General features: G+C 69.7%; 48 protein-coding genes and 1 pseudogene. 36 read left to right on the forward strand and 13 right to left on the reverse strand.

The genetic code is table 11. The features are described 5' to 3' along the window. Positions 1-173 precede the first annotated feature (173 nt). The 4 genes from E3O39_RS11570 to E3O39_RS11585 all read left to right on the forward strand — a co-directional run bounded on the left by E3O39_RS11570 (position 174) and on the right by E3O39_RS11585 (position 3,232). A complete protein-coding gene (locus E3O39_RS11570; RefSeq protein ID WP_134447034.1) occupies positions 174-1,616 on the forward strand; it encodes a hypothetical protein in 1,443 nt (480 codons plus the stop codon). A 204-nt stretch (positions 1,617-1,820) separates the two neighbouring features. Beyond that, positions 1,821-2,081, forward strand: a complete 261-nt coding sequence (locus E3O39_RS11575; protein ID WP_134447036.1) for a hypothetical protein — start codon at positions 1,821-1,823, stop codon at positions 2,079-2,081. A gap of 71 nt (positions 2,082-2,152) precedes the next feature. Further along, positions 2,153-2,374, forward strand: coding sequence for a hypothetical protein (locus tag E3O39_RS11580; protein WP_241975240.1), 222 nt, complete (start codon positions 2,153-2,155; stop codon positions 2,372-2,374). A gap of 69 nt (positions 2,375-2,443) precedes the next feature. Next, positions 2,444-3,232 carry an alpha/beta fold hydrolase gene (locus tag E3O39_RS11585; protein WP_134447040.1) on the forward strand — a complete coding sequence of 263 codons (789 nt, stop codon included), beginning with the start codon at positions 2,444-2,446 and terminating at the stop codon, positions 3,230-3,232. A gap of 127 nt (positions 3,233-3,359) precedes the next feature. On the opposite strand, the gene E3O39_RS11590 is transcribed toward E3O39_RS11585, so the two are convergent. Beyond that, complete coding sequence (locus E3O39_RS11590; RefSeq protein WP_134447042.1) at positions 3,360-3,860, reverse strand: 2'-5' RNA ligase family protein; 501 nt, start codon at positions 3,858-3,860, stop codon at positions 3,360-3,362. 15 nt (positions 3,861-3,875) lie between these two features. Next, positions 3,876-4,781: a LysR family transcriptional regulator gene (locus tag E3O39_RS11595; protein WP_241975239.1), complete on the reverse strand. Its 906-nt coding sequence runs from the start codon at positions 4,779-4,781 to the stop codon at positions 3,876-3,878. Between the two features lie 116 nt (positions 4,782-4,897). Between E3O39_RS11595 and alsS the strand changes: the two genes are divergently transcribed. From alsS to E3O39_RS11625, 6 genes are all read left to right on the forward strand, one after another. After that, positions 4,898-6,688 (forward strand): acetolactate synthase AlsS, encoded by a 1,791-nt coding sequence (gene alsS, locus E3O39_RS11600; protein ID WP_241975238.1) that lies wholly within the window; start codon positions 4,898-4,900, stop codon positions 6,686-6,688. Further along, positions 6,685-7,419 carry an acetolactate decarboxylase gene (budA, locus tag E3O39_RS11605; protein WP_134447044.1) on the forward strand — a complete coding sequence of 245 codons (735 nt, stop codon included), beginning with the start codon at positions 6,685-6,687 and terminating at the stop codon, positions 7,417-7,419. The genes alsS and budA overlap by 4 nt, the downstream gene beginning before the upstream one ends. Positions 7,420-7,571: 152 nt before the next feature. Further along, on the forward strand, positions 7,572-9,116 hold the full coding sequence (gene hemG / locus E3O39_RS11610; protein WP_166788312.1) for a protoporphyrinogen oxidase: 1,545 nt from the start codon (positions 7,572-7,574) through the stop codon (positions 9,114-9,116). Next, positions 9,113-10,315 (forward strand): TIGR04053 family radical SAM/SPASM domain-containing protein, encoded by a 1,203-nt coding sequence (locus E3O39_RS11615; protein ID WP_134447054.1) that lies wholly within the window; start codon positions 9,113-9,115, stop codon positions 10,313-10,315. Before hemG ends, E3O39_RS11615 begins: the two co-directional genes overlap by 4 nt. Further along, on the forward strand, positions 10,312-11,400 hold the full coding sequence (locus E3O39_RS11620; protein WP_134447056.1) for a ferrochelatase: 1,089 nt from the start codon (positions 10,312-10,314) through the stop codon (positions 11,398-11,400). Before E3O39_RS11615 ends, E3O39_RS11620 begins: the two co-directional genes overlap by 4 nt. A 96-nt stretch (positions 11,401-11,496) precedes the next feature. Next, positions 11,497-12,507 carry a nucleoside hydrolase gene (locus E3O39_RS11625; protein ID WP_134447058.1) on the forward strand — a complete coding sequence of 337 codons (1,011 nt, stop codon included), beginning with the start codon at positions 11,497-11,499 and terminating at the stop codon, positions 12,505-12,507. A 63-nt stretch (positions 12,508-12,570) separates the two neighbouring features. Here the strand turns inward: E3O39_RS11625 and E3O39_RS11630 are convergent, their stop codons facing one another. Further along, positions 12,571-13,179, reverse strand: coding sequence for a TetR/AcrR family transcriptional regulator (locus tag E3O39_RS11630; RefSeq protein WP_134447060.1), 609 nt, complete (start codon positions 13,177-13,179; stop codon positions 12,571-12,573). A gap of 354 nt (positions 13,180-13,533) precedes the next feature. On the opposite strand from E3O39_RS11630, the pseudogene E3O39_RS11635 reads away from it, so the two are divergent. From E3O39_RS11635 to E3O39_RS11645, 3 genes and pseudogenes are all read left to right on the forward strand, one after another. Next, positions 13,534-14,121, forward strand: a pseudogene (locus E3O39_RS11635) (ABC transporter substrate-binding protein); the annotation flags it as partial. A gap of 62 nt (positions 14,122-14,183) precedes the next feature. Further along, a complete protein-coding gene (locus E3O39_RS11640) occupies positions 14,184-15,146 on the forward strand; it encodes an IS481 family transposase (RefSeq protein ID WP_134447063.1) in 963 nt (320 codons plus the stop codon). A 75-nt stretch (positions 15,147-15,221) separates the two neighbouring features. Next, entirely contained in the window at positions 15,222-15,341 is a 120-nt protein-coding gene (locus tag E3O39_RS11645) for an ABC transporter substrate-binding protein (RefSeq protein ID WP_134447065.1), read from the forward strand. Here the strand turns inward: E3O39_RS11645 and E3O39_RS11650 are convergent. Then, positions 15,334-16,614, reverse strand: coding sequence for a family 78 glycoside hydrolase catalytic domain (locus tag E3O39_RS11650; RefSeq protein ID WP_134447067.1), 1,281 nt, complete (start codon positions 16,612-16,614; stop codon positions 15,334-15,336). The two genes, E3O39_RS11645 and E3O39_RS11650, sit on opposite strands and share 8 nt — an antisense overlap. A 205-nt stretch (positions 16,615-16,819) precedes the next feature. Here E3O39_RS11650 and E3O39_RS11655 point away from each other — a divergent pair, with 205 nt between their 5' ends. The 19 genes from E3O39_RS11655 to E3O39_RS11745 all read left to right on the forward strand — a co-directional run bounded on the left by E3O39_RS11655 (position 16,820) and on the right by E3O39_RS11745 (position 38,510). Next, the gene (locus E3O39_RS11655; protein ID WP_134447069.1) at positions 16,820-17,254 is read left to right on the forward strand and encodes a GntR family transcriptional regulator; all 435 of its coding nucleotides are present in this window, start codon (positions 16,820-16,822) and stop codon (positions 17,252-17,254) included. Further along, positions 17,251-18,189 carry an ABC transporter ATP-binding protein gene (locus tag E3O39_RS11660; RefSeq protein ID WP_134447070.1) on the forward strand — a complete coding sequence of 313 codons (939 nt, stop codon included), beginning with the start codon at positions 17,251-17,253 and terminating at the stop codon, positions 18,187-18,189. The genes E3O39_RS11655 and E3O39_RS11660 overlap by 4 nt, the downstream gene beginning before the upstream one ends. Continuing rightward, a complete protein-coding gene (locus E3O39_RS11665) occupies positions 18,186-18,896 on the forward strand; it encodes a hypothetical protein (RefSeq protein ID WP_134447072.1) in 711 nt (236 codons plus the stop codon). The genes E3O39_RS11660 and E3O39_RS11665 overlap by 4 nt, the downstream gene beginning before the upstream one ends. Before the next feature lie 132 nt (positions 18,897-19,028). Then, the gene (locus E3O39_RS11670) at positions 19,029-20,243 is read left to right on the forward strand and encodes a MalY/PatB family protein (protein WP_134447074.1); all 1,215 of its coding nucleotides are present in this window, start codon (positions 19,029-19,031) and stop codon (positions 20,241-20,243) included. A gap of 134 nt (positions 20,244-20,377) precedes the next feature. Next, a complete protein-coding gene (locus tag E3O39_RS11675; protein WP_241975374.1) occupies positions 20,378-21,628 on the forward strand; it encodes an O-acetylhomoserine aminocarboxypropyltransferase/cysteine synthase family protein in 1,251 nt (416 codons plus the stop codon). A gap of 23 nt (positions 21,629-21,651) precedes the next feature. Continuing rightward, entirely contained in the window at positions 21,652-22,635 is a 984-nt protein-coding gene (locus tag E3O39_RS11680) for a Gfo/Idh/MocA family protein (RefSeq protein WP_134447076.1), read from the forward strand. Positions 22,636-22,760: 125 nt separating this feature from the next. After that, positions 22,761-25,055 (forward strand): bifunctional diguanylate cyclase/phosphodiesterase, encoded by a 2,295-nt coding sequence (locus E3O39_RS11685; protein WP_166787291.1) that lies wholly within the window; start codon positions 22,761-22,763, stop codon positions 25,053-25,055. After that, positions 25,052-27,385 carry a bifunctional diguanylate cyclase/phosphodiesterase gene (locus E3O39_RS11690; protein WP_134447080.1) on the forward strand — a complete coding sequence of 778 codons (2,334 nt, stop codon included), beginning with the start codon at positions 25,052-25,054 and terminating at the stop codon, positions 27,383-27,385. The genes E3O39_RS11685 and E3O39_RS11690 overlap by 4 nt, the downstream gene beginning before the upstream one ends. Further along, on the forward strand, positions 27,382-28,905 hold the full coding sequence (gene dacB / locus E3O39_RS11695) for a D-alanyl-D-alanine carboxypeptidase/D-alanyl-D-alanine-endopeptidase (RefSeq protein ID WP_241975373.1): 1,524 nt from the start codon (positions 27,382-27,384) through the stop codon (positions 28,903-28,905). Before E3O39_RS11690 ends, dacB begins: the two co-directional genes overlap by 4 nt. 36 nt (positions 28,906-28,941) lie before the next feature. Further along, a complete protein-coding gene (locus E3O39_RS11700) occupies positions 28,942-29,541 on the forward strand; it encodes an isochorismatase family protein (protein WP_134447084.1) in 600 nt (199 codons plus the stop codon). A gap of 188 nt (positions 29,542-29,729) precedes the next feature. After that, positions 29,730-30,443: a DUF4397 domain-containing protein gene (locus tag E3O39_RS11705; protein WP_134447086.1), complete on the forward strand. Its 714-nt coding sequence runs from the start codon at positions 29,730-29,732 to the stop codon at positions 30,441-30,443. A 223-nt stretch (positions 30,444-30,666) separates the two neighbouring features. Further along, complete coding sequence (locus tag E3O39_RS11710) at positions 30,667-31,521, forward strand: DUF4397 domain-containing protein (protein ID WP_134447123.1); 855 nt, start codon at positions 30,667-30,669, stop codon at positions 31,519-31,521. A gap of 28 nt (positions 31,522-31,549) precedes the next feature. Beyond that, positions 31,550-32,302, forward strand: coding sequence for a class F sortase (locus E3O39_RS11715; protein ID WP_134447088.1), 753 nt, complete (start codon positions 31,550-31,552; stop codon positions 32,300-32,302). A gap of 112 nt (positions 32,303-32,414) precedes the next feature. Next, positions 32,415-32,975, forward strand: a complete 561-nt coding sequence (locus E3O39_RS11720; protein ID WP_241975372.1) for an RNA polymerase sigma factor — start codon at positions 32,415-32,417, stop codon at positions 32,973-32,975. Beyond that, positions 32,962-34,035, forward strand: a complete 1,074-nt coding sequence (locus E3O39_RS11725) for an anti-sigma factor domain-containing protein (RefSeq protein WP_134447092.1) — start codon at positions 32,962-32,964, stop codon at positions 34,033-34,035. Before E3O39_RS11720 ends, E3O39_RS11725 begins: the two co-directional genes overlap by 14 nt. Before the next feature lie 64 nt (positions 34,036-34,099). Then, positions 34,100-35,575 (forward strand): NAD-dependent succinate-semialdehyde dehydrogenase, encoded by a 1,476-nt coding sequence (locus tag E3O39_RS11730; protein ID WP_134447094.1) that lies wholly within the window; start codon positions 34,100-34,102, stop codon positions 35,573-35,575. A 26-nt stretch (positions 35,576-35,601) separates the two neighbouring features. Beyond that, a complete protein-coding gene (locus E3O39_RS11735; protein WP_134447095.1) occupies positions 35,602-36,399 on the forward strand; it encodes an RNA methyltransferase in 798 nt (265 codons plus the stop codon). Positions 36,400-36,496: 97 nt separating this feature from the next. Beyond that, entirely contained in the window at positions 36,497-37,684 is a 1,188-nt protein-coding gene (locus E3O39_RS11740) for a thiolase family protein (RefSeq protein WP_134447097.1), read from the forward strand. A gap of 1 nt (position 37,685) precedes the next feature. Next, positions 37,686-38,510: an SDR family NAD(P)-dependent oxidoreductase gene (locus E3O39_RS11745; RefSeq protein ID WP_134447099.1), complete on the forward strand. Its 825-nt coding sequence runs from the start codon at positions 37,686-37,688 to the stop codon at positions 38,508-38,510. A 16-nt stretch (positions 38,511-38,526) separates the two neighbouring features. Here E3O39_RS11745 and E3O39_RS11750 read toward each other — a convergent pair whose 3' ends face one another. The 3 genes from E3O39_RS11750 to E3O39_RS11760 all read right to left on the reverse strand — a co-directional run bounded on the left by E3O39_RS11750 (position 38,527) and on the right by E3O39_RS11760 (position 42,608). After that, positions 38,527-40,149 (reverse strand): hypothetical protein, encoded by a 1,623-nt coding sequence (locus E3O39_RS11750; RefSeq protein WP_134447101.1) that lies wholly within the window; start codon positions 40,147-40,149, stop codon positions 38,527-38,529. Positions 40,150-40,542: 393 nt separating this feature from the next. Continuing rightward, on the reverse strand, positions 40,543-41,595 hold the full coding sequence (locus E3O39_RS11755) for an agmatine/peptidylarginine deiminase (RefSeq protein ID WP_134447103.1): 1,053 nt from the start codon (positions 41,593-41,595) through the stop codon (positions 40,543-40,545). Continuing rightward, positions 41,592-42,608 carry a nitrilase-related carbon-nitrogen hydrolase gene (locus E3O39_RS11760; protein WP_198413429.1) on the reverse strand — a complete coding sequence of 339 codons (1,017 nt, stop codon included), beginning with the start codon at positions 42,606-42,608 and terminating at the stop codon, positions 41,592-41,594. Before E3O39_RS11760 ends, E3O39_RS11755 begins: the two co-directional genes overlap by 4 nt. 103 nt (positions 42,609-42,711) lie before the next feature. Between E3O39_RS11760 and E3O39_RS11765 the strand changes: the two genes are divergently transcribed. Continuing rightward, entirely contained in the window at positions 42,712-43,341 is a 630-nt protein-coding gene (locus E3O39_RS11765; RefSeq protein ID WP_134447105.1) for a TetR/AcrR family transcriptional regulator, read from the forward strand. Positions 43,342-43,454: 113 nt separating this feature from the next. Here the strand turns inward: E3O39_RS11765 and E3O39_RS11770 are convergent, their stop codons facing one another. The 3 genes from E3O39_RS11770 to E3O39_RS11780 all read right to left on the reverse strand — a co-directional run bounded on the left by E3O39_RS11770 (position 43,455) and on the right by E3O39_RS11780 (position 45,738). Continuing rightward, positions 43,455-43,757, reverse strand: coding sequence for a hypothetical protein (locus tag E3O39_RS11770; protein WP_134447107.1), 303 nt, complete (start codon positions 43,755-43,757; stop codon positions 43,455-43,457). Between the two features lie 60 nt (positions 43,758-43,817). Then, the gene (locus tag E3O39_RS11775) at positions 43,818-44,132 is read right to left on the reverse strand and encodes a hypothetical protein (RefSeq protein WP_134447109.1); all 315 of its coding nucleotides are present in this window, start codon (positions 44,130-44,132) and stop codon (positions 43,818-43,820) included. A 163-nt stretch (positions 44,133-44,295) separates the two neighbouring features. Continuing rightward, complete coding sequence (locus E3O39_RS11780; protein WP_134447111.1) at positions 44,296-45,738, reverse strand: helix-turn-helix domain-containing protein; 1,443 nt, start codon at positions 45,736-45,738, stop codon at positions 44,296-44,298. Between the two features lie 180 nt (positions 45,739-45,918). On the opposite strand from E3O39_RS11780, the gene E3O39_RS11785 reads away from it, so the two are divergent. Beyond that, on the forward strand, positions 45,919-47,769 hold the full coding sequence (locus E3O39_RS11785; protein WP_134447113.1) for a phosphoenolpyruvate carboxykinase (GTP): 1,851 nt from the start codon (positions 45,919-45,921) through the stop codon (positions 47,767-47,769). Between the two features lie 52 nt (positions 47,770-47,821). Here E3O39_RS11785 and E3O39_RS11790 read toward each other — a convergent pair whose 3' ends face one another. After that, positions 47,822-48,394, reverse strand: coding sequence for a TetR/AcrR family transcriptional regulator (locus E3O39_RS11790; RefSeq protein ID WP_134447115.1), 573 nt, complete (start codon positions 48,392-48,394; stop codon positions 47,822-47,824). Positions 48,395-48,451: 57 nt separating this feature from the next. Here E3O39_RS11790 and E3O39_RS11795 point away from each other — a divergent pair, with 57 nt between their 5' ends. Together E3O39_RS11795 and E3O39_RS11800 are read left to right on the forward strand one after the other, a co-directional pair. After that, on the forward strand, positions 48,452-49,942 hold the full coding sequence (locus E3O39_RS11795; protein WP_134447117.1) for an MFS transporter: 1,491 nt from the start codon (positions 48,452-48,454) through the stop codon (positions 49,940-49,942). 166 nt (positions 49,943-50,108) lie between these two features. Continuing rightward, the gene (locus tag E3O39_RS11800; RefSeq protein ID WP_134447119.1) at positions 50,109-53,222 is read left to right on the forward strand and encodes a glycoside hydrolase family 38 C-terminal domain-containing protein; all 3,114 of its coding nucleotides are present in this window, start codon (positions 50,109-50,111) and stop codon (positions 53,220-53,222) included. 101 nt (positions 53,223-53,323) lie between these two features. Here the strand turns inward: E3O39_RS11800 and E3O39_RS19510 are convergent, their stop codons facing one another. Both E3O39_RS19510 and E3O39_RS11815 read right to left on the reverse strand, forming a co-directional pair. Beyond that, entirely contained in the window at positions 53,324-55,996 is a 2,673-nt protein-coding gene (locus tag E3O39_RS19510) for an ABC transporter transmembrane domain-containing protein (RefSeq protein ID WP_370294857.1), read from the reverse strand. A gap of 104 nt (positions 55,997-56,100) precedes the next feature. After that, the gene (locus E3O39_RS11815; RefSeq protein ID WP_134450148.1) at positions 56,101-57,468 is read right to left on the reverse strand and encodes an MFS transporter; all 1,368 of its coding nucleotides are present in this window, start codon (positions 57,466-57,468) and stop codon (positions 56,101-56,103) included. Positions 57,469-57,671 lie beyond the last annotated feature (203 nt).

Raw genomic sequence — 57,671 nt, forward strand, 5'->3', positions numbered from 1 at the left:
GAGGGACTGGACATGGTGGGACTTCCTGATTCTCGCCCTACGTCAAACGGCGAACTTGCTCTGAGCTACCCGCCTCAACTCACCCTGACACGTAGGGCATCCGCGTCGACTCGAACCTATCGACCCGCCGCCGATTCCCTCAGCTCGTCCTCAGTGCGACACTCCACCTCCCCATGCTCGAGACAGCTAACACTGCGGTCACGCTCATGCGTGGAGCCCTCAACACTGGCATTCGTCCGGAAATCGTTGACGCCGACCTCGGATACTTCGGTAGCCGTCGTTTCGACAAGCTTTATCGGCCGACCTTCGAGCTCGGCTTCACCCCCTCCACCGATTACAGGCAGGAGCAGCTTGGGGCAAGCATGCTCGACGAGGGCGTCATGTGGGTCGAGGGGAGCGCATATTGCCCGCTGATGCCGCGTGCATTCATCACCGCGACGGCAGATATCGACGAAGGCACGGTTGACATGGAAACGTATCGCGCACGAATCGAGGCGCGCACCGAATTCAAGTTGCGGACAATCGGCAAACCTCGCAAGGACGGAGGGGTTCGTATGATCTGCGATTCAAACTGGAGGCACGAGGCTGCGGGGACGGATCGGTTGATACCATCTTCGTCTGTCGGCGGCCAGCAGCGTGACATCGACCGGTGCCCATGCACAAGGAAGTCTGTTTCCGTGCGCGCTGACGACGTGATGCGTCGCCAGGCGTTCACGTACGGAGGTTCAAAGTGGCTCGAATTCCACCTGAGGTCGCGTGCGGCGGCGGAATCGGTCACCGCGCGTGCAGCCCGTAAGAGCCACCAGCACCGATATCAACCCGCATGTTGCCGCGATTCCGCGCATCCCATACCCCCGTGTGCAGATCATAAGGGATGGAACACCTTCACCCCGGCCCTCGGAGGAGCCGGCACCGAGCCCGAGTCTTCATGTCTGGGACGCCGGTGGTTCATTGGCCAGCCATCGGGCCTTCCTAGATTGCGAGAGGGGGCGAGCGCCCCACGAGGGGGTTCACGGGTGGATACGGGGCTCGAAACACGACAGGTATGGTGGGCGCGGGCATCCGTGCAGGCGACGCGGATCGGTGTGATCGCGATCGGAGCCGCACTGCCGTGGTTGTTGTTCATCGTCTGGCTGGGCCAGCCAGACCGGAATTTGCTCGGGCCCATGGGCCGCACGGGCGTCATCGTCACCGTCGTGCTGCAGTGTCTCTCCGTGGTGGCCGGGCTCGTTTTCGTCGTTGTGATGTCCGCCTGGACCGAAACCCGCGGGTGGCAGGCGGCCCGAATCTGGGGCTGGATCGCGTTCGTCTGGGGCATTCCGCTTGCCTGGCTCGCGGCGGTCGTGTGGCCCGACGGGGTCTGGCCCCGGGAATCCGGCCTGCCGCTGATCGTGTTCGGGGTGATCTGCGTGATCCTCATCGTGCCTGCGCTGATCAACCCGCGCCGGACCGGCCTGGTGGCTGTCATCGGCACGATCCTGCCCCTGGTCATCCTCGTCGCGATCATCGCTTCGACAATCTCCGTCCCTGCGGTCTTCATCCTGCTCGGCCCGGCGACGGCGTACTGCGTCGCTGTGTCCCTCAGTGCTTCCGCGGCCGCCTTCGCCAGAATCTGACGCTCCGAGCGTTGCTGTTGCCGTGATCTCTCCGGACACACTGGCCGCCGACATCTCAGGGACCGTCGAGCAGAGGTCCCGGCGCTTCGTCGACCGTCCCTATCGCTCGGGGGGAAGCGGCGGTACGGTCTGCGCGATGGCCGGTTCGCGCGCGAACGAACCGCTCACCCTCCTGTCCCAGCGTCGGAACCGAGAGAGGCAATCATGACAACGGTGTTGATATTCCATGAGGTCGATGACGTCGAGCACTGGCTCAACTCACCCCGGCGGGACGAGGTGTTCGGGCCGCTCGGCATCAGCATCCAGACCTTCATCGACCCGACCGACGACCACAGGGTCGGCCTGATCGCCGACGTGCCCGACATGGACGTCTTCCAGCGGGTGATGGCGTCCGAAGTCGCGGCTGAGGCGATGCAGTTCGACGGCGTCCGCCCGGAAACCGTCGTGATGATGGTCGAGGGCTGACGATGTATGCCCGAATCAGCACCTTCAGGACCGGCCCAGACACCGACCCCCACGCGAATGAGAATGCGACCATGCTGCGGGTGCTCGCGAACCCCGGCGGCCGCGGCATGTACTTCCTGAAAGGCACGGAGACCGACACGGCCCTGGCCATCACGCTCTGGGACTCGGAGGACTCCCTCGCGGGGAGCAGGGAGCCCGCAGAGTCGATTCGCGCCGACTCGAGCGCCGAACAGCACCTGACGATCGTCGACGTCGAGGAATTCGAGGTGACGGCGAGCACCTTCATCGGCTGAGGCCTGCGGCGCCCTCCCCGGTGCGCTCGTTACGATGGGGGAGTCCCAGGCCCCGCTCGGAAGGCATCCATGGAGTACGCCCTCGCGCCCGACGGCGCCCGCATCGCCTGGTCGTCGACCGGCGGTAACGCGACAGGTGACCCCGTCGTCCTGGTCGCGGGACAGGGCGTCTCGAGCCGGTCCTGGTCTCCGCTGCTGCCGACGCTCGGTGCCCGGCACCGGGTGATTACATTCGACACGCGCGGGGTCGGCGACAGCGAGCCCGGCGCCGACGCGCGCTTCACGACGGCGGCGCTCGCCGAGGACATCGTCGCCGCTCTGGACGCCGCGGGGATCGACAGGGCGCACGTGTACGGGCACTCGATGGGCGGCCGGGTCGCGCAGTGGTTCGCGATCAACCACCCCGATCGCCTGGGCGCCCTCGTGCTCGGCGCGACGAGCGGCGGCGATGACCGGGGTCTGACCCGCACGGCTGACGTCGCCCAGCGCATGGCCCGGGGCGACGCACTCTCCATGGGTCCGCTGTTCTTCACGGATGCCTTCATCGCGTCCCACCCGGAGCTCGTCGCGGCCACGTTCGTACGACCGACCTCGGTCCACACCCGGCGCCTCCTGTTCGGCGCGAGCACCGCGCACGACGCCTGGGACCACCTCCCCGGGATCACCGCGCCGACGCTTGTGCTGCACGGCGACGCCGACGAGGTCACTCCTCCCGGGAACGGCGAACGCCTCGCCGAACATATTCCGAATGCCGCATTCGGGGAGCTGCCCGGGCTCCGGCACGGCTACTTCCTCGAGAGCGCGTGGGCGACGGATGCCGTCCTCAGGTTCTTCGCGGCGCATCCGCTCGCCGCCTGACGCAGCTTTTCTCCTCGCGCACCCCCTGCGCCGCTTCGCGCCCGGCATGCCTGGCGCGAAGCGGCGCAACGGGCGCGCCTGCGCTGGGTTGCGACACGTGACGCGCGACGCGTGCCGGCCGCCGAAGCTAGGGGCGGGCCGAGTGAGAGCGCGGGCGCAGCGGGATCGTCGCGAGCACGGCGCGACCGGCCGGGTCGGCCCGGGGCGCCATGTCGACGAGAGCGATCTGGCCGAGTTCGAGGATGTCGCCGGTATTCACCCGCGCGTGGTGCTTGTCGGTGACGTGCGCCCGGAACTCGGTTCCGGTGAACGCCGCCTCCCCTGGCGCAGTCGCGAACGGCCGCACGGCCGCGACCACGAGGTCGTGCAGCGCGGTCAGCCCGGGGTCGGGTTCGAGCACGGTCACGGGAATGTCGTGGCGGCGCCCGAAGCGTTCCGCGCCGCCGGCGACCACGCTCAGCGCGGGCACGGCGGATGCCGAGGCCGCGAGAGCCTCCCTGATCGCGCCGGGCGCGGCATCCGTCAGGAACGGCGCCAGCACCGTCACGTGCAGGGGCCAGTCGCGCACCAGGAAGGTGGCGCCGACAGCGAGCGGCGTGAGCGGGAGGACCACGACGAGCCGGGGCATCAGCGCATCACCGCATCACCGGATCGCGCCGGTCTCGTCGTCGGCGAGGGCCAGGTCGATGAAGGCCCGCACCGCCGCCGAGAGCCGCCGGGTGCGCGACGCCGCGAGGTAGACGGTGAAGTCGGGCATGCCCGCGACGGGGAGGCGTCGCACGTTGCGGGCGTCCCGGGCGGCGAATTCGGGCAGCAGGGCGACGCCGAGCCCGTTGGTCACGTATTCGGCGGCGGTGCCGATGTCGGAGACCTCGATCATCACCCGGCGTTCGAGGCCGGCCGCGGCGAAGGTCTCGTCCACGATCTGCCGGCTCGCGTAGCCGGGCGGCAGGTCGATGAATTCCTCGGGGGCGAGGTCGTCGAGATGGTCGAGGCCGACGTGCCCGGCCGTGGCGAGGCGGTGATCGGCCGGGACCACGAGCACCATCGGCGAGGAGGAGATCGGCGCGGCCACGAGCTGGGTGGGCACGGGTCCGCTGAGCGCGAGGAAGGCGAGGTCGAGTTCGCCGGTCGCGAGCTCGTCGAGGAGCCCGGCCGAACCGCGCCTGGCCGCGCGCAGCCGCACCCCGACCCCCGGGTGGCCGGTGCGGAACAGCCCGAGCAGTCGCGGCACGTTGACGAGGGTGACCGAGGTCATCAGGCCGATCACGATCGACCCCGTGATCGCGTGGGTGGTCTCCTCGGCGGCATCGCGCACCCCGTTCACGGCATCGAGCGCCTCGCGCACCTTGGGCAGCAACAGCTCGCCCGTCGAGGTGAGCCGGATCTGCCTGCGGCTGCGGTCGAAGAGCTCGACGCCGAGTTCGTTCTCGAGCGACCGCACCCCTGCGGACACCGCGGACTGCGCGATCGTGAGTCGGTCGGCGGCGCGCGTGAAGCTCAGTTCGCTCGCCACCGCGCTGAAGAATTCGAACTGTCGCACATCCACTCGTGCATCATCTCATTTACAGATCGTTTCCATCACCATTCGGCGTTGTTTCTTATCTGTCGGAGCGGGACGATAGATACAGGGAGCCGCTCGAACGGCGAACCGGAAGGCATGACGTGACGAACAATTCAACTGTCCTGGGCAGCGGCCCCGTGGCGGACGCCCCGATCCAGGCGGATGCCCGCGTCCAGACCGATCCTCATTCCGCGGTCCCCTCGATAACGGATGGCCTCGGCGCGCCCGCCGCGCCCCGGCGCTCGGCCGACCGGGTCGTCGAGGTGCTCAAGGCCCACGGGGTGAAATGGGTGTTCGGCGTTCCCGGCGCCAAGATCGACCCCGTCTACGACGCCCTCGTCGACGACGGCCCCGAACTCATCGTCTGCCGGCACGAGCAGAATGCGGCCTTCATGGCCGCGGCCGTCGGCCGGCTGAGCGGCCAGCCCGGGGTCGTGCTCGTCACGAGCGGGCCCGGCACCTCCAACCTCGCGACCGGCCTGCTCACGGCCACGACAGAGGGCGACCCGATGGTCGCGATCTGCGGCGCGGTCTCCCGCGCCGACCGGCTCAAGCGCACCCACCAGTCCATGGACGCCGTCGGCATGCTCTCCGCCGTGACCAAGTCCGCAGGCGAGGTCAGCGTCGCCGACAACGTGCCGGAGGCCATCGCCAACGCGTTCCGACGCGCGACCCAGGAGCCCAAGGGCGCCGCCGCCGTCGTGCTCCCGTGTGACGTGCTCGTCGACACGACGACCGTGTCGATGACGGGACCGCACTGGGTGCCGCGCCTCGGCGCCGCCCCGGCGGAGAGTGTCACGCGCGCGGCCGCACTTCTGAAGGGTGCGAAGTTCCCGGTCATCCTAGCCGGCGCACGTGCAGGGTCCGACCGCGCGACCGTTGCCCTGCATCGCCTTCTCGGCGTCGCCGACCTGCCCGTCGTCGAGACGTTCCAGGCGGCCGGCGTGCTGTCCCACGAGCTCGAAGAGCACTACCTCGGCCGGGTGGGCCTGTTCCGCAACCAGCCGGGCGACATCCTGTTGCACAAGGCCGACCTCATCCTCGCGATCGGCTACGACTTCGTCGAGTACGAGCCCTCGAAGTGGAACAAGGACCACCAGCGCCGGATCATCCACCTCGACGAGCTCTCCGCAGACCTCGACGACTACTACCGCCCGACGGTCGAGCTGCGCGGCGACGTCGCCGAGACCATCGACGCGCTCGCCCGGCAGATCGACGGCCTCGAGCTCAGTGCCGCGGCATCCGCTGTCGTCGCCACCGAACGGGCCCGCCTCGCCGAGGCCGACGAACCGCACTGGAACGACGACGAGTCGGAGGGTGTGCACCCCGCGGCCCTGACCCTCGCGATGCGCAACCTGCTGCCCGATGACACGACCGTGCTCTGCGACGTGGGGTCGCACTACATCTACATGGCCAGGCACTTCCGCACCTATCACCCGCGTGCCCTGCTCTTCTCCAACGGGCAGCAGACCCTCGGCGTCGCCCTTCCGTGGGCGATCGCCGCGACCCTCGTGCGGCCGGGCACCCCGGTCGTCTCCGTCTCGGGCGACGGCGGGTTCCTCTACTCGGCGATGGAACTCGAGACCGCGGTGCGCCTCGGCTCGACGTTCACCCACGTGATCTTCAACGACGGCACCTACGACATGGTCGCGTTCCAGCAGCAGGGCAAGTACGGCCGCACCTCCGGCGTGCAGCTCGGCGACTACGACGCGGTCAAGTACGCCGAATCCTTCGGCGCCCACGGCTACCGGGTCACGCACCTCGACGACTTCGCGGGCGTGCTGAAACAGGCCATGGCCGAGCCAGGGCCGAGCATCATCGACGTGCGCGTCGACTACCGAAACAACCGGGATGAGCTCATGGCTGATCTGGAAAGCGATGTGCTGCAGTGAGTGAATTCACGGTCTCCCGACACGAGATCTTCCAGACGAGCCTGATGAGCGCCCTGCTCGACGGTGTGTACGAGGGCGAGATGACCGTGCGCGACCTGCTCGGCCACGGCAGCTTCGGCATCGGCACCTTCAACGGGCTCGACGGCGAGATGCTGATCCTCGACGGCAGCTGCTACCAGCTGCGTGCCGACGGCGGAGTCTCCAAGGCCGATCTCGGCGCGCACACCCCGTACGCGGTCGTCACGAACTTCGTCCCTCACGTCGAGAGCGATCTGCCGGAGGGTGTCCTGCGCGCGGAGGCATCCGCCTTCATCGACCGCATGACCTCGTCGGAGAACTACATGTACGCGCTGCGGATCGACGCCGAGTTCGAGTGGATCACCATGCGCACGGTCGTCAAGCAGGAGAAGCCGTATCGCCCGATGGTCGAGGCCACAGATGAGGACGCGATCGTCGAGCTGCACAACGTGACCGGCACGATCGTCGGCTTCCGCACCCCGCTCTACGAGCAGGGCATCGGCGTTCCCGGCTGCCACGCCCACTTCGTCACCGACGACCGCAGCGCCGGCGGCCACGTGCTCGACTTCAAGCTGAAGTCCGGCCACGCCGCCCTCTGCCTCGGCACCGACCTGCGCCTGCAGCTGCCGCTGACGGATGCCTTCCGCGACGCCAATCTCTCGCCAGACGACCTCGAGTGGCAGCTGCAGAAGACCGAGGCGCACGCCAAGTAGGCGCTCCTGCGGTCTCGGGTCACGGGGGCGCGGCAGAACGGGCCGCCGACACTAGTGTCGGAAAAGCCTTTCCTGCCGAGCCGTAGGATCGATGGAACGGTGTGCTCCAGCCTTCCGACTGTGCCGGTCCACCGGCAACGGAAGGACCATACGTGCTCTCTCGACCCCGGGTCGTCATCGTCGGCGGCGGAATCAGCGGACTGGCGACAGCCCACTATCTGCACCAGTCTCTCGGGGACGGGGTCCTGATCACCGTGCTCGAGGCCTCCCCCCGCCTCGGCGGCAAGATCATCACCGAGGACTTCGCCGGGCACTCGGTCGACGCCGGCCCCGATGCGCTGATGGTGCGCGCACCCGTCGCCGTGAACCTCCTCACCGACCTGGGCCTCGCCGACCTCGTCGTCGCACCCGCGAGCGGGGGATCGCGGATCTGGTCCCGCGGACGCCTCCGCACGCTGCCCGCAGGAACCGTGTTCGGCATCCCCGACCGACTGCTGCCGCTGCTCCGGTCACGCCTGCTCTCCCCGCTCGGCTTCGCCCGGGCACTCCTCGACCTCGTGCTCCCCGCCGGGCGCACCCTGCCGGCCGATCCCACGATCGCCGAGATTGTGGTCCCGCGGATGGGCCACGAGGTCTTCGACCGGCTCGTCGACCCCCTCCTCGGCGGCATCCACGCCGGTCGCGCCGATGAGCTCAGCGCGCACAGCACCGCCCCCGACATCGAGGTGCTCGCCCGCGGCAACCGCAGCCTGAACCTCGCGCTCCGCCGCCGGCGCCGCGCCGGGGCCGCGAAGGCCGCCGCCGCGTCCCGCTCCGCATCCGTGCCCGTCGCCACCGCGGGGGATGCCGCGGCCGGGTCCCGCGCGACGGCGCCCGCCGGAACGGCACCCGGGCTCGCCCGGGCCGGCGGGGCCACCCTCGTCACTGTCGAGGGCGGACTCGCCCGCCTCATCGACGCGCTCGCCGCGCGGGCGGCGAGCGACGACATCCGCCTCGGCACGGCCGCCACGAGTCTGGCCCGCGAGGGTGCCGGCTACCACGTGGGTCTCTCCGACGGGACGAGTGTCGAGGCCGACGCCGTCGTGATCGCCACCCCCGCGTTTGTCGCCGCCGGACTGCTCCTGGCCGAGAGCCCCGTGCTCGGGGCCGCGCTCGCCGGGATCCCCTACACGGACGTCGCGACGATCTGCCTCGCCTACCCGCGCTCCGCGCTCGGTCGCCCGCTCGGCGGCAACGGGTTCCTGGTTCCGCCGGTCGAGGGCAAACTCGTGGTCGGCTGCACGTTCTCGAGCGAGAAATGGCCGCACCTCGCCGATGAGGAGACCGTCATCATCCGCTGCATGGTCGGGCGCGCCGGGGACACCCGCTGGGCCGGCCTCGACGACACGACCCTCGTCGCGCAGGTGCACGCCGAACTCGTCGAGGCGCTCGGGCTGACCGGGAGACCCACCAGCCACCACATCGAGCGCTGGCCGCTCGGGATGCCGCAATACGTCGTCGGGCACCAGGGCCGGCTCGACACCGCCGACCGGGAGCTCGCCGCACTGCCCGGGGTGCACCTGACCGGATCGGGCTATCGCGGAGTCGGCCTCGCGAGTTGCGTCGCCGACGCCGAGCGGGTCGCCACCCGGATCGCCGAAAGCATCGCCGCCGGCGCCATCGCCGCGGCGCAGGCACCGAGCGAGGTCGGCGCATGAGCATCGTCGACGAGACCAGGAGCCACGTGCTCGGCCACCCCGCCGTGCTGCCGACGCTGCCCGCCGCCCGGCGCGGCCCCGGCCCCGACTACTCGAAGCGCCCGATGCTCGTGTTCTGGGAGACGACCCGGGCGTGCGCCCTCGCCTGCAAGCACTGCCGCGCGAGCGCGACGATGCAGGCGCTGCCCGGCGAACTCACGACGGCCCAGGGCAAGGACCTGATCGACCAGATCGCCGGTTTCGGCCGGCCGTACCCGATCCTCGTGCTCACCGGCGGCGACTGCCTGATGCGCCCCGACCTGTTCGAGCTCGTCGAGTACGCCACCGGTCTCGGACTGCCGACGGCCCTCTCACCCTCGGTCACGCCCACCCTCACCGCCGCGATGATCGAGAAGATCGTCGCGAGCGGGGTGAAGGCCGTATCGATCAGCCTCGACGGTGCGAGCGCGCCGACCCACGAGGGCGTGCGCGGCATCCCCGGCCACTTCGAGGACACCGTCAACGCCATCCGCGCCCTCGCTTCGGCCGGGCTCAGCGTGCAGGTGAACACGACGGTGATGCGCGCGAACGTCGACGAACTGGCGGATGTCGCGGCCCTCATCTCGAACGCGGGCGCGGCCATCTGGGAGGTCTTCTTCCTGGTCCAGGTCGGACGCGGCGTCTCGACGGAGGCTGTCACGCCCGAGGAACACGAAGAGATCTGCCACTTCCTCTTCGATGCTTCCCAACACGGTTTCATCGTCCGCACGGTCGAGGCCCCGTTCTTCCGCCGGGTCGTCGCCCGGCGCCGCGCGGGAGACCCGGCGCCGGAGACCGCGCTATACCAACGGCTGGCCGGCCGGCTCGAGTCCCTGATGGGGCCGCCGATCGGACTGCCCCGCGCGCAGACGGCGTCGACCCGCGACGGCAAGGGCATCGTCTTCGTCGCCTACGACGGCGACGTCTACCCGGCCGGTTTCCTGCCGCTCGGCCTCGGCAATGTCGAAACGACCCCGCTCGCCGAGATCTATCGCGACAACCCGCTGCTCAAGCAGATCCGCGCGACCGAATTCTCCGGACGCTGTGGGAGCTGCGAATACGCCGACCTCTGTGGCGGCTCGCGGGCGCGCGCCTTCGCCTCGAGCGGAGATCCCCTCGGCGAAGACCCGGCCTGCCCGTACCAGCCGGGCGCGGATGCTGCGGCCGGCCTGACGGCATGAGCGAGCCGGGGGAGGAGACCCAGCCTGACCGCGCGTACGACGCCGTGCTCCTGCTCGGCTTCGGCGGCCCAGAGGGGCAGGACGACGTCATCCCCTTCCTCCGCAACGTCACCCGTGGTCGCGGCATCCCCGAGGAACGGCTCGAGACCGTCGCGACCCACTATCGGGCCTTCGGGGGAGTGAGCCCGGTCAACGGGCAGAACCGGGCCCTGCGGGCCGCCCTCGAGGCGGAGTTCACCGACCGGGGTGAGCCGCTGCCGGTGTACTGGGGCAACCGCAACTGGACGCCCCTGCTCGCGGACACCGTGCGGGCGGCATCCGCTGCCGGTCATACCCGGCTCCTCGCGATCACGACGAGCGCGTACAGCTCATACTCGAGCTGCCGCCAGTACCGTGAGGACATCGCCGGGGCCCTGACCGCGACGGGGCTCGACACCACCGTGCACATCAACGCGGTGCGCCCGTACTTCGACGAGTCCGGCTTCGTCCTGCCCTTCGTCGAGGGCGCGCGTGCCGCTCTCGCACGCCTCGCGGCGCGGGGCGTGCCGGTCGATCGCACCCAGGTGCTCTTCACGACGCACTCGATCCCGACAGCGGATGCCGACCGCAGCGGTCCGCGCGACGCCGGCTGGGGCACGGGTGGGGCCTACCTCGCCCAGCACCGGGCCGTCGCGGTCGCCGTGATGGCCGCCCTCGCCGAACCGGGCGCTGCCGCCCCCGATGCACCCCAGCCGGCCTGGTCGCTCGCGTTCCAGTCCCGCTCGGGCCCGCCGGCGATGCCGTGGCTCGAACCCGACGTCAACGACGCGCTCCGAGCGCTCGCCGCCGACGGGACCGAGGCAGTCGTGATCGTGCCGATCGGCTTCATCTCCGACCACATGGAGGTGCTCTGGGACCTCGACACCGAGGCCGCCGCCACCGCAGCCAGCCTCGGACTGGCGATGGAACGCGTCGCAACCCCCGGCATCCACCCCGCCTTCGTCGCGGCCCTCGCCACCCTCGCCCTCGCGCGCCAGCACGGCCCCGTACTGCCCGGCTGCCCCGGCGGATGCTGCGAGAAGGGGGCCGGCCGTCCCGCACGCTAGTCCTGCCCGGCCCCGCACTGAACACCTGGGACGGGCGGGGCCGGGGACACTTGTAGTCTGGTTGCGATATTTCCCCCGGGCGAAGGCGCAGGCACGATGAACCAGATCGAGACGGATGCCGGGGCGCTGCCCCCGATCGAAGCCGAGCTGCAGCGGGTGGTCCGGCCCCGCGCCCGGGTCATCATCGACAACGACTTCTCCGGGGATCCGGACGGCCTCGTCCAGCTCGCGCACCACGTGCTGTCGCCGTCGGTCGAGATCCGGGCGATCATCGGTTCGCACCTGCGCCCCGGCGACCCGTTCGATCCCTCGGAGCAGACCGCGACGAACGCAGCCGCCGCCGCCGCCGAAAAGGTCCTCGACCTGCTCGGGCGCACCGGGAGCATCCCGGTCATCGCCGGGTCGAACGTCGGGCTCAGCGACCGGACCACGGCCATCCGCTCTGACGCAACCGACCTGATCATCCGGGAGGTGCTCCGCGACAACACCGAGCTTCCGCTCTTCGTCGCGTGCGGCGCCGGGCTCACCGAGATCGCGAGCGCCTACCTGCTCGAGCCGCGGATCGCCGACCGGCTGACCCTGGTCTGGATCGGGGGACCCGAACACGACGGGATCGCGGCCGCGCCGCCGGGGACGAGCGGCGCGGAATACAACCTCGCCATCGACATCCGTGCGGCCCAGGTGATCTTCGACTCCCGGATTCCGCTCTGGCAGGTGCCGCGGGACGCCTACCGGCAGACGCTGTTCTCCTGGGCCGAGCTGCTCACCTCGGTACGGCCCTGCGGTGCGATCGGCCGGCACCTCTACGCGGCGCTCGCCGGGGTCGCGGACACGGCCGGGCGGCACGGGATCAACCTCGGTGAGACGTACATCCTCGGTGACAGCCCGCTCGTGCTCCTGACCGCGCTGCACTCGAGTTTCGAGCCTGACCCGTCCTCGAGCGCGTGGGTCACCTGCACCGCCCCACGGATCCTCACGGACGGCAGCTACGATCCCACGCCGCGGCAGGGTCCGCGCCAGATCCGGGTCTACACCCGGCTTGACCTGCGCCTGCTCTTCGCCGACTTCACCGCCAAGCTCGCTGCCCACGCCGCCGCTAGAGAGTGACCTTTCCGGTCGAGAGTGCCAGGCATACCGGTGACTCTCGACCGGAAAAGGCCGGGGAGAGTTCTAGAAGTCGATCGTGAAGAGGGGGCGTAGGTAGCGCCGGAGCTCCTCAGCCATGTCGAGGGTGTCCGGGGCGAGCAGCCACTGCACCTGCAGGCCGTCGCTGAGCGCGATGAGTGACCGCGCGGCGCTCGCCGGCTCGACTCCATCGACCAGCTGGCCCGCCGCCTGGACATTGGTGAACGCGTCGACCATCAGGCCGACGACCCAGGTATACCGGTCGAGGAAGTACTGATGGGCCGGGTGTTCTGGCGCCGTCGCCTCGGCGGAGAGCACACAGTGCAGTTCCACAAGACCCGGGGCGAATTCGGCGTTGTACTCCGCCACGCGCACGATGCCGCGAATCGTCTCGATGTCGGGCGTGCCATCGATGGGGACGAGCGCCACGGAGCGCTCGTCGCGCAGTGCGAGCACGCCCGCGAGCAGTTCGTTCTTGTTCGAGAAGTGGTGCAGCAGGCCGGCCTGGCTCATTCCGACCCGCTCGGCGATCTCCCGCAGCGAACCGTTGCGAAAACCGTGGTTGGCGAACACCTCGATGCCGGCCTCGAGGATTTCCCGACGTCGGCCTGCCGTTTTGGCGTAGCTCCCACGCGACTTCCCCGTCATAGTCATGCGCTGACTCTAGCGCGGGAAAAAACGATTTGATGAAAACCTAGTAGTTAATCGCTTTTCCTGTTAGCTTTTCAGCCAGGCGACCCAAAGAGGGGTCACCCACTGAAAGGGAACACCGATGTTCCGATGGAAAAGCCTCACGGCGGCCGCAGCAGTTCTTGCTCTCGGCCTGACGGGTTGCTCGGCAACCAGCACCACGACCACCTCCGGCGCCCCGACCACACTCACCCTCGGCGTGATCGTTCCAGCTACCACCTTCTCGGCCGCGGATATCGCATTCGCCAATGAGGCCCCTACGGCCAGGCGGTCTACGACACCCTCCTCAAGGCGGATCCAACCGGCGAGGTCGGACCCGACCTGGCCACCAAGTGGGAGTACAACGACACCAAGACGGTGCTCACCCTGACCCTTCGCGACGACGTCACCTTCACCGACGGCACCAAGTTCAACCCGGATGCCGCGGCCCAGAACCTGATCCGCTTCCGTGACGGCGCCTCGCCGAACAAATCCTTCCTCGCGTCACTCGCCGACGCGAACGCCGTCGACGACACCCATGTCGCCCTCACCCTCACCCAGGCCGACCCGGCCCTGCTGCACTACCTGACCCAGAACGCCGGTATGCAGGAGAGCCCCAAGGCCTTCGGCAACGCCGACCTCAAGACCAACCCGGTCGGCAGCGGCCCGTACATCCTCGACACCACCAAGACCGTCGTCGGTACGAACTACGAGTTCACCAAGAACCCGAAGTACTGGGACCCGAGCTCCGTGCACTACGACAACCTCTCCATCAAGGTGCTCGCCGATGTCACCGCGATGCTGAACGCCGTCAAGGGCGGCCAGCTCAACGGCGCCAAGCTCACCGTCAACACCAACAACGCCGAGGTCGAAGCGGCCGGCTACATGTACCCGGCCATGACGTTGGTGACACTTTCGGGCTTGTGAAGAGGGAGGACCTCCGGGCTTAGTGGAGGTATCTGAAATCTTCACAAGTCACGGAGGTCCTCATGGGTCACATTAACGCGCGTTTGACGATTCATGGAAAAGTTCTGCTCATCGAGCGGCTAACTGTGGAGAACCGGCCCGTCGCTCACGTCGCGAAAGAGCTCGGCATCTCCCGTCAATGCGCCCACCGCTGGCTGGCCCGCTACCGGGCCCAGGGTCCTGCGGGACTTCTCGAACGGTCCTCCCAACCCCGGTCCTCTCCTCGAAAGACGAGCCCGGAACGGGAAGAGCTCGTGCTGAAATCACGTCGTGATCTCAAGTCCGGGCCGATGCGCATCGCGATAGCGACCGGAGTGCCGGCCCGGACGGTGTCTCGGATACTGGCCCGACACCACGTTCCCCCGCTCGCCTGCTGCGATCCCCTCACCGGGGAGCCCATTCGTGCGACCCGCGCCACCACCAACCGGTATGAGCGCAAGCGACCCGGCGAGCTCGTCCACATCGACGTGAAGAAACTGGGCCGGATTCCCGACGGCGGCGGCTGGAAGGCCCACGGTCGCAGCGAACAGGTCCGTGGCCGCGGCATCGGATTCGACTACGTCCACGCCGTGATCGACGACCACACCCGCCTCGCCTATGTCGAGATCCACCCCGACGAAAAAGGCGTCACGGCCGCCGGCGTCCTCACCCGGGCGGCCGCGTTCTTCGCCGCGAACGGCATCCCAAAGATCGAACGCGTCCTCTCCGACAACGCCTTCGCCTACCGGAAATCCGTCGCGTTCCAGCAGGCCGTCGCAAACATCGGCGCGGAGCAACGCTTCATCAAACCGCACTGCCCCTGGACCAACGGCAAAGTCGAACGCCTCAACCGAACCCTCGCAACTGAATGGGCCTACAGCCAAGTCTTCACCAGCAACGCCGAACGCGCAGCAGCGCTTGCACCCTGGCTCAACTACTACAACACTGAACGCATCCACTCCGGCATCGGAACAACCCCCATCAGCCGAGTGTCACCAACGTCATGACTCAGTACACGCTACACGCTGAACCCGTTCGAGCTGGACTGGACCGGTCTCATCCTGCTCGACCGCGACGGTTCGATGAACCCGGCCTTCAAGGACGTCCGGATCCGCCAGGCGCTCAACTACGCGATCGACACCAAGGCCATGCTGACCGCGGTCGGTGAAGGCCTCGGCACCCCGACCACGCAGATCAGGTGAAGCGCGGGCTCCAGGTGCGCGGGCCGCCGCCGTTGCCAGTGAAGCGGTCCGTCGCCCGGGCGAAGCGCAGGGGCCGCACGCCGAGTTCGCCGTGCTCGAGCACCTCGGCGTGGCGCAGGGTGATCGTGTGCCCCGCCGGCGCGTCGACCGTGATCGACAGCCAGCCGACGAGGTTCTGCCCGAAGTCGACGAGGGTCGCTCCGGACGGGCTCGTGAAGATGCGCCCGGCGGCCCGGGTCTCGATCCGGCGCACCGGGGGAGCGAAGGAGGGGAAGACGCGCGCGGGGTCCGCCGCGTCCTCCGGCAGCACGATGACGGCGAGCGGATGCGGGAACGACGTCCCCGGAACCGCGAGCGCGTCGTCCTCCGCCCGGGCGTCGTAGTTCTCGCCCCGGTAGATCCCTGCGCTCGTGACCGGGCCGTCCGTCGTCGCGGTCCATGACGTATCCGTCGCCACGGTGTCGATGCGCCCGTCGGCATATTCCAGCCGGAGCTGGAGGGCGAGCGCCTTCGGTCCGGGATAGCTCTGCGCGAAGTTGCCGTCGAAGCCGAAACGTTCGCCGTACCAGCCGTCTGCGACGGTCGCTCCGACCACATTGGGGCCGCCCGCGTGCACGAGATCGGTGACGTCGAAGGTCTGGCAGGCCAGCCGGTCCGCGTAGCTCGTCCAGCCGGGCGTGAGGACCTCGTCGCCGACGATGCGCCCGTTCAGCACGGCCTCGTAGACGCCGTGCGCCGTCGCGGAGAGGGTCGCGCGGATGAGGCCGTCCCGGCTCTCGAAGTCGGTGCGGAACCGCACGGTGCCGCGGTCGGCGGAATCGAGGTCTGCTGCAGTGGCGGGGCCAGTGGATTCGGCAGCGTCGGAGGCGTGGCCGGCTGCTGTGGCTGCGCCGCCAGCGGGCCCCGCCGCGATGAAGGAGCCGACCCAGTCGGCGGCACCCAGGGGACCCGTCTCGACCGAGAGCCACGGGGAGAAGTCGCTCGTCAGGCCATCAGCGCCCGCGACCCGCACCCGCACCTCGCCGCTCGAATACGCGGGCAGCGGGTCTGCCGGCCACGCCCGGTGCTGCGACTCCCCGGAGGCCACCCGGGCACTCAGCACGCGGGAGCCGACCCGGGTTTCGAGTTCGTAGGACTCCTGCAGCCATCCCGGGGAATCCGTCTCGACCTGCCAGGAGAGCGCCGGGCTGCCCGTGGCGAGGAACCGCGGCCGGCCACGCCCCTCAGTGCGCAGGGAAGAGATCGAGGGTACGGTCCGCAAGTTGTCTGGCATGGTCTCTCCGTTGAGAAGGGCGAGCTGAGTCGAGCATTGGTAAAACCTTATATGTGTTCGGTATTTGGGGCCAGCCGGTGCGCTCGTCCGAGTGCCGGGCGGGAATGGCCCCTGAAGACGGTGCCGGAGGAGGGCCGGAGAGGCTTGACAGAACCCGCCGAGGTCCATAGGTTCATTAGTGTAGTAATGGACCAAAGGGGTACAGGTGTTTTCCGAAAGCAGTCCGATCTTCCAGCAACTCGCTGCGCAGATCGCCAACGACATCGTGGCCGGCACGTACCCGGAGGGCACGGCCGTTCCGTCGGCGAGTGAATACGCGATTTTCTACCAGATGAATCCGGCGACGGCGGGCAAGGCCGTGAACGTGCTCGTCGAGCAGGGTGTGTTGTTCAAGAAGCGGGGGGTCGGCATGTTCGTGTCCGAAGGTGCCCGCGAGCTGCTCAGCGCCCAGCGGCACGCGGCGTTCCGCGCGCTGTTCGTCGAGCCCCTCGTCCGCGAGGCGCACGTGCTCGGCATCGAGACCGAAGAGCTCGCCCGGATGATCGCTGCCGAGACCGAATCCCAGTCCCAGAACCAGGATCCGTCCCAGTCCCAGACCCCCCATCGAAACCCGACGATCGAGAAAGAAGCTCTCTCATGACCGCAGCCATCGACATCCGCGCCGTGACCCGCACCTACGGCCACGCCACGGCTCTCGACGACGTCAGTTTCCGAGTGCCGGAAGGCTCGATATGCGGGCTCTTCGGTAGCAACGGCGCAGGGAAGACCACCGTGATGTCGATCATCGCCGGCCACGACCGGCCGTCTTCCGGTGAGGCCCTTGTGCTCGGCGACACTCCGTTCGAGCACGAGCCCACCGTCTCGCGGATCAGCTTCATCCGCGACAACCAGCGCTACCCCGACAACTACCAGCTCAAGCACGTGCTGCGGATCGCCCCCGAATTCGCACCCGACTGGAGCGCCGAGGTCGCCGCTGAGCTCGTCGAGGGCTTCCGGATCCCGGCGAAGACGCCGATCAAGAAGTTCTCCCGTGGCCAGATGTCTGCCGTCGCGATCGTGCTCGGCCTCGCCTCCCGGGCCCCCGTCACCCTCTTCGACGAGCCGTACCTCGGTCTGGATGTCGGAGCGCGCACCGTCTTCTACGACGTGCTCCTGCGGGACTACGGCCGGCATCCGCGCACGATCCTGCTCTCGACGCACCTCATCGACGAGTCGGAGTCGCTCTTCGACCGGGTCGTCATTCTCAACGCGGGTCGGGTGGCCGTCGATTGCGACCGTGACGAGGCCCGCGAACTCGCGGTCGTGATCAGCGGCGCAGCGGATGCCGTCGGCCGGCTGTGCATCGGCCGCACGGTCCTGCAGACGCGCGCCATCGGCACTCTCAGTTCGGTGACCGTTACCGGCGACGCCGACGAGGCCCTCCTCGCCGACGCCCGGCGAGCGGGAGTGCAGGTCGCGCCGGCCTCGCTGCAGCAGCTCGTCGCGGCATACGGCGCGCCCGCCGGAAACGCGGAGGAGCAGACCGCCCCCCAGCCCACCCGCACCACCCAGCAGAAGGAAGCGGCAGCAGCATGAACGCCATCACATCGGTCGTCAAACTGCACCTGAACCGGCGCGTGGTCGCCCTCCTGGTGCCGCTCTTCATCGTCGCGGTCGTCGTGGTGATTTCGATCCTGATCTCGCTGCTCTTCTTGCGGGGTGGCAGCCAGCCCGGCTCCGCAGTGTGGATCAACGCCTCGCGGAGCAACACCGGCATGCTGTTCTCGCTCGCCGGGTTTCTGGTCAGCATGGGCGTCGCCTTTGCCGCGACCACGTTCCCGTTCGCACTGGCGCTCGGGGCCACCCGGCGGGCGTTCACCCTGGGGACCCTGGCCTGGAACATCCTGCAGGCCGTCTATCTCACCGTGGTGTTCGCCGTGCTTACGCTTCTCGAACTCGCCACCGGGCACTGGTTCTTCGGCTTCTACATCTTCGACATCAACATCCTCGGGGCCGGCGACCTCACGAAACTGATCCCGATCGTCTTCCTCTCGGTGCTCGCCCTGCTGAGCGTCGGAGGGGCCTTCGGCGCATCCTGGGTGCGGTTCGGGGCGCGCGGCCCGCAGGTGATCGCGGCCGTCGCTGCCATCCTGATCATCGTCGGCCTGATCGTCGTGATCCCGTCGGCATCCGTGCTGATCGCGAACTTCGCGCTCTGGTGGCTCGCCGTCGCCGGCGTCGTGCTGGTCGTGATCGCGATGGCGGGCATCTGGTTGCCGCTCCGCACCGCGACCGTGCGTTAGTTCGCCGTGATCTCGCACTGAGTCGTTATGTGTCGCACCGAGACTCCCCGCATCGCACGCAGTTGATAGCGTGCAGGTCAAGCACTACTTGGCAGGCAGGGGCACCTCCGGCCATCCACCGGAGAGATTCTGATGACGACTTCCCGCTTTGACGACATCACCCGCGAGCAACTGAGCCGGCCCGACAGCCGGAAGTGGAGCCTGCACGCCGGCACCATCGGCGCCTGGGTCGCAGAGATGGACTTCGGAACGGCCCCCGTGGTCACCGAGGCGCTGCACCGCGCGATCGATGACGGCGACCTCGGGTACCTGGCCCCCGCGACCACGCGGCGGATGGCCGAGGCCGCCTCGGAGTGGCTCCGCACGGATTGCGGCTGGGAGATCGCCCCGGAGAACATCCACCCGGTCTCCGACGTGATGGCCGCCCTCGAGGTCGCGATCACCAAGTACTCCCCGGCCGGGAGCGGCGTCATCATCCCGACGCCCGCCTACATGCCGTTCCTCTCCTTCATCCCGACACTCGGCCGAGAGGTCTTCGAGGTGCCCGGCATCGACTCGGACGGGCGCTGGACGCACGACCTCGCCGGGATCGAGGCGGCCTTCCACGCCGGCGCGCGCACCCTCATCCTCTGCAATCCGCACAACCCGACCGGGACGGCGATCTCCCGCGAGGAACTCGAGGCCATCGCGCAGATCGTCGACCGACACAACGGCCGGGTCTTCGCCGACGAGATCCACTCGCCGCTCCGCTACGGGTCCACGCCGCACGTGGCGTACGCCTCCCTCTCGACCGTGACCGCGCGGCACACGATCACTGCGACCTCAGCGTCGAAGGCCTGGAACATCCCCGGGCTCAAAGCCGCGCAGCTCATCACGTCCAACCCAGCCGACGAGGAGCTCTACCAGATCTTCGGTTTCGCGGTGCTGCACGGGGCGTCGACGCCCGGGGTCATCGCGGCCACTGCGGCCTACCGGCACGGTCGGGAGTGGCTCACCGAGGTCACCGATTACCTCGACGGCAACCGACGCGAGCTCGGGCGGCTCCTGGCGGAGCACCTGCCCGAGGTCGGCTATCGCATCCCTGAGGCGACGTACATCGCCTGGCTCGACTGTCGGCGGCTCGGTATCGAGGGGTCGCTCGCCGACTTCTTCCGCACAGAGGCGGGTGTTGCGGTGACCGACGGAGCGCAGTGCGGGAAGGGATATGACGGGTACGTCCGGCTGATCTTCGCCATGCCCCGGCCGATCCTCGAGCAGGCCGTGTTGCAGATGCGGGATGCCGTCCTGCGGCATACCGCGCAGCGCCAGAACGTGCACAGCAACAACGTACGGACAGGAACACCGTGACCCACCAGGCCGACATCGAACCCACCCTCGAGGACACCGCGCCAGGGCACAGCGTCACAGGGAACACCGCCACGGGGCACACCGTCGCCGCGCCGGAGTACGACTGGGACGGCTACGCCTTCGACACCCGCCAGGTGCACGCCGGCGAGACCGAAGACCGCTCCAACGGGGCCAGGATCCAGCCGATCGCGATGACGGCCGGCTACCGTTTCGACTCCTACGACGATGCCGCCGGACGCTTCTCCGGTGAGGGAGACGGCCTGATCTACTCCCGGCAGCGCAACCCCTCGGGAACCGTCGCCGAGAAACGGATCGCCTCCCTCGAGGGCGGCACCGAGGCCATCGTCGTCTCCTCCGGCCAGGCCGCGATCACCGCCGCGCTGCTCGCGCTCGCCGGCTCCGGCGAACGGATCGTCTCGACCGCGAGCATCTACAGCGGCACCCGGGTGCTGTTCGGCCGCAGTTTCAAACGCTTCGGCGTCAGCGTCGACTACGTCTGGAACGAAGCCGACGACGATGAGTGGGACCGCCAGATCACCCCGGACACCAAGGCGATCTTCACCGAGACCATCCCGAACCCCAAGAACGACATCGTCGACATCGCCCGGGTCGCGCGGGTCGCCCGCCGGCACGGGATCCCGCTCGTCGTCGACAACACGATCGCCTCGCCCTTCCTGATCCGGCCATTCGAGCACGGCGCCGACATCGTCGTGCACTCCTCGACGAAGTTCCTGAGCGGCCACGGCGCCGCCCTGTCCGGCACCATCGTCGACGGCGGCCGCTTCGACTGGGCCGCCTCCACGCGCTCCTACCCACTGCTCACCGACCCGGTGCGCCCGGGCCGGCCTTCGATCTTCGACCAGTACGGCCCCACCGCGTATGCACGGATGACCCGCGAGGCCGTCGTGAACGACATCGGTCCCGCACTCTCCCCGTTCAACTCCTTCCTGCTGCACCAGGGCATCGAGACCCTGTCCCTCCGCATGGAACGACACCTCTCGAATTCGCTCGCGATCGCGGAATGGCTCGAGGGACATCCGCGCGTCGACAGCGTCGACTACGCCGGCCTGCCCGGGAGCCCGTACTACGAGCTCGCCGATCGGCTCTACGGCGGCCGCAGCGGCTCGGTGTTCTCGGTCACCGTGCGCGGCGGCACCGCCGGCGCCCGCCGGTTCCTCGACGGGCTCCGGGTGATCAGCCGGATGACCAACATCGGCGACGTGCGCTCGATGGCGCTGCACCCCGCGACGACGACCCACTCCTCGTTCACCCCAGAGCTCCGCGAGCGCCTCGGCATCGCGCCCGGCCTGATCCGGCTGTCCATCGGCATCGAGGACCCGACCGACCTGATCGCCGACCTCGACCGGGCCCTCTCCGCGCTCTAACGGCACGTGACTAGGCTCGGAGCATGACCGAGACAATTCGCTGGGGAATCCTGGCCACAGGCGGCATCGCCCACGCATTCACGAGTGACCTCATCCTGGCCGGGCACACCGTCCAGGCCGTCGGCTCCCGGTCCCAGGCCGGGGCGGATGCCTTTGCGACCGAGTTCGGGATCCCCACGGCCCACGGAAGCTACGAGGCCCTCGCCGCGGACCCCGAGGTCGACATCGTCTACGTGTCGACCCCGCATCCGTTTCACGCCGCCAACGCGACGCTCGCCCTGAACAACGGCAAGCACGTGCTGATCGAGAAGCCGATCACCCTCAACGCGCGCGAGGCGAGGGAGATCACCGAACTCGCCGCGGAGAAGGGCCTGCTCGTGCTCGAGGGGATGTGGACCCGGTTCCTGCCGCACATGCGGCGAATCAGGGAGATCATCGCAGCGGGCACCCTCGGCGACGTGCACACCCTGATCGCCGACCACACCCAGGATCTCCCCGACGACCCCGGGCACCGGCTCAACTCGATGCAACTCGGCGGCGGTGCGCTCCTCGACCTCGGCGTGTACCCGATCACCTTCGCCTCCGAGCTCTTCGGCACGCCGGAGACCATCCTCGCCGCGGCGACCTTCAAGGCGACGGGAGCGGACGCCCAGGTAGCGACGACCTTCCGCTACCCCGGCGGCCAGATCGCCGTCACGCTCTCGGCGAGCGACACGGCCGGGACGAACACGGCCGTGATCCTGGGCACGCTCGGCCGGATCGAGATCGACGCGGTCTGGTACTCGCCGACGAGTTTCCGGGTGCTGAACAGCAGCGGCGAGGTGCTCGAATCGTACGTGTCTGCCGTGAACGGCCGCGGGATGCAATTCCAGGCGGTCGAAGCCGAGCGGGTCATCCGCGCCGGCCTCACCGAGAGCGACCTGCTCCCGGTCGCGGAGATGGTGAGCATCATGGAGACCCTCGACACAGTCCGGGAACGGATCGGACTGCGCTACCCGGGTGAATAGGCCGCTGACCAGCCGACGCTAGTGCTTCAGGCACGGTAGCCTGACCTCACAGGCAACCGCGACCCGGGGATGACCCCCGGCCGGACGGTACGGCAATCGAGAGCTCGGATCCAATGGAATTGCTGGTGCGGGAGGATCGCAGGCGAGGTGCAGCCACGCCACGGTCGGATGCCTGGCTCGTTTGGTCACTCATCGTGCTGGTGGCGGCGTCGGCGGTCCAGACCCTCGTCGCGGGTGTCGCAGGCGTTCGGACCCCGGTCGGCGACATCGTGGGGGTGCTGTCCTTCTCCGCGCCCATCGTTCTCTGCTGGATATCGGTCCATCGCGCCGCGGCGCGCCGGACCGAGTTGGTCCTCACTGCCCTAGCCCTGAGCGCCTATTCCCTGTCGGGCATTCTCTTCTCCCTAGTCTACCTGGTCTTCGCGGGCATTGCCTCCGACTCGCTGGCGATCCTTGCGACCGCGCTCTTCTTCTCGTTCTACCCGCTGGTGCTCGCGGCCCTCGCCGTCCTGGTCTACCGGCAGAAGGGGCGGCTGTCCTGGGGTGTGACTCTCGACAGCACCGTCGGCGCCCTCGGCGCGGCCTCCCTCGTCGTCGTCCTCCTCGGCCCGAGCATCGACAGGGCATTCGGGAGGCCGTTCTCGCTCGACTCGTTCGTCGCCGCCGTGAATCCCCTCCTGGACATCCTTGTTCTCGCCGCCCTCGCCGGTGTTGCCGCCTCACGGTCGATCAGTGCCGGGCGCAACTTGCTCATGCTGGTCGCGGGGCTGCTGCTCTTCGCCGCCGCCGACATCGGCTTCTCCCTCACCGGGATGACCATCGAGGGCAGTTACTCGACGGCGTCGCCTTTCGACCTCGGCTGGATCGCGGGCCTCGCACTGATGGCCCTGTGGGCGCACCGCTCGGCCAGGCCCGTGCCGCCGGCGCCGGCCGTCCGCGACACGGCCGTGATGCGCTGGGCGCTCTCCCTCCCTGTCCTGGCTACGACCGCGGGACTCGTCGTCCTCCTGATCGCGAGCGAGATCGAGGTCTCCCCGCTCGCCATCTCCCTCGCGGCAGGGGCCGTGGTCCTCTCCGCAGCCCGCACGACGCTCGCGTTCCGTGAACTGCGGCGGATGGGCGACATGCGCAGGCAGGCCAGGACGGACGACCTCACCGGGCTGCCCAACCGGCGCGCCCTCTACTCCGAGGTGCCGTTGAGCCTCACCTCCGGTGCCAACCGGGCCCTGCTGCTCCTCGACCTGGACCGCTTCAAAGAGGTCAACGACAGCCTCGGGCACGATGTCGGGGACGAACTGCTTGTGCAGGTCGGGACTCGCCTCACGAGCCATGTCCGGGGGACCGACCTCGTCGCCCGGCTCGGCGGCGATGAATTCGCGATCCTGCTCGCCGACGCCGGGGAGGCGGAGGCCGTGATCGTGGCGGGGACGCTCAGGGAAGCCCTCGCCCGGCCGTACCTGCTCGAAGGAATCACCCTGCAGACCACGGTCAGCATCGGCATCGCCCTCTATCCCGGCCAGGCCCTCGACCTGACCGGCCTCCTCCGCAAAGCCGACATGGCCATGTACAAGGCGAAGGCAAGCCGCAGCGGTCACCGGGTCTACGACACGAGCGACGACAGCCACGGCGCCGCCCGGCTTCGCACCCTCCAGGAGCTGCGCGTGGCCCTGGCCGAGCGGCAGCTGGAGCTCTACTACCAGCCCAAAGTCGACCTCGCGACCGGGGCCGTGCGCGGTGTCGAGTCGCTCGTGCGCTGGAACCACCCGGTGCGCGGACTCGTCCAGCCCGGTGACTTCCTGAGCATCGTCGAAGAGGCCGGTCTGATGAACGCGATGACCGAACAGGTGCTCGACATGGCCCTCGACCAGGCCGCCGTCTGGCATTCCCGCGGTGCCGACCTGACCGTCGCCGTCAACCTGACGGCGAGCGCGCTCGTCGACGCGGAACTGCCGGAGCGGACCGCGGCGATGCTCGCGGACCGCGGCCTGCCGGCATCCGCCCTCATCCTCGAGATCACCGAGGAATTCCTGCTCGAGGACCGCGCCCGGACCACCGCGATCCTGACCCGGCTGCGGGCGGGGGGCATCCGCATCGCCATCGACGACTTCGGGACGGGATACAGCTCGCTCGCGTACCTGCGCGACCTGCCGGTCGACGAACTCAAGCTCGACCGGTCGATCGTGTCGCCGATGAAGGACGACCCGCGCGCGGCCGCCCTCGTCTCCTCGACGATCGAACTGGCGCACAGCCTCGGGCTCACGATGGTGGCCGAGGGTGTCGAGGACGCCGAGGTCTACGCCGACCTGGCCCGGTACGGCTGCGACGAGGCCCAGGGCTTCCACATGTCCCGGCCGATGCCAGCCGGCGAACTCGACAGGTGGCTCGCAGAACGTCGACTCGCCCTCACGGCGTCACCGTGACGGCCGTCGTGACGCCGCGCCGCCAGGGCCTGGACCGCTGGATGCTCTGGGCGCTCTGGCTGATCATCGCGGCGCACGTGGCGAGCCTCGTGCTGCGGGCACCGGCGGACTACGTCTCCTCCGCGTTCATCCTGCTCGGGGTGCTCGCCGCCGCCGCGCCCCTCATCGTCTGCTGGGTGGCGGTCGCGCGCACCCGGTCGAATCGACTGCAGGCCAGGCTCGCCGCCTCGGCCGTGACCGTGTTCGTGATTGGCAATGGCTTCTTCGCGGCCGCCGACCTGCCGGCCGGGGACTGGGTGCCGGTGCTGGCCGCCCTCGCCCAGCTCTGCTACCTCGCCTTCTACCCGCTGATGCTCGCCGCCCTGTTCACCGTCGTGCGGCACCAGTTGCGGAGCCTTTCCCTCGCGATCGCGCTGGACTGCGTCGTCGGCGGTCTCGGCGCCGCCGCTGTCGTGTCCGCCGTGCTCGGGCCCGTGCTCGCGGTCGGCGCCCAGGGGCCGCCGTCCATTTCCACCTTTGTGGGCATCGCGAGTCCCGTGCTCGACCTCGTCATCGTCGCAGCGGTCGTCGCGATCGCGGCGTCACCGATCCTGATGGCAGGCCAGAGCTGGATCCTGCTCGTGGGCGGGCTGCTCTCGTTCGCCGCGGGGGACATCCTCTTCGCGTTGGGCAAGCTCAACGGCACCTACGTGGTCGGCCACTGGCTCGACGCCGGCTGGTCGATCGGACTCGCGCTCGTCGCGACGTGGCTGCGCACGGCAGCGACCCCGGACACGGACGACGAGGGCACGGGCGACGGAGGCACGGCCGAACGCGGCACGGATGCAGCAGACCGGCCGGGCGCCTCGGCGAGCGGATCCGGCGTGCTCGCGGTCCCTGTCGTCGCGACGATCGCAGGTCTCGCCGTCCTCCTGGTTTCGAGCAGGCACGGAGAGTCACAGGTGACGGTGGGGCTCGCCGCCGCCACCCTCGTCGTCTCGTCAGCCCGCACGGTCATCGCATTCCGGGAACTCGGCCGGATGGGCGATCTCGCCAGGCTGGCCCGCAGCGACGACCTCACCGGGCTCCCGAACCGGCGGGCCCTCTACGCCGAAGTGCCCGCCCGGCTGGCCCTCGGCGGGCGCAATGCCCTGCTCCTGCTCGACCTGGACCGGTTCAAGGAGGTCAACGACAGTCTCGGGCACGACGTCGGGGACGTGCTCCTCGTACAGGTTGGCCTGCGGATCGGCGCCCAGCTCGGCGCGGACGACCTCCTCGTGCGGCTCGGCGGCGACGAATTCGCGATCTTCCTCCGCGACTCCGGCCGGGAAGAGGCCGAAGTCGTCGCGATGAAGGTGCAATCCGCCCTCGCGGCACCGCACACGCTCGAAGGCATCTCGCTGCAGTCGAGCGCGAGCATCGGGATCGCGCTGAGCCCCGAGCACGGCGAGAGCCTCGGCATCCTGATGCGCAAGGCCGACATGGCGATGTACCGGGCCAAGGTGCGGCGCGGCGGACATCGCGTGTACCACCCGGTCGACGACAGCCATGGCGACACCCGGCTGCGCACCCTCGAGGAATTGCGCGCGGCGCTTGTGACCAACCAGCTGGTGCTGCACTACCAGCCGAAGGTCGAACTCTCCGGCGGGGAGGTGCGCGGGGTTGAGGCCCTCGTGCGCTGGAACCATCCGAAACGCGGCCTGCTCTACCCGAGCGAATTCCTCGAACTCGTCGAGGACGCCGGCCTGATGCAGACGCTGACGGAGCGGGTCCTCGAACTCGCATTCGACCAGGCCGCGGTGTGGCACCGTCGCGGCGAGAGGCTCACGATCGCGGTCAACCTCGCGGCGAGTTCGCTCCTCGACTCCGGCCTGCCTGAACGGGTCGGCGTCATGCTCACCGCGCGGGACCTCCCGGCGACTGCCCTCATGTTCGAGATCACCGAGGCGTTCCTACTCGACGATCGCGGCCGGGCGAGCGACATCCTCGGGAGACTGCGTGCCCGCGGCATCCGCATCGCCGTCGACGACTTCGGCGTGGGTTACAGCTCGCTCGCCTACCTCCGCGAACTCCCGATCGACGAGCTCAAGCTCGACCGCTCGTTCGTGGCGCCGCTGAACGGTGACAAGCGCGCCGCCGCAGTGGTGTCGTCGAGCATCCACCTCGCCCACAGCCTGGGGCTGCGGATGGTGGCCGAGGGGGTCGAGGACGCCGAGGCGTACGCGCAGCTCGCGCGGTTCGGTTGCGACCAGGCCCAGGGCTACCACGTGTCTCCGCCGGTGCCCGCCGCCGTTCTCGACGAGTGGCTGGCCGCGCGCCTCACAGCGGACGCAGGTACAGTACAGGCGTGAACGATCAGGACAGCACCGCGCCGCAGGGTCCAGGAGCCCAGGACGCCGCCCCGCATCGCCCCGGAGTGAGCGGCCCCGGAGCGGCCGGGATCGCCGGGTTCCTCGCCCGGCACCGCACCGCTTCCTGGGCCTTGTCCTGGGCCGTTGCCTTCGCCCTGCTCGGCAGCGGCGCCGTCGTCGCCGGCGCGTCCACGCGCGCCTCCGCGCCGGTCTCCCTCCCGGTCACGGACTCCGCGACCCCGACGCCCACCCCGACCCCGACGCCCACGCCGATCCCCGTGCGCCCGGTTCCCGGAGCGATCGTCCCCGCGAGCCACCTGCGCACGTGTTCCGTCGCCGCACTGTCCACCGACTCCCGCCTCGGCAGCTTCCAGTCCCAGGTCGTGAACGCGACGACGGGCGAGGTCCTCTTCGACCGGGGCGGCAGCACGCCCTCGCGCACCGCGAGCGTGCTCAAGGTCCTCACCTCCGCCGCGGCGCTGAGCGTTCTCGGCTCCGACTACCGGGCGACGACGACGGTCGTGAAGGGCGCGGAACCCGGTTCACTCGTGCTCGTCGGCGGCGGGGACCTGACCCTTTCCCGGCTGCCCAGCGGGGCGGAGTCGACCTATACCGGAGCGGCACACCTCGACACCCTCGCCGTGCAGGCCGTCGCGGCGTGGCAAGCCGACCCCGCGACCGCGAACGTCCCGATCACCTCCCTCGTGCTCGACTCCTCCCTGTTCGGAGACCCGGCGTGGGACCCCAGCTGGAACCGCAAGGAACTCACCGACGGGTACATGCCCGAGATCACCGCCCTGCAGGTCGACGGCGACAGAGACAACCCGAAGCAGAGCACCTCCGCCCGCAGCAGCGACCCGATCGGGCGCGCCGGGCAGGCATTCGCCGACCTTCTCGGCAGCAGCGTCACGGTCACCCGTGGCACGGCGCCGGCCGGGGCAACCCAGCTCGCATCGGTCCAGTCGCAGCCGGTGTCGACACTGATCAAGCAGGCGCTCATCGTCTCGGACAACACCATCGCCGAGATGCTCGCGCGGCTCGTCGCGGTCAAGTCCGGCGCGGGCAACACCTTCTCGGCACTCAAGAAATCGACGGTCGCCGGGCTGCAGACGTATGGAATCGACACGACCGGCATCGTCATCGCCGACGGCTCCGGCCTGAGCGACAACAATGCCGTTCCACCGTCGTACCTGACCAAGCTGTTCATCAAGATCAACGCACGCGAGGGCGATCTCGGGGTCATCTTCGACGGACTGCCCGTCGCCGGCGGCAAGACCGGTTCCCTCTCTTACAGCGACCGGTTCACCGGCAAGAACGCGGACGCCGACGGTTCCGTGTTCGCGAAGACCGGCTGGATCGACACCGGGTACACCCTCGCCGGCATCATCCACGCCGCGGACGGGACTCCGCTCACCTTCGTCGTTTACGCGCTCGGTGATGTGGGTGATAATGCGAAGCAGGCGATCGACACCATCACGGCGGCGTTCTATCGCTGCGGAAACAACCTCTCTAATACCTAGCGTCTCACGCAGGCGCAGAACCCAGAACGGAGCACCGTGGCCAGGGCCTTGTTCATCATCGACGTGCAGAACGACTTCACGGAGGGCGGCGCCCTGGGGGTTGACGGCGGGGCAGCCGTGGCCGCGGGCATCAGCAGACTGCTGGCGGAGCATCCGCTGCACTACGACTATGTCTTCGCCTCGCGCGACTGGCACAACGCGGCGGGCGACAACGGTGGCCACTTCGCCGCGGCGGGCGCAGAGCCCGACTACACCGGCACCTGGCCGGTTCACTGCGTCGCGGACACTCCCGGCGCCGACTACCACCGGGATCTCGCGCTACCGGCCGGGACCGTGCATATCCGCAAGGGACAGGGCGAACCGGGGTACTCGATCTTCGCCGGCGTCGACGAGTCGGGCGCGCGCACGGCAGAGGTGCTGATCGAGCACGCGGTGACGGATGTCGACATCGTCGGAATCGCGACCGATCACTGTGTGCGGGCCTCGGGTCTCGATGCGCTCGAGCACGGCCAGCGGGTGCGCGTGCTCACCGACCTCATGGCCGGCGTCGACCCGGACGCGAGTGCTGCAGCCCTCGCCGAGCTGGCGTACGCCGGCGCCACCCTGACCACCGCAGCGGACCTCGCGACCGCCTAGCACCTGTTCCGCCACCCTCGTGGCCCGGCAACTGTTGCCGATGGGGACACCTGTTGCCCGCCCACCGGGAACTGTTGTCCATATCGGCCACAGTTTTGGCCGCGGGTGCATCCGGATGCGGGGTACCACCCGAAGTGGGGGTGGGAGGCAATGCTGCCTCCCACCACCACGACAAGCAGGAGGTAACCATGCGCAAAATTCTAGCCGTAGGCGCCGCAGCCGGTGTACTCGTAGCTCTCGCAGGATTCGGGCCGGCGTACGCCGGGGACGGGGGGCACGGTCACGGTTCCGGTGACAACGGGCCCGCCGAATTGACCGTGTTCCACGGTATCCCCGGGGTCACCGTCGACGTCTATGTCGACGGAGCCCTCACGCTCGACAACTTCACGCCGGGCTCCTTCTCGGACACCCTGTCCCTGGACCCCGGCACCTACTCGGTCGCGATCACCGCTGCCGCCGCAGCGGATGCGAGCAACCCGGTGATCGGCCCTGTCGACCTCACCCTCGAGAGCGGCGACAACTACACCGCCGTGGCTCACCTCACCGAGGCAGGGACGCCGACGGCCACCCTGTTCACGAACAACCCCGACCCGGTTGGCAAGGGTGAAGGCCGGCTCACGGTCCGTCACGTTGCGGCAGCGCCGTCCGTCGACGTGCTCGCGAACGGTGCCGCGGCCATCACCGACCTCACCAACCCCGACGAGGTCGAACTCACCCTCCCCACGGGGACGATCTCGGCGGCCGTCGCCGCGACGGGCACCACCGACCCGCTCCTCGGGCCGGCCGATGTCTCGATTGCGAAGCGCACGAACACCATCGTGTACGCCTACGGCAGCCTCGCCGACGGAACCCTGGCGCTCGCCGTGCAGACGGTTCCACTCGAGAAGGGCCACAGGCACTGACCGCCGGCACTGACCTCCGGCACTGACCGCCGGCACTGAAAAGTCAGCGGCCGGCTCGAGCGGACCGGCCTGCGCAGACACCCACTGCGCAGGCCGGTCTCCGTCCGTCCGAAGCCGGGCGCTCATTCTCCTCGAGGAATTCTTTCCTGCCGCTGCATCCGAAATGGCATCTGAACAGGAAGTAAGGGTAAGAAGCAGCTCACCCCCACCGTAGGAGGACATGATGCACGCGACACACAGCACAGAATTCAAAGCTTCACTCACCGCCTCTCTCACGGCCGCTTCGATCGGAGCGCTCGTCATTTTCGGTGGTCTCGCCCCCGCCAGCGCCGCCACGGATGATGCGAAACTGTCGGTATTTCACGGCGTCCCCGGACTCACCGTCGATGTCTACATCAACAACAAACTGACGATTGACAACTTCAAACCGGGTGACATGGCCGGTCCCCTCGACCTCCCCGCCGGCACCTATTCGGTCGCCATCACGCCCTCCGACGCAGCAGATGCGAGCAAACCCGCGATCGGCCCGGTCGACCTCAAGCTCGAGGCGGGTATGAACTACACTGCAGTCGCGCACCTCGGAGCAGACGCGAAGCCCACGGCGACCCTGTTCACCAACGACACGTCCATGATTGCCGCCGGCTCTGGCCGCCTCGTCGTGCGGCACGTCGCCGCGGCGCCCGCTGTCGACGTCCTGGCGAATGGCGCGGTCGCGATCTCGAACCTTTCCAATCCGAAGGAGTCGGTCCTGACGATTCCCGCGGGCACGATCTCGGCCGTCGTTGCGGCCACCGGCACCACGGCACCCGTGATCGGCCCGGCCGATGTGAAGGTGGCCGAGGGAGTCGACACGATCGTCTACGCCTGGGGCAGCCTCGCCGATAAGAGCCTCGCTGTCGCCGTGCAGACGGTCGCGGGCATGAACTCCGACCCCAACGGCATTCCCGCCGGTGAGGCCGGTCTCGTCGCGACCAACCGGCCGGCGGACACGACCCCGTTCTGGCTCGCCGGCATCGCCGTGCTGCTGCTCGGCCTCGGGTCGGCCAGCTTCCTCGGACTCCGCCGAGTGCGTCGCTGAGCGCGCGAACGAGGACTGAGGGAGAACGATGAGAGCCACGGCGGGCAAAATCGGGATGCTTGCTGTGGCCCTTGTCCTGCTCTCCGCAGCTGCCCTGATGCTGATGCTGATGCTGAGCGGATGCGGGAGCACGTCCGTCGCGGGGAGCCTTGCCGGTGCGCCGATGCAGCTCCCCGCGACGGGCGCTTCTGCGCTTCCAGAATCGTCTGCACTCCCCGAACCGTCCGCAGCCGCGCCGATACCTCCCGCTCCGACGGCGACTCCGCTCCCTCCGGCGGTGCCACTCGTCACCGGGGTGAGCGCCGACATCCGCTCGGTGCAGGGCGTGGCACTGGTCGCACCGGTGCGGATCAGGATCGAGGCGCTCGGGATCGATATGGGTATCGAAGCCGTCGGACTCGGCGACACCGGCGGCATGGGCCTGCCGAAGAATCCGGCGATCGCCGCCTGGTACCAGTTCGGTCCGGCCCCGGCCAGTTCGTCCGGCGCGACCGTGATCGCCGCGCACGTCGACTCCCTCGAATACGACATCGGTCCGTTCTCCCGGCTCGCGACGGCGCCGGCCGGCACGGACATCGTGCTCTTTCTGGCGGATGGCGGTGAACGGCGCTACCGCGTCGAGTCCGTGGCCCTCACCCTGAAGCCCGATGTACCCTGGCCGGCGGTCTTCGACCGGACCGGGCCCGCCCGCCTCACCCTCGTCACCTGCGGTGGCGAATTCGACTACACGGCACGTCGGTACCTCTCGAACGTGATCGTTTCCGCGATGCCGGTTCCCTGATGAGCGGGATTGGCTATGCTGTCGCCGACGACGTCCGGCGCGACGCTCCCCGCAGGGACCGACGATGACCGGCAATCACATCACCCTGACAGTTGGGAGGCGACGAGACCCCGTGACCGTACCCATCGATGACGTCGACCACGTGCGACTTGCCGCCGCGTTCCAAGCGGGGGATGAACGTGCCCTTGCCGAGGCCTACGCACGGTGGTCGTCGCTCGTCTACACGATCGCGGTGCGGTCGCTCGGAGATCCCGGCGAAGCGGAGGACGTGACGCAGACGGTCTTCATCGCGGCCTGGCGCGGACGGGACAACTACAATCCCGAGCGGGCGCGGCTCCCCGCCTGGATCGTTGGGATCACCCGACACACCGTCGCGGACACCCATGAGGCACGATCAAGGCGCCGCCGGATCGAGCAGGCCGTTGCGGGCGAACTGCGGACGACCTCCGTCGACGACTCGGTTGACGTCGCCGACCGGGTGATGTTCGCCGAAGAGTTGCAGCGGCTCCCGCCCGTCCCGCAACGTGTCATGCAACTCGCGTTCTATGCTGACCTCACGCACGCGCAGATCGCCGCGATGCTCGATTTGCCGCTGGGAACGGTCAAGAGCCACATCCGCCGAAGCCTTGGCCGCCTGCGAGCCCGATTGGAGGCCGAAGATGACACATATTGACCGCGACGACCTCGCACTCATCGCCCTCGCGGAATTCGACCTCACCGAGGCGGAACGCGTGCACCTCTCGGTGTGCCCGCAGTGCGCGCTCGAGTTGATCTCCCTGCAGCACACCGCCTCGGTCGGCAGGTCCGCCCGGCACATCAGCCTGACCGAGCCCGCGGGCTCCGTATGGGCGGGCATCCACTCAACTCTCAGCCTCAGCGGCGCTGTCGGTGCACAACCGAGGCTCCGTGACTTCGTGCGCCCTGCGGATGCAGAGGCTGCCGGTGTCGTCTATGACGTGTACGACGCCTCCGACAACTCCGAGGGGTGCGACGTTTCCGAGCGGTATGACGTGTCCGATGGGTACGACGGGTACAAGGTCTCCGACGCGTCCGCCGCGTCCGATGCCTCCGAGGTCTCGGACCTTTTTCCGGGCAGTCGGGAGGCATCCGCGGGGGATCCCGCAATTAAGGTGCCTGCCCGGCCGGTCGCGGCCCTGCCGGTGCCCGTGGCAGAGTTGCCCGTTTCGCCGTCGCCGCCCCCCGCTGCGCAGCCGGCGACCCCCCGCGCTTCCGACTCGCCTGCCCGGCTGCGGCCTCGCCGACGTGTGAGGTCCACGACCCGAACCTGGGTGCGGGTCCTCATCGCCGCGGCGGCGAGCCTGGCGCTGCTCCTCGCCGGGTTCGGCGCCGCCCGCTGGGCCGACGCACTCCGCCCGCCCGCGACGGCGCCCATCACCTTCGAGGCCCAGCTCACGCCCTTCCCCGGCTGGAAGGCGAGCGGCAGTGCGGCGGTCGAGGTGACTCCCGGCGGTCATCGCGAGGTCGTCGTCGACCTCACCGGTCTCGCCGTCGCAACCGCGGCGGCCCCCCTCCGCGAAGTCTGGCTGATCAAGGCGGATGCGTCCGGCCTGATCAGCATCGGCCTGCTCGACGGGAACATCGGCCACTTCGATATCCCGGACGGCGTCGACCTCGCCCAGTACCCGCTCGTCGACGTTTCGGCGGAACCCGACAACGGAAACCCGGCTCACTCAGGAAATTCGATCGTGCGCGGAGAGCTGCACGCTATGTGAGCGCGGCCGCCCGCGGATAGGCTGGATGACGCAGAGCAGCAGACACTCGCGACAGGGAGACACTATGACGAACGTCACCGAAGCCGAACTTCTCCGGATGGTTCCGAAGGAACTCTTCATCAACGGGGAGTGGGTGCCCGCGCGTGACGGGGCGACGCTCGACGTCGTCGACCCGGCCACCGGGCTCGTCATCGCCTCGATCGCCGACGCCGGGGTCGCCGACGGCGCAGCAGCCCTCGACGCCGCCGTCGACGCCCAGGACAGCTGGGCGGCGACCCCACCCCGGGTACGCGGTGAGATCCTTCGGCGCGCCTTCGACCTGATGCAGGAGCGCAAGCAGGAGTTCGCGCTCCTGATGACGATCGAGATGGGCAAGCCGCTCGCCGAGGCCTACGGCGAGGTCGCGTACGGCGGCGAATTCCTGCGCTGGTTCAGCGAAGAGGCCGTGCGCATCAGCGGCCGGTACGGCACCAACCCCGAGGGCACCGGACGGATGCTGGTGTCCCAGCACCCGGTCGGCCCCTGCTTCCTGATCACGCCCTGGAACTTCCCGCTCGCCATGGCCACCCGCAAGATCGCCCCCGCGCTCGCCGCCGGCTGCACCGTCGTTGTGAAGCCGGCGTCGCTGACCCCGCTCACGACCCTGTACTTCGCCAAGCTCCTCGCCGAGGTCGGGCTCCCCGCCGGTGTGCTCAACGTCATCACGACCTCGCGTTCCGGCGCGGTATCCGACCCGATCATCGCCGACCCGCGGCTGCGCAAGCTCAGCTTCACCGGTTCGACGGCCGTCGGCCGCCGAATGATCGGCCAGGCCGGCCAGGGCGTGCTGCGCACCTCGATGGAACTCGGCGGGAACGCGCCGTTCATCGTCTTCGCCGACGCCGACCTCGACAAGGCCATCGACGGCGCGATCGCGGCGAAATTCCGCAACGTCGGGCAGGCATGCACGGCCGCCAACCGGTTCATCGTGCAGGCGTCCGTCGCGGAGGAGTTCGCCCGCCGGGTCACCGAGCGGGTGCAGGACTTCGTCGTGGGTCGCGGCACCGCAGAGGGCGTGAACATCGGACCGCTGATCAACGCCGGGGCCGTGGAGAAGGCATCCACCCTGGTGCAGGACGCCCTCGAGCGCGGCGCGAGACTGCTCACCGGCGGCGACTCGATCGAAGGCGCCGGCACCTTCTTCGAGCCGACCGTGCTGGCCGGGGTCGCGCCGGGCAGTGACATCCTGCGCGAGGAGATCTTCGGGCCGGTGCTCGCGATCGCGACCTTCGACGAGGAGGACGACGCAGTGCGGCTCGCCAACGACACCGAGTTCGGGCTGGTCAGCTACGTCTTCACCCGGGACCTTGCCCGCGGGCAACGCATGGTCGAACGCCTGCAGACCGGGATGATGGGGCTCAACATCGGCGTGATCTCGAACGCGGCCGCACCGTTCGGCGGGGTCAAGCAATCCGGCCTCGGGCGCGAGGGCGGCCCGGAGGGCATCCAGGAGTACCTCTCGACCAAATACACGATGACCCCGGACCCCTTCGCCGACTAGCACCTGCCGGCTCGTAGACTGAACGGATGCCCGTCACCCCGATCACCGACCTCGACGACCCGAGACTCGTCGACTACGCCCACGTCACCGACGTTGCCCTCAAGAAGGCCCGCGGCACCGAGCACGGCCTGTACATCGCCGAGTCTGCGCTCGTGCTCGAGCGGGCGCTGCGTGCCGGCCACCGGCCACGCTCCGTGCTCGCGCTCGGCAACACGGTCGACGAGGCGCGCGCGCTCGTCGGCGAGGACGTGCCGGTGTTCGTCGGGCCAGGGGAGCTCCTCGCCGAGCTGACCGGGTACATCCTGCACCGCGGTCTGATCGCGGCGATGAACCGGCCGGTCCTGCCGGACGCCGATAGCCTGCTCGCCGGAGCCCGGCGCATCGTGATCCTCGAGAACGTGTCAGACCCCACCAACGTCGGCGCCATCTTCCGCTCCGCCGGCGCGATCGGGGCGGATGCGATCCTCGTCACGCCGCGCTGCTCCGACCCGTTCTACCGCCGCGCCATCCGCGTCTCGATGGGGACGGTGCTGCAGGTGCCGTGGACCCGCGTCGGCGACTGGACGAGCACCCGCGCCCTGCTGTCGAGGCACGGTTTCCACGTCGCCGCGCTCGCCCTCCGGGCGGATGCCGTCAGCCTCCGTGACGTGCAGTCTCGCGATCACGAGAAGCTCGCCCTGCTGCTCGGCGCCGAGGGCGACGGCCTCACCGAGGACGCCCTCGCCGCAGCGGACAGTGTCGTGCAGATCCCGATGAAGCACGGCGTCGACTCCCTCAACGTGGCCGCGGCGAGCGCCGTCGCGATGTGGGCGCTCTCGGCCTGACCCGCGCCGCGCATCCGCCCGCCCGTTGCTCGCGGAGCCCTGCGCCGCGCCAACGCCGGCGGGCCCCGGCGGCGCGGCATAGGCCTAGGCTGTCGGCATGAGCAACGAGGCCGTGATCATCGATGTCGTGCGTACCCCGTCCGGGCGGGGCAAGCCGAATGGAGCGCTGTCGGGGGTGCACCCGGCGGACCTGCTCGCCGGGGTGCTCGCCGAGCTGGTCCGCCGGAATGACCTCGACCCCGCGCTCGTCGACGACGTGATTGGGGGCTGCGTCACGCAGTCGGGCGAGCAAGGTTACAACGTGACCCGCACCGCGCTGCTCAGCGCGGGATTCCCGGAGTCCGTGCCGGGCACGACGATCGACCGGCAGTGCGGTTCCAGCCAGCAGGCGGCGACCTTCGCCGCCCAGGGCGTGATCGCCGGCAGTTACGACATCGTGATCGCGTGCGGAGTCGAGTCGATGAGCCGGGTTCCGCTTGGTTCCTCGCTGCGTCCGGGCCAGGACCCGTCCGGCCGGCTCCTGCTTGAGCGCTACCCGAACGGTCTCGTCGGCCAGGGCGTCTCCGCCGAGCTGATCACCCGCCGCTGGGGCCTCAGCCGCGCCGAACTCGACGAGTACGCTGCCCGTTCGCATCGGCTCGCAGCGGATGCGACCGGCCGTGGAGACTTCGACCGCGCCCTCGTCCCGGTCCGGCTCCCCGACGGCTCCTCCGTCACGGGCGACGAGACCGTCCGTCCCGGCACCACGGCGGCGGGCCTCGCCGCATTGCCGCCGGCGTTCCGCACCGATGCCCTCGCGGCCCGGTTCCCCGACCTCGACTGGCTGACCACCGCGGGCAACTCGTCCCCGCTCACCGACGGCGCCTCCGCCGTGCTGATCATGAGCGCTGCGCGCGCCGCCCAGCTCGGCTGCACGCCGCGGGCGCGGTTCGACAGCTTCGCCATCACGGGGAGCGACCCTCTCCTGATGCTCACCGGCGTGATCCCGGCAACCCGGCGCATCCTCGCCCGCTCCGGCCTCGATCTCGACGACCTCGACGCCTACGAGGTCAACGAGGCTTTCGCGTGCGTTCCGCTCGTCTGGGCGCGCGAACTCGGCGCCGATCCCGCACGCCTCAACCCGGACGGCGGCGCGATCGCCCTCGGCCACGCGCTCGGTTCCTCCGGCACCCGACTGCTCGGCACCCTCCTCGGCACCCTCGAGCGCACCGGTGGCCGCTTCGGCCTGCAGACCATGTGCGAGGGCGGCGGCATGGCCAACGCGACGATCATCGAAAGGCTCTGAGATGCGCATCGACGGATGCTCCGCACTGGTCACCGGAGCCGCCTCCGGCCTCGGGCTGGCTACCGTCACCGCCCTGCACGCGGCGGGGGCAGCAGTCGTGCTGCTCGACCTGCCGGGAGCACCCGGGGCCGCGATCGTGGCCGCCCTCGGCGACCGGACGCGCTTCGTGGCCGGCGACGTCACGAGCGTGGGCGATGTGCACAGCGCCGTCGAGGCGGCGGTGTCGATGGCGCCGCTGCGGATCGTCGTGACGTGCGCGGGAATCGCGCCGGCGGAACGCACCGTCGGGAGGGACGGCCCGCTCCCGCTCGACGACTTCGAGCGGGTGATCCGGGTGAACCTCACCGGGACGTTCAACGTGATCCGGCTCGCGGCCGCCGCGATGCTCGCCGCCGAGCCGATCGACGAGATGGCCATCGGCCTCGGCGCCGGCTCTGGCGCAGGTGCTGGAGCCGGGGGAGGCGGGACCGCCGAGCGGGGCGTCATCGTGACGACGGCATCCGTCGCAGCTTTCGACGGACAGGTCGGGCAAGCGGCATACGCGGCCTCGAAGGGCGGGGTCGCGGCGATGACGCTGCCGCTCGCCCGGGAGTTCGCGCGCTCCCTGATCCGGGTCGTGTCGATCGCGCCCGGCGTCTTCGACACCGCGATGCTGCAGGGCATGCCTGCTGCGGTGCGGGAGTCGCTCGCCGCGCAGGTTCCGCACCCGGCCCGGCTCGGCGACCCGAGCGAGTTCGCCGCGCTCGTGCGGCACATCGTGGAGAACCCGATGCTCAACGGCGAGACGATCCGGCTCGATGGCGGAATCCGGATGCCGCCCCGCTGAGCCCGCGCGACCTGGCCTACTCGGTGTGGTTGACCTTCCGCTGCGGGGAGCCTGCCGCCCAGCGCTCCGCGGAATCCGTCGCGAGCCCGGCGATCTCGTCCTGGCGGTGCACGATCGTCTCGGCGGCCGCGATCCGCTCCGTCAGGGCCGGCAGTGTGACGCCCGCGAGCAGCGCCGAGAGCTGCGCCTCATACTCGATCCGATAGTTCTCGGTGCCCTCGGTCAGCGAACTCAGCAGCGCCGCGTACTCGATGCGCGCCTCGCGGGCGGTGGCCTGCTCGGTCTGGGTATTCAGCTCGAAGAACTTCGTGCGCGCCCGGTTCTCGGAGATGAGGGCGGCGCGATAGTTCGGACCCGTGCTCTTCTGACCGGTCTTCACGCGCAGCTCGGTGGCCCTGGCCAGGATCTCCCTGGCCCGGTCCCGTTCGGCGCGCAGGATCTGAGAACCCGTGACCGTGCCGGCGTAGTTCGCCACGATCGGCGCGCCCGGCGCGGGCGCCATCGGCGCACGCGCTGACCGGGTCAGGGGCGCCTGGGGTGCGCGCTGTGCGGCGAGGTGTGCGGCAGACTCCGCGGCGGACCGCACCGTCGACACCGGTTCCGGTTCCGGCGGCGCGGGCAGTCGCGACGGGCCGGCCAGTGGCACGTGGAGCGGCACGTTGATCGCTTGCGCTGCGGCGGCCCGTGCGGCCGCGGCCTGTGCTGCGGATGCCTGCGCCGCGGATGCCTGTGCTGCGGCGGCTTGCGCGGCTGCGGCTTCTTCTGCCGCGGCTTGTGCTTCGGCGTGTGCGGCGGCGGCTTGCGCCCGGGCGGCCTGCTCGATTGCGGCTTGAGCTGCCTCGGCCTGCTCAACCGCACGGTGTGCTGCAGCTTGTGCTGCAGCGGTTTGCACGGCGGCGGCGTGCGCTGCCTCGGCCTGTGCCGTCTCGGCTTCCGCGGCGGCGGCCTGCGCCGCGGCCGCCTGGGCGACCGCGGTCTCTGCGGCTGCGGCAAGCGCGGCAGCGGCAGCGGATGCACTGGGTCGCGGCGGCGGTGCAGCGACCGGTTGTGCGGCGGCCGGCGGCGCGGCCGCAAACGATGCGGCGATCGGCGGCGCGGTAGTAAACGGTGCGACAACCGGCAGTCCGGTGACCGGCGGCGCGGCCTGGAGCGCGGCGGGCAGAAGAACAACCGGCACCGCAACGGGTGCGGTCACAGCCGTACCCACGCCCGGATAACCGGCTTCCCGCGGCTGGACGGCCCGGGCCACGAAGTCGGGGACGACCTCGGTGCTGCCGTCGCCGCGCTTGAGCACCCAGTTCACGTTGTCCCGGCCGCTCACCGTGGGCACTGAGATCTGGGCGACGTCGACAAAGGCCTGTTGGGCGTAGTACTCCGCGTTGGACAGCACGCCCTTGCCCGGAGACACCCGCGCGTTCATGTGCCGGCTGAACCGGCTGCGCTCGGCGGCGCTCAGGAGCGCCGGGTTGAAGGTGATCGCTGCGCTGCGCCCGAGCCGGACGACGGGAGAGGTCCCGGTCGCGGGTTGGCTTGCGCGCGCGGCCGGCGGATTCTTCCCCGCGGTGCGTGCGGCGGAGCGCTGGCTGCGGCGCAGCAGGGCCTCGCGTTCCACGTCACGGAAATCGCCTGTGGCACTCATCCGAGAACTCCCGCTCGGACGTCGGTGTACGTCGGCAGCTTGTCGAAGGCTTCGGGTATCGGTGTATCGGGTGTCGGGTGGGTCACGGCGGGTCCGCGTTTCTCGCTTCGACGTCACCTCTTCGTCGGGGTGCTCAGCCGACAGGGGTTTCGGGACCGTGTGTCGGCAGTCGAACGGAGGGGACCGGTCCGCAGCGAGGGCTGCGAGGGGTCCGGCACCGTCTGGAAAATCGAATCAGCCGCTGGGGCGAACGACAGACCTTCCGACGAATGGTTACGTAGTGATAAATGGGTATGGTCGGCCGTGCGACGGACCCCGGAACAGGGGGGGAAATCACACGCCCACACATACCCTAGCTGCGCCGACAGCCTCACCGCCAGACATTGCGGCGGGTTAAGCCGCCGCGGGCTGCTGCTGGGTGATGCAGTGGATGCCTCCGCCGCGGGCGAAGAGCGGCCGCGCGTCCACGGTCACAACCTTCCGCCCCGGGTAGGCGTTCTCGAGGATCGACCTGGCCGCGGCATCCGCCCGGGGTTCGCCGAAGCCGCACGCGATGACGCCGCCGTTGACGACGAGGTGGTTCACGTAGCTGTAGTCGACGAAGCCCTCGGCGTCGGAGAGCCGGGCGGGCGCGGGCAGGTCAATGATCGTCCAGGGCCGGCTAGCGGCATCCGTCGACGCGGCGAGCCCCGCGCGCAGCTCCCGGGTCACACTGTAGTCGGGATGCGCCGGGTCGTTCTGGGCGTGCACCAGGAGCGTGCCGGGCGCGGGGATCGCGGCGACGATGTCGACGTGCCCGCGGGTGCCGAAGCGGGCCTGGTCGCGGGTGAGGCCGCGCGGCAGCCAGATCACGTGCGTCGCCCCGATCGTGCGGGCGAGTTCGGCCTCGACCCTGGCCCGGTCCGCCTGCGGGTTCCGGCAGGGGTCGAGCTGCACGGTCTCGGTGACGATTACGGTGCCCTCGCCGTCGACCTGGATGCCGCCGCCCTCGTTGACGAGCAGCGAGGACACCGGTCTCGCCCCGGCCGCGCGGGTCACGATCCCGGCGATGTCGGCGTCGCGGCCCCAGGTCGCCCAGTCCTGGCCGCCCCAGCCGTTGAAGATCCAGTCGACGGCGCCGAGCCGCCCGGCCGGATCGAGCACGAAGGTCGGCCCGATGTCGCGCATCCAGGCATCGTCGAGCGGGGCCTCGAGTACGTCGACGCCGGCGGAGAGGTGCCGCGCGGCGGCGGCCCGCGCGTCGCGTGCGCCGGTCCCGCCGGCGCTCCCGGGGTCGACGACCATGGTCACCGGCTCGAACTCGAGCACCGCGTGCGCGACGGCCGCCCAGGTGCTGCGCGCATCCTCCGCCTCAGCCGCCGTGTCGCCGAGCGTGTAGCCGTCGGAGGGGAAGGCCATCCAGACCCGCTCCTGCAACGCGGTCTCCGCGGGCATCCGCCAGGTCATGCGCGGGCCGCCGCGCCCGCGCCCGCGCTCGAGTCCGCGTCCGCACCGAACGGATGCCCCTGCTCGACCGGGGTGGTCAGGCGTCCGTAGCTGTCGGGCCGGCGCGTTCCCAGGAACGGGAACAGGGCCAGCCACTCGGCCCGCTGGGCGAGATCGAGGTCGGCCACGAGCACGGCCGACTTGTCGCGGGGGGCCTGGACCAGCATCCGCCCGTAGGGGTCGGAGATGAACGAGGAGCCGTAGAAGGTCAGGTCGCCCTCATCGCCCCAGCGGTTCGGGACGACCATGAACAGGCCGCTCGTGATACCGTTGCCGACGATGACGTGCTGCCAGATCGGCTGGGTGTCGAATGCCGGGAAGCCCGGCTCGGAGCCGATCGCAGTCGGGTAGGCGAGGATCTGCGCCCCCGCAAGGCCGTAGAGGCGCGAGACCTCGGGGAACCACTCGTCCCAGCAGGTCGGCATGCCGATGCGGGCGCCGTCGAGTTCGGCCGGGGCATAGACGGGGTACGCATTCTCCGGCGGCCCGGGGCGGAAGTAGGTGTCCTCGTAGTAGCCCTCGGTCACGGGGATGTGCAGCTTGCGGGTGCGGCCGAGCAGCTCGCCGGAGGGGGAGACGATGATCGCGGTGTTGTAGCCGCGCGGGTCGCCGGGCTGGTCGGCCGGGTCCGGCCGCTCGAACAGCGAGGCGTGCACGACGACGCCGTGCGCGCGGGCCTGCTCGGCGGCGAAGGCGAAGGTCGGGCCGGTGAAGAGGTCCTCGGCGTCGAGCTTGGGCACGCCGGTCGCACGACGGTTGCCCGGGTACTTGCGGAGGGTCAGTTCCGGGAGGAACACGATCCGCGCCCCCGCGGCGGCGGCAAGGCGGATGCCCTCTGCGAGTTCGGCGCGGAGGGTCGCGTCGTCCGCGTGCCAGCGGTGCTGCACGAGCCCGACCCGGAGCGGGGCGGGGGTGGGTGCGGCGTCGGCGACCCGGGTCAGCGGCGGGGCGGCGGGGGCGATGATGAGCTGCAAGGCGTCTCCTGGGGTGCCGGCAACGGCGGTCGAAGAAAGGATAGGGAGCCAGTTGATCACTTGATCAATAAGCCCGAGGCATAACTATATACACTGAGGTGCGATGTCAACCCTTCCGAGCCGAGTCAAGCGCAAGTCCGGTCCCGAGCGCGCCGCCGAGATCGCGCGCACGGCCCGCGAGATCGCCCGCTACGACGGTCTCGACGCCATCACGCTCCGCGCGATCGCGGCCCGGATCGGTGTCACACCCGCCCTGGTCAGCCACTACGAACCGAGCACGGAGGGCCTCGTCGCGACGACCTTCGGCTCGATCGCCGGCGCAGAGCTCGCGGAGATCACGAAGGAGCTCTCCGCTCTCCCGAGTTCCGTCGAGGCGCTGCGCGCGCTGATCGACACACTCCTGGGCCCCGATCGCAGTGCCGTGACGACCGTATGGCTCGACGCCTGGAGCGTCGGGCGCCGCAACATCGCCCTTGCCCGTGAGGTCGGCGTGCAGATGGATGCCTGGCAGGCGTTCCTCGTGGCCCTCCTGAACCGGGGCTGCGCGCGCGGCGAGTTCGCCGTCGCCGACAGCGGCGCCCTGGCCTGGCAGCTCCTCGCGATCATCGACGGCATCAACGCGCACGCCGTCGTGCGCTACGGCGACGCCCGCGGCCAGCGCGACCTCGTGCGCACCGTCGCAGAGCACGAACTCGGTCTCCCGCCGGGCACCCTCTCTGCCGCACCCGCCTGACGCACTCGCTCCGGCGCATCCGCTCTCCGCAACTGGGTCGGAACGTACATGTCGGCATCCGTTGCATCCGCTGCCAGACACGACGACTCCCACCGGGTACGCTCGCCCCGCGGTCAGGACGCGATGGTGAAGAGCCCCGCGATACCGACGAGGTACAGGCAGAGCACCGGGAGGAAGGCATTTCCTCCAAAGATGTCGCTCATGGCGACGTTGTCGTCGCCCTGTTTGATGGACTGCAGACCGGTGGAGAGCTCGGGCAGCGAGGTCGCCAGGGCCAGGATCGTGGCACCGAAGATGATTCCAGAGACTCCCAGCTGGTTCGCCGCCGCATCGCCGGACAACTCCAGAACGACGCCGGCGACGAGCGTCGCCAATGCCGAGACTGCGAAGATCGCTCCGGCCCTTCCGGTGCTCATTTTTGTGCCGCCGTTGAGGAGCCATTCTCCGTTACATTGTGGCGAACGCGCGCGGCGCACTCAATCGGCTTCCGCCTCCGCCTTCTCACCGTGCGAGACGATATCGCCGTCCGTGAAGAGGATGCCCTGAGCGATTTCTCGCCATTTCGGCTTTGCGCGGAGCAGGAACTCCAGTTCCATACTGAAATGTTTGTACTCTTCGCCGAGCGAATCCTCCATGATGGCGCGGGCGGCGGAATCCTGCTCAACGGCTATGCGTTGTTCATACCAGCCGATTGCTTCGGCTTCTTCGGAGAGGCTTGCGCACATCCTGGCGAACGTACGCACCTCGGCAGACAACTCCTGAGGCGGCTCGTGATACTGGTCTGTCGGCATGTTCTCTTCCTTTTCTGTCGGAAACGGCCCGACTAATCGCAGCGTAGGCCCTGATCCGGTGCGGGCGTAAGAACGCGAGACCACCGTGGAAGGTGGCGTTGCTTCGAAACATGGAATCCCCACACACATACTCGACCCAGCCGGACGCCAAAACACCATCCGATCACGGGGCCGCGTGGGCCTCGAGGAATTCGTAGACCTCGGTGTCGTCGACGCCGGGGAAGGTGCCGCTCGGCAGGGGCGAGAGCACGTGCGCGTGCAGGCGGGCGCTCGGCCAGGCGTGACCGGCCCAGTGCGCGGCCAGGTCGGAGGCCGGCCGGCGGCAGCAGGACTCGTCCGGGCAGCGCGACACGGCTCGCTGCACGGTCTCGCGTCCGCGGAACCACTTGGCGTGCACGAACGGCACCCCGACGCTGATCGAGAATTCGCCGCCATCCGCCGCCCCGGTCTGGGTGGCCGACCAGAAGGTGCCGGCCGGAGTGTCGGTGTACTGGTAGAACTCGGTCGTGCGGTTGGTATGCGTGAAGGCGCTGCGGGCACTCCACTGCTTGCAGACGAACTGGCCTTCGATCGAACCGGTTACGTCGACCGGCAGCGGCAGGCCGTCGTTCTCGTAGCCCTTCTGCAGGGCGCCGTCGCCGGTGACCCTGAGGAAGTGAAGCGGCATGTCCAGGTGCGAGGTGGCGAGGTTGGTCAGGCGGAGGGCCGCGGCCTCGTGGGTCACGCCGAACGCGTCGCGGAAATCCTCGACCGAGAGCTCGCGCTCGCGTTTCGCGCGCGCGAGGAACGCGACGGACGCGGCAGGCGGCATCAGGCACGCGGCCGCGAAGTAGTTGATCTGCAGCCTCTGCCAGAGGAACTCTGCGTAGCTCGCCGGGCGTTCGTGCCCGAGCAGCCGGTGCCCCATCGCCTGGAGCGCCATCGACCGCAGCCCGTGCCCGCCGGGGATCGACGCCGGCGGCAGGTAGATCCGGTGGTTGACGAGGTCGGTCACCGAGCGGGTCGAGTTCGGCAGGTCGTTGACATAGATCAGGCTGAAGCCGAGCTGCTCGGCCATCACGCTCACCTCGCGGTGCGTGAGTGCTCCGGAGACGTGACCGGACGCCCGCACCCGGTCCTCGGCGAGCTCCTCGATGTCGGGCATGTAGTTGTTCTGCTCGCGCATGAGCTCGCGCAGCTCCGTGTTCGCCCGCCGGGCCTCCTCCGGCGTCGCGATCGCCTCGCTCGCGCGCCGCGCAAGCTCACGGTGCAACCCGATGAGCGACTCGAGGGCAGTGACCGGCATGCCCTTGGTGACCTTGACCTCGGGCAGGCCGAGCGCACCGTAGAGCGGGTTCTTCTGCGCCCGCGCGAGCTCGATCTCGAGCGCGGCCCGCCGGTTCGGCGCCTCGCCGTTGAGCAGGTCGGCGATCGGGACGCCGAGCACGGTCGCGACGTCCTGCAGGATCGACAATTTCGGTTCCCGCCGGCCGTTTTCGATGAGCGACAGCTGGCTGCCTGCGAGTCCGACCTTTTCGCCGAGCTGGTCGAGGGTGAGGCCGCGCTCGCCGCGATAGTGGCGGATGCGCAGGCCCAGGGTGACGAGATCAGAGGCTCGAGTCGACATTCCTTAACAATATCTAAAGAAGCGCGATTCTTAAAATGAGTTTTTTGATCCAGGAGGGAAGATTGCGCGCATTCTGGTTCTGCAGCACAGAGTTACGGACGCCCGACGACAAGCCGCGCGGATGCATCGATCACGACCGCAGGCATCCGCTGCACACCCCATACCGAGAAAGGCCAGGAGATGACCATCGCCCACTTCCGAGTCACATCCAGCGGAAGCGATTCCGACGACACTGCCGGTACCACGGATCCCAATCTCCAGTCCTGGGTGGATTCCATCGCCCGGCTGACCCAGCCGGACGAAGTTATCTGGTGCGACGGTTCGAGCCGGGAGGCCGACGAACTCTCCAAGCAGCTCGTCGCAGAGGGCAAGCTCATCAAGCTCAACCCCGAGTGGCGCCCGAACAGCTACCTCGCCCGGACGAGCCCGTCCGACGTCGCCAGGGTCGAAGACCGCACCTTCATCTGCTCGACGGACCCCGACGACGCGGGCCCCACCAACAACTGGGCCGACCCCGCAGCGATGAAAGACGAGCTGCGCGCCGTCTTCGCCGGCAGCATGCGCGGCCGCACGATGTACGTCGTGCCGTTCTCGATGGGCCCGCTCGGTGGCCCGATCTCCCAGCTGGGCGTCGAGATCACCGACTCACCATACGTCGTGCTCAACATGGGCATCATGACCCGGATGGGCGACGCCGTGCTCGAGCTGATCGAGGCCGGAGCCCGATGGGTGCAAACCATCCACAGCGTCGGCTACCCCCTCACGGATGCCGCAGGCGAGACCCGCCCGGACGTCACGTGGCCCTGCAACGACACCAAGTACATCGTGCAGTTCCCCGAGACCCGCGAGGTGTGGTCGTACGGCTCGGGCTACGGCGGCAACGCGCTGCTCTCGAAGAAGTCCTTCGCCCTGCGGATCGCGTCGGTGATGGCCCGCGACGAGGGCTGGCTCGCCGAGCACATGCTCCTGATCAAGGTGACCTCGCCGGAGGGTCGCGCCGTTCACCTCGCCGGCGCCTTCCCCTCCGCCTGCGGCAAGACCAACCTGTCGATGCTGCGCCCGACGATCCCCGGCTGGACGGTCGAGACGATCGGCGACGACATCGCCTGGCTCCGCCCCGGCCCCGACGGACGCCTCTGGGCGATCAACCCGGAGGCTGGCTTCTTCGGCGTCGCCCCCGGCACCGGCGTCGTCACGAACCCCACCGCGGTGCAGACCGTCTGGGGCAACACGATCTTCACGAACGTCGCCCTCCGCGACGACGGCGACGTCTGGTGGGAAGGCCTCACCGAGACGCCGCCGAGCCACCTGATCGACTGGCAGGGCAACGACTGGACGCCCTCGTCGCCGACGCCGGCCGCGCACCCCAACTCCCGCTTCACGGTCGCCGCGGCGCAGTGCCCCTCGATCTCCGACGACTGGGAGGCCTTCGGCGGCGTCCCGATCGACGCGATCCTCTTCGGCGGGCGGCGCGCCACGAACGTGCCCCTCGTCGCCCAGGCCCGCAGCTGGAAGCACGGCGTCTTCATGGGGGCGACGATCTCCTCAGAGAAGACCGCAGCAGCAGAGGGCACCGTCGGCGAACTCCGCCGCGACCCCTTCGCGATGCTCCCGTTCTGCGGCTACAACATGGCCGACTACTGGGCGCACTGGCTGAAGGTCGGCAAGGGCCTCGGCAGCCGCGCCCCCGAGATCTTCCAGGTCAACTGGTTCCGGAAGGGCGCGGACGGCAGCTTCCTCTGGCCCGGCTTCGGCGAGAACTCGCGGGTGATCGAGTGGATCGTGCGCCGCATCGAAGGGTCGACGGATGCCGTCGACACCCCGATCGGACGCCTCCCCGCCGCGGGCGCCCTCGACCTCGCCGGTCTCGACCTCCCGGAGGAGACCGTGGAGCAGCTGTTCCACATCGACAAGACCAGCTGGCTCGCCGAGTGCGACCTCACCGAGGACTACTTCGCCCAGTTCGGCGACCGGGTCCCCGCTGCGTTGCTCGCCGAACTCTCGAGCGTGCGCTACCACCTCAAGGGGTAGCGGCGGGCCGTGGGGGCCGGCCGGCGGCATCCGCTGCCCGGCCCGCCCCGGCTCAGGGGGCGATGAGTTTGCGGGCGGCGGCGACCGCTGCGGCGCGGCGGCGCTCCCGCACGGATGCCTCCGGCGCGCTGCCCGGGGCGGGGAACACCCCGGGGGAGTGCACCCACGACGTCGCGAGCGAGAAGACGAGGGTGACGAGGTCTTCCGGATCCCAGCAGGGGTCGATGTCGCCCCGGGACTGGGCGGCGGCGATCGCGGCCGCCTCCGGGCCGTTGCGCCATTCCGAGGTCGTCGGCAGCAGCGCGGCGGCGCCCTCGAGCCTGGCCCAGTCGAGCATCCGCACGTGCTCGGGGTGCTCGACGACGTGGTCGAAGACCCGGCCGACGAAGCCGGGCAGGTCGTCCGTGTCCATCGGGATCGCGGCCATCACGTCGCGCCGGTTGACCTCGAGCACGGCGGTGAACAGGGCGCCCTTGTCGCCGAAGTATGCATAGAGGCGCTCCTTGCTCGCCTTCGCGGCCGTGGCGATGCGGTCGACGCGCGCGCCGGCCAGTCCGTACCGGGCGAACTCGGCCTGGGCCGCATCGAGAATTCGCTCGCGGGTCGCTTCACCGTCACTTCTCATGACTAAGATCATACCTATCCCAACCAACTAGTTCGTTTGAATAGGATTTCTGTCTCGATGAGTTCCCCCGCTCCTGCTCTCTCCGTCTCCTCCCCGCCCCTGTCCGATCCCGCAGCTCACCCGCGCCGCTGGTGGCTCCTCGCCGTGCTGGCACTGGCCCAGCTCATGGTCGTGCTCGACGGGACCATCGTCAACATCGCCCTGCCGAAGGCGCAGCTCGCCCTCGGCATGAGCGACGGCGACCGCACCTGGGTCGTCACGATCTACGCCCTCGCCTTCGGCTCGCTGCTGCTGCTCGGCGGCCGCATCGCGGACTACTGGGGCCGCAAGCGCTCCTTCCTCGTCGGGATGGCCGGCTTCGCGCTCGCATCCATGGTCGGCGGGCTCGCAGACACCACCACCCAGCTTCTGATCTCCCGCGGTCTGCAGGGTGCATTCGCCGCCCTGCTCGCCCCGGCCTCGCTTGCGATCCTCACGATCACTTTCCCCGGCGGCACGGACCGGATCAAGGCCTTCGCCGTCTACGGCGCGATCGGTGGCGGCGGCGCGGCCGTCGGCCTCGTGCTCGGCGGGGTGCTCACCGAGTTCACCAGCTGGAACTGGTGCCTGCTCGTCAACGTGCCGATCGCCCTCGTCGCGATCCTCGCCGCGATCCCGCTGATGCAGGAGAGCCGCGCGCACGGAAACACCCGCTATGACCTGCCCGGCGTGATCCTCATCGTCACCGGCCTCGCCTCACTTGTCTACGGCTTCAGCCAGGCCGAGAACGGCTGGGGGCGGGTCGAGACGATCGGCTTCCTCGCCCTCGGCGTCGTGCTCCTCGTGGCCTTCGTCATCGTCGAGGCCCGGGCGACGAACCCGCTGCTGCCGCTCCGGGTCGTCACCGACCGGGTCCGCGGCGGCGCCTTCCTGGTTTCGCTGCTCACCGGAGCGAGCCTCCTCGGCGGCCTGTTCTTCCTCACCCTGTACTTCCAGATCGTGCTCGGTTACTCGCCGCTGCGCTCCGGGCTCGCCTCGCTCCCGATGACCGCGACCATCATGGTCTGCGCGACCGCGCTCTCCGGCATCCTGCCGAAGGTCGGCGTGCGCCTGCCCCTGACGATCGGCCCGGTCATCGCCGCCGCCGGGCTCGCCTGGTTGTCTTTCGTCACTGTCCAGGACGACTACGTGCTGCGAGTCCTGCCGGGTGTCATCCTGCTCGGCATCGGCCTCGCAGCCATCTTCGTACCGCTGCAGAACGTCGCCCTCGCCGGCATCGACGCGCACGACGCCGGTGTGGCCAGCGCCGCGGTGTCCGCGACGCAGCAGATCGGCGGGTCGATCGGCACCGCCCTGTTCACCGCCCTGTACACGGCCGCGATCTCGAGCTACCTGGCCTCGAACCCGGCGACGCCGACCGTTCAGCTCGACGCCTTCGTGAGCGGGTATTCGGTCGCGTTCCTCTGGGCTGCCGGGCTGATCCTGCTCGCCGCTCCGATCTCGTTCTTCATGATCAAGCACTCGAAGGCGGACCTGGTCGGTGCCCCCGAGATCGTGCACCTGGGCTGACCGGGTCTGTGTGCCTCGCGCGTGCTCGGCGTCACCTGGACCGCGCGGGGCTAACCCAGGAGATCCGGCGGGATGCGCAGCCGGGGCCGCGGAACAGTGCGGCAGTTCCGACCAACCGGTGCGGAATTCCTGAGTTCGCCCCCGCGGGCGGTCGTAGGATGCTGGCATGGACGACGAGGCCGCACTGATCCAGAAGCGCATCGACCGGTTCCTCCGCGAACGGCTGCGGCCGGCCGTGTACCGCGCGGTCGTGCCGCTGCAGGTCTCGGCCTGGGTGTCGGCGGCTCCGGTGACGGATGCCCCCGCGACCTTCGCCGAGGCCGTGCAGCAGTCCTACGCTCCGTTCGCCCCCGCCGAGGCATGGGGCCGCCCCTGGGCGACGGTCTGGTTCCACGTGACAGGCGTGATCCCCGCGGACTGGGCCGGGCAGCCCGGTACCCGGATCGAGGCCGTCGTCGACCTCGGCTTCACCGACACGACGCCGGGGTTCCAGGCCGAGGGCATCGCCTGGACCGCAGGCGGTGCCGTGATCAAGGGGATCGCACCGCGCAACCGCTCCCTGCCGCTTGCGCCGCTGGTACCGCGACCGTTGGACGCAACGGGCGCCCCGGCATCCGTCGACTTCTACGTCGAGGCGGCCGCCAACCCCGACGTCACCGCGGGGTTCACGTTCGTGCCGACCCGGAACGGCGACCCGGCCACGGCCGGCACCGAACCGCTCTATCGGCTGCGACAGCTCGACCTCGCGCTCCGCGACGACGAGGTCTGGGAGTTACTGCAGGACGTCCTCGCCCTCGACGGTCTCCGCCGTGCCCTGCCGCACGGGTCGACGCGCGCTGCCGGGATCCTGCGCGCCCTCGAGCGCTGCCTCGACGTGCTCGACCCGGATGATGTCTCCGGATCGGCCGCGCGAGGCCGGGCCGTGCTCGCCCCCGCGCTCGCGCAGCCCGCCGCCGCGAGCGCGCACCGGGTGCACGCGGTCGGGCACGCCCACATCGACAGTGCCTGGCTCTGGCCGGTGCGGGAGACCGTGCGCAAGGTCGCCCGCACGTTCTCGAACGTGCTGGCCCTGGCCGGGGAGTATCCGGGATTCACCTTCGCCGCGTCATCCGCCCAGCAGTACGCCTGGCTCAAGGAGTACTACCCCGAGCTGTTCGAGCGGGTGCGCGCCCAGGTCGCCGCGGGTGCTTTCGTGCCCGTCGGGGGGATGTGGGTCGAGTCGGACACGAATATGCCCGGCGGGGAATCCCTGGCCAGGCAGTTCGTCGCCGGCAAACGGTTCTTCCTCGCGGAGTTCGGGATCGAGCCGCTCGAGGTCTGGTTGCCGGACTCGTTCGGGTATTCCGCAGCGCTTCCGCAGATCATCGCGGCGGCGGGGTCGCGCTGGTTCCTCACCCAGAAGTCGTCCTGGAACGAGACGAACCCGATGCCGCACCATTCCTTCCGCTGGGAGGGCATCGACGGCACCCGCATCTTCACGCACTTCCCGCCCGTCGACACCTACAGCTCCGACCTCTCCGGCGCGGATCTCGCCCGTGCGGAGACCCAGTATTCCGAGAAGGGCATGGCCAATACCTCGCTCGTCCCCTTCGGCTGGGGCGACGGCGGGGGCGGCCCGACTGCAGAGATGATCGCCGCCGCCCGCCGGACCGCCTCGCTCGAAGGGTCACCGACGGTCGAGCTCTCCACCCCGCGACGGTTCTTCGAGGCCGCAGAGGCCGAGTACCCGGAGGCGCCGATCTGGTCGGGTGAGCTCTACCTCGAGTTCCACCGCGGTACATACACGTCGCAGGCCCGGACCAAACGCGGCAACCGGCGCAGCGAGCATCTGCTGCGGGAGGCCGAGCTCTGGGCCGCGACCGCGAGCATCCGCACCGGGGCCGCCTACCCGTATGACGCGCTCGAGCGGGCCTGGCAGACCGTGCTGCTCCAGCAGTTCCACGACATCCTGCCCGGTTCCTCGATCGACTGGGTGCACCAGGAGGCCGAACGCCGCTACGCGGAGGTCGCTCGGGACCTCGGCGCGCTCGTCGCGGAATCCGTGACCGCACTCTGCGGCGCCGGCGACCGAACCGTGGCACTCAACGCGGGTCCATACGCCCTGTCCGGTGTGCCAGCCCTCGGCGCCGGTCCGGGCGCGACGGTCAGAAACGACGCGGGCCTAGCGGATGCCCCCGCGACCGTGGTCCGCACGGCGTCCGGCCTGCTCGTGCTCGCGAACGGCCTCGTCAGCGTCTTGATCGACGCCGACGGACTCCTCACCTCCCTGCGCGACCACCGCGCCGACCGGGAACTCATCCCGTCCGGCAGCCGCGGCAACCGGCTGCTGCTGCACCGCGACACTCCCACCCAGTGGGACGCCTGGGACATCGACGCCCACTACAAGCGCACGACCGTTCCGCTCGACGCCGCCGTGTCCGTCGAGGTCGTCACCGACACGCCCGCCGAGGCCTGCGTGCGGGTGACGCGGGAGTTCGGCGGTTCCCGACTCGTGCAGGACATCACCCTCGCCGCCGGCTCCCCGGCGCTCGATCTCGCCTTCGACGTGGACTGGCACGAACGCCAGAAGCTCCTGAAGATCGAGTTCCCGTTCGACGTGCACGCCGAACGGGCCGCCTCGGAAATCCAGTTCGGGCACGTCTATCGCCCGACGCACGCGAACACCTCCTGGGACACCGCCCGCTTCGAGACCTGCGCGCACCGCTGGGTGCACGTCGGCGAGCCCGGCTACGGGGTGGCGGTGGCCAACGATTCCACCTACGGCCACGACATGACCCGCACGACGGATGCCGCCGGCCGCGCCACGACGACGGTGCGGCTGTCGCTGCTGCGCGCGGCACTCTTCCCGGACCCCGAGGCCGACCAGGGCAGGCACGCCTTCCGGGTCTCGGTGCGACCGGGCGCGAGCATCGCGGACGCGATCACCGAGGGCTACCGGCTCAATCTCCCGCTGCGCACCGTGACCGGTGTCGCGAGCGACAGCATCGAATCGCTCCTCGAGGTCGACAACCCCGCCGTCGTGATCGAGGCGGTCAAACTCGCCGAAGACCGCAGCGGCGACCTGGTCGTGCGCATCTACGAGGCGCACGGGTCCCGGGCGCGTGCCCGGGTCATCCGCCGCTTCGAGGCAGCGGATGCCTACCCGACCGACCTGCTCGAACGCCGGCTGGCAGAACCCGGCCTTCCGCTCGCGCAAGCGGGTCCGCTTCTCGACATCGAGCTGCGGCCGTTCCAGCTCGTCACCCTCCGCTACCCCCGACCGATTCGACGGAGTTCTTAGGGATCTCGGACCAAGACCGGCCTCCCACGTGGCGGAAGAGCAAGAACTCCGTCGAATTCGTCAGGGGTCAGTGCGGGCACCGGGCGTGCGTCCCGGCGCGGTTAAACGAGCAGCTGGTGCTTGGCGAGCTCGCGATAGAGCGGCGTCGACACGACGAGCTCGGAGTGCGTCCCGGTCCCGATCACCTGGCCGTGGTCGAGCACCACGATCTGGTCGGAGTCGACGACGGTCGAGAGCCGGTGCGCGATCACGATGAGCGTGCGGTCGACGGCGACGGCATCGATCGCGGCCCGCATCAACTGCTCGTTGACCCCGTCGAGGCTCGAGGTCGACTCGTCGAGCAGCAGAATCGGCGGCGCCGCGAGCAGCGCCCGCGCGATCGCGAGCCGCTGGCGCTCCCCGCCGGAGAGCATCACGCCGGATTCCCCGACGGCGGCGCCGAGCCCGGCCGGGTCGCGCTCGAGCACCTCGCCGAGGTTGACCGCGTGGAGTACGGCGATGCACTCCTCGTCGGTCGCATCCGGCGCCGAGAGCACGAGGTTGTCGCGCAGCGAGCCGGCGAGCACGGGGGCGTCCTGCTCGACGTAGCCGATCTGCGACCGCAGCGCCGTGCGATCCAGGGTGCGGATGTCCAGCCCACCCAGTCGGACGACGCCCGCGTTCGGGTCGTAGAACCGTTCGATGAGCGCCAGAATGGTGCTCTTCCCGGCGCCGGACGGGCCGACGAGGGCGGTGCGCAGTCCGCGCGGAGCGCTGAACGACACCCCGCGCAGCACGGGCCGCGGCTCGGACGGGTCAGCGGCCGGACCGGCGTCGACGTTGGGCGCACCGGTGTCATCCACCGACCCGAAAGCCGGGGCTGTGTGCGGACCGTCATCGGGCCCGGCAGCGGGCGACGCAGGCGAATCGACCGAGGTCGCCGAAGCGGCTGAGGCGGGCGTATCGGGCGCATCGGGCGAAACGGGCGCGTCGGGCGCGGTAGCGGTGCCCGGGGCGTCGGTCGCGGAGTCGTCCGCGGCGGAAAGGCCGGGCACCTCGGCGTCGGAGGCCTGGTCCGGGGCGGCAAACGCCGTGGCCGCTGCGACCGCGGCGATCGACACGGTGCCTGTGGCCGCCGCATATACCGCTGCGGTCATCGCGGCCGATGCCTCGGCGGCGGCCTCGGCAGAGGCGGCGGCGGTCGCGGCGGCCCTGGCGGACGCGTTCGCCGCGGCCGCGGACTCCGCGGCGAGGGCTGCGGCGGGCCGCGCGGCAGCCATAGTTGCTGCGGCGTGCTCCGCCGCGGCAAGGTGGGCGGCGGCCTGCTCGGCGTGAGCCAGGTCGACGGCCGCCCGGTCGGCCGCGGCGCGGTCGGCAGCGGCGAGATCGGCGTCGACCAGGTCGGGTTCGGCGAGCATCGCCTCGATCACGCCGGGAGCAACGAGGGCCGTCACGAGCGCGTTCGGCATGACGTCCGCGGGGGGACCGGCAGGCGAACCGCCGGAATCGCCGGTACCGGACCCAGTACCAGGCCCGGCACCAGGCCCGCCGTCGCCCGCAGCGGCGACGGGCGCCGCGGCATCCGCCGTCGACGCCTGGGTCGCGTACCCGAAGAACACGTTCTCGAAGGAGATCGCGGGGGCGTCCGGGCGGACCGATTCGTTGGCGGCGCCGACGGTGATCGCGAGCGGGAACAGGTCGCGGTCGAACTGGTCCTCTGCGGGCAGGTCGATGATCTCCTGGATACGGCCGAGGGCGCCGAGCGCCGAGTTGACCGAGGTGATCGCGCCGAAGGCCTGGCCGAGCGGCAGGATCATCAGGAACAGGAAGAGGATGAACGCGATCAGGTTCGCGACCGTGATCTGGCCGCTCGCGACCCGGAAGCCGCCGACGCCGAGCACGACGAGGAAGGACACCTGCATCGCGATGCCGGCGATCGGCACGACGAGGGCTGAGATCTTCGCGACCTGCAGCCCCATCTGGTACGCGCCGGTCGCGTCGGCGTCGACGGCCGCGATCTCGCGGTCTGTCGCGTTCGAGGCGCGCACGGTTCGAATCGAGCTGATCGCCCGCTCGACGCTCGCGGCGAGGGCGCCGACCTTCTCCTGGGCCATGCGGCTCGCGACGCGGATCCGCTGCGAAAGCAGCGTGACCGTGACGACGGATGCCGCGATCACGAGCACGGTCAGCCCGAGCAGAACCGGGTCGATCACGAGCATCGCGATCAGCGCGCCGAGGAAGGTGAGCGAACCGCCGATCGCCTCGACGAGTCCCTGGGTGAGCACGGCGCGCAGCAGGGTCGTGTCAGAGCCGACCCGGGAGACGAGGTCGCCGGTGCGACGGGTGTCGAACTCGCTGATCGGGAGGCGCAGCATCCGCCCGATGAGCTTGCGCCGGCTCGAGAGCACGACGCCTTCCCCGGTGCGCTGCAGCAGGTAGTGCTGGTATCCGCTGATCAGCCCGGACACCACGACGAGCGCGACGAGCCCCCAGACGAGTGCGCCGAGCGGCTGGTTCTGCTGCACGACGGTGATGACCTGGCTGACCAGCAGCGGCTGGGCGAGGCTCGCGAGCGCCCCAAGGATGCTCAGCAGGACGACGACACTGAGCACCTTCTTGTGCTCGAGAAGGTAGGGGAGCAGCTGGCCGAACGTCGCGCGCGGGCCGTTCGCAGCATCCGCCCGACGCCCAAGACGCCCGAGGCGGCTGCGCGGCTTCGGTGCCGCGGCCGGTGCGGGCCCGGTAGATGCTGCGGTTTCGGCGGGCGTGTTGGCGTCACTGATCGGGGTACTCACCAATCGAGCTTAACCTCAAACCTCGACCGTGACCCGTCCCGTCCCGGTCGAGAGTGACCCGCGCAACGGGCACTCTCGACCGGAACGGTCACGGAAGGGGCGGGCTACGCCTCGATGTCGACGTCCTTGGTCTCGCGGCTGAGCAGGAGGGCGACCAGGGTGATGACCGCCATCACGGAGAGGTACACGCCGACCCAGAACGGGCTGCCGCCGCCGAGCGTCCAGAGCCAGACGGCGATGAACGGGGCGACCGCCGCACCGAGGATCGAGCTCATGTTGTACGCGAAAGCGGAACCGGTGTACCGCACCGCTGTCGGGAACAGTTCGGGCAGGAGGGCGCCCATCGGCCCGAACGTCATGCCCATCAGGGTGAAGCCGAGGATCAGGAAGATCATCACGCCGAGGAACCCGGCGCCGAGCAGCGGCACGAAGAGCAGTCCGAAGACGATGATCGCGAGGGTGACCCAGATCAGGGTGCGGCGGCGGCCGAAGCGGTCGGCCCAGGGCCCGGAGGCGAGGGTGAACACGCCGAAGAACAGCACGCCGGCGATCATCATCAGCACAAAGGTCGTGTAGCTGTAGCCGAGGCCCGCGACGGGAGCGGTTGTCGCCGCGCGGCCGTAGCTCAGGCTGAACGTCGTCATCAGGTAGAACAGCACGTAGGTCGCGAGCATGATGAAGGTTCCGAGGATCAGTTCGCGCCAGTTGGACTTGAACACCGCGGCGAGCGGGAGCTTGTGCACCCGGTTCGTGCGCGTGGCCTTCGTGAAGGCGTCGCTCTCGACGAGGCGCAGCCGCACCCACAGGCCGATGATGACCATCACCGCGGAGAACAGGAACGGCACCCGCCAGGCCCACTCGAGGAACGCGGTGGACGGCCGGGTCGGGTCGTCGCTCGGCAGCAGCGTGGCGATCAGCAGGAACAGGCCGTTCGCGATGATGAAGCCGATCGGCGCGCCGACCTGCGGGAAAGTTCCGTACCAGGCGCGTTTGCCCTTCGGAGCGTTTTCGGTCGCCACGAGGGCGGCACCGCTCCACTCTCCGCCGAGCGCGAAGCCCTGGGCGAGGCGCAGCACGACGAGCAGCAGCGGGGCGAACCAGCCGACCTGGGCGTAGGTCGGGAGCAGTCCGATCAGGAAGGTCGCGATGCCCATCGTGAGCAGCGCGCCGACGAGGGTCGCCTTGCGGCCGACCTTGTCGCCGAAGTGCCCGAAGACGAGGGCGCCGACGGGACGGGCGACCATGGCCGCGCCGAAGACCGCGAAGGAAGCGAGCAGCGCCGTGGTCTCATTGCCGGTCGGGAAGAAGAGGTGCGGGAAGACGAGAACCGCCGCGGTCGCGTAGACGTAGAAGTCGTAGAACTCGATCGTGGTGCCGATGAGGCTCGCGAGCACGACGCGGCTGCGGGGGTTGGTGGGCGCCTGCGGCTCGGGGGTTGCGGCTGACGGATGTGACAGTGTGGATGAGGACATGGAAGAGAGTCCTTCCGTGGTGAGGGGGCGTGATCGGGCGTGTCGACCCGTGCGGGAGCGCCGGCGTCGATCAGGCGTCGTGCCCGCGCGGGGGTGCCCGGAGGGAGGTGTCCGCTTGTGGCGATCACTCTGCACCATACGTCCGTGACTCGTCGGACTCAAATCCTGAGGCGAACCGTCGCCCAATCGGGACTTTCCGTTTC

Source organism: Cryobacterium sp. MDB2-A-1 (assembly GCF_004402675.1).
GTDB classification, from domain to species: domain Bacteria; phylum Actinomycetota; class Actinomycetes; order Actinomycetales; family Microbacteriaceae; genus Cryobacterium; species Cryobacterium glucosi.

What these genes read in the sequence shown, in the direction of transcription:
- E3O39_RS11725 (WP_134447092.1), top strand. Translation starts at nt 32,962, where the DNA reads ATGACACATATTGACCGCGACGACCTCGCACTCATCGCCCTCGCGGAA.
- E3O39_RS11625 (WP_134447058.1), top strand. Translation starts at nt 11,497, where the DNA reads ATGAACCAGATCGAGACGGATGCCGGGGCGCTGCCCCCGATCGAAGCC.
- E3O39_RS11740 (WP_134447097.1), top strand. Translation starts at nt 36,497, where the DNA reads ATGAGCAACGAGGCCGTGATCATCGATGTCGTGCGTACCCCGTCCGGG.
- E3O39_RS11570 (WP_134447034.1), top strand. Translation starts at nt 174, where the DNA reads ATGCTCGAGACAGCTAACACTGCGGTCACGCTCATGCGTGGAGCCCTC.
- E3O39_RS11800 (WP_134447119.1), top strand. Translation starts at nt 50,109, where the DNA reads ATGGACGACGAGGCCGCACTGATCCAGAAGCGCATCGACCGGTTCCTC.
- E3O39_RS11645 (WP_134447065.1), top strand. Translation starts at nt 15,222, where the DNA reads ATGAACCCGGCCTTCAAGGACGTCCGGATCCGCCAGGCGCTCAACTAC.
- E3O39_RS11785 (WP_134447113.1), top strand. Translation starts at nt 45,919, where the DNA reads ATGACCATCGCCCACTTCCGAGTCACATCCAGCGGAAGCGATTCCGAC.
- E3O39_RS11705 (WP_134447086.1), top strand. Translation starts at nt 29,730, where the DNA reads ATGCGCAAAATTCTAGCCGTAGGCGCCGCAGCCGGTGTACTCGTAGCT.
- E3O39_RS11735 (WP_134447095.1), top strand. Translation starts at nt 35,602, where the DNA reads ATGCCCGTCACCCCGATCACCGACCTCGACGACCCGAGACTCGTCGAC.
- E3O39_RS11815 (WP_134450148.1), bottom strand. Translation starts at nt 57,468, where the DNA reads ATGTCCTCATCCACACTGTCACATCCGTCAGCCGCAACCCCCGAGCCG.
- E3O39_RS11630 (WP_134447060.1), bottom strand. Translation starts at nt 13,179, where the DNA reads ATGACTATGACGGGGAAGTCGCGTGGGAGCTACGCCAAAACGGCAGGC.
- E3O39_RS11745 (WP_134447099.1), top strand. Translation starts at nt 37,686, where the DNA reads ATGCGCATCGACGGATGCTCCGCACTGGTCACCGGAGCCGCCTCCGGC.
- E3O39_RS11680 (WP_134447076.1), top strand. Translation starts at nt 21,652, where the DNA reads ATGACCGAGACAATTCGCTGGGGAATCCTGGCCACAGGCGGCATCGCC.
- E3O39_RS11580 (WP_241975240.1), top strand. Translation starts at nt 2,153, where the DNA reads ATGCTGCGGGTGCTCGCGAACCCCGGCGGCCGCGGCATGTACTTCCTG.
- E3O39_RS11775 (WP_134447109.1), bottom strand. Translation starts at nt 44,132, where the DNA reads ATGCCGACAGACCAGTATCACGAGCCGCCTCAGGAGTTGTCTGCCGAG.
- E3O39_RS11765 (WP_134447105.1), top strand. Translation starts at nt 42,712, where the DNA reads ATGTCAACCCTTCCGAGCCGAGTCAAGCGCAAGTCCGGTCCCGAGCGC.
- E3O39_RS11640 (WP_134447063.1), top strand. Translation starts at nt 14,184, where the DNA reads ATGGGTCACATTAACGCGCGTTTGACGATTCATGGAAAAGTTCTGCTC.
- E3O39_RS11665 (WP_134447072.1), top strand. Translation starts at nt 18,186, where the DNA reads ATGAACGCCATCACATCGGTCGTCAAACTGCACCTGAACCGGCGCGTG.
- E3O39_RS11710 (WP_134447123.1), top strand. Translation starts at nt 30,667, where the DNA reads ATGCACGCGACACACAGCACAGAATTCAAAGCTTCACTCACCGCCTCT.
- E3O39_RS11755 (WP_134447103.1), bottom strand. Translation starts at nt 41,595, where the DNA reads ATGACCTGGCGGATGCCCGCGGAGACCGCGTTGCAGGAGCGGGTCTGG.
- E3O39_RS11660 (WP_134447070.1), top strand. Translation starts at nt 17,251, where the DNA reads ATGACCGCAGCCATCGACATCCGCGCCGTGACCCGCACCTACGGCCAC.
- E3O39_RS11590 (WP_134447042.1), bottom strand. Translation starts at nt 3,860, where the DNA reads ATGCCCCGGCTCGTCGTGGTCCTCCCGCTCACGCCGCTCGCTGTCGGC.
- E3O39_RS11715 (WP_134447088.1), top strand. Translation starts at nt 31,550, where the DNA reads ATGAGAGCCACGGCGGGCAAAATCGGGATGCTTGCTGTGGCCCTTGTC.
- E3O39_RS11585 (WP_134447040.1), top strand. Translation starts at nt 2,444, where the DNA reads ATGGAGTACGCCCTCGCGCCCGACGGCGCCCGCATCGCCTGGTCGTCG.
- E3O39_RS11790 (WP_134447115.1), bottom strand. Translation starts at nt 48,394, where the DNA reads ATGAGAAGTGACGGTGAAGCGACCCGCGAGCGAATTCTCGATGCGGCC.
- E3O39_RS11730 (WP_134447094.1), top strand. Translation starts at nt 34,100, where the DNA reads ATGACGAACGTCACCGAAGCCGAACTTCTCCGGATGGTTCCGAAGGAA.
- E3O39_RS11750 (WP_134447101.1), bottom strand. Translation starts at nt 40,149, where the DNA reads ATGAGTGCCACAGGCGATTTCCGTGACGTGGAACGCGAGGCCCTGCTG.
- E3O39_RS11575 (WP_134447036.1), top strand. Translation starts at nt 1,821, where the DNA reads ATGACAACGGTGTTGATATTCCATGAGGTCGATGACGTCGAGCACTGG.
- E3O39_RS11650 (WP_134447067.1), bottom strand. Translation starts at nt 16,614, where the DNA reads ATGCCAGACAACTTGCGGACCGTACCCTCGATCTCTTCCCTGCGCACT.
- E3O39_RS11620 (WP_134447056.1), top strand. Translation starts at nt 10,312, where the DNA reads ATGAGCGAGCCGGGGGAGGAGACCCAGCCTGACCGCGCGTACGACGCC.
- E3O39_RS11770 (WP_134447107.1), bottom strand. Translation starts at nt 43,757, where the DNA reads ATGAGCACCGGAAGGGCCGGAGCGATCTTCGCAGTCTCGGCATTGGCG.
- E3O39_RS11795 (WP_134447117.1), top strand. Translation starts at nt 48,452, where the DNA reads ATGAGTTCCCCCGCTCCTGCTCTCTCCGTCTCCTCCCCGCCCCTGTCC.
- E3O39_RS11670 (WP_134447074.1), top strand. Translation starts at nt 19,029, where the DNA reads ATGACGACTTCCCGCTTTGACGACATCACCCGCGAGCAACTGAGCCGG.
- E3O39_RS11780 (WP_134447111.1), bottom strand. Translation starts at nt 45,738, where the DNA reads ATGTCGACTCGAGCCTCTGATCTCGTCACCCTGGGCCTGCGCATCCGC.
- E3O39_RS11615 (WP_134447054.1), top strand. Translation starts at nt 9,113, where the DNA reads ATGAGCATCGTCGACGAGACCAGGAGCCACGTGCTCGGCCACCCCGCC.